General features: G+C 68.1%; 56 protein-coding genes and 1 tRNA gene (1 of these 57 running past the window's edge). 34 read left to right on the top strand and 23 right to left on the bottom strand.

Annotation, left to right across the window (positions count from 1 at the left end):
- On the bottom strand, window positions 1-432 hold the 5' portion of the coding sequence (locus AC4GY7_RS13895; RefSeq protein WP_491115154.1) for a class I SAM-dependent methyltransferase. The gene continues 297 nt to the left of window position 1, outside the view; 432 of the gene's 729 nt are visible here — the first part of the coding sequence; its start codon is at window positions 430-432; its stop codon lies off the left edge, out of view.
- 1 nt (window position 433) lies between these two features.
- The gene (locus AC4GY7_RS13890; protein ID WP_443584144.1) at window positions 434-865 is read right to left on the bottom strand and encodes a GtrA family protein; all 432 of its coding nucleotides are present in this window, start codon (window positions 863-865) and stop codon (window positions 434-436) included.
- 67 nt (window positions 866-932) lie between these two features.
- On the opposite strand from AC4GY7_RS13890, the gene AC4GY7_RS13885 reads away from it, so the two are divergent.
- Entirely contained in the window at window positions 933-2705 is a 1773-nt protein-coding gene (locus AC4GY7_RS13885; RefSeq protein ID WP_491115372.1) for an AcrB/AcrD/AcrF family protein, read from the top strand.
- A gap of 137 nt (window positions 2706-2842) precedes the next feature.
- Here AC4GY7_RS13885 and AC4GY7_RS13880 read toward each other — a convergent pair whose 3' ends face one another.
- From AC4GY7_RS13880 to AC4GY7_RS13855, 6 genes are all read right to left on the bottom strand, one after another.
- Window positions 2843-3463 (bottom strand): MarC family protein, encoded by a 621-nt coding sequence (locus AC4GY7_RS13880; RefSeq protein WP_491115151.1) that lies wholly within the window; start codon window positions 3461-3463, stop codon window positions 2843-2845.
- A gap of 10 nt (window positions 3464-3473) precedes the next feature.
- Window positions 3474-4343: a bifunctional methylenetetrahydrofolate dehydrogenase/methenyltetrahydrofolate cyclohydrolase FolD gene (folD, locus tag AC4GY7_RS13875; RefSeq protein WP_491115149.1), complete on the bottom strand. Its 870-nt coding sequence runs from the start codon at window positions 4341-4343 to the stop codon at window positions 3474-3476.
- Window positions 4340-4648, bottom strand: a complete 309-nt coding sequence (locus AC4GY7_RS13870) for a YggT family protein (protein ID WP_443584462.1) — start codon at window positions 4646-4648, stop codon at window positions 4340-4342. Before AC4GY7_RS13870 ends, folD begins: the two co-directional genes overlap by 4 nt.
- A gap of 121 nt (window positions 4649-4769) precedes the next feature.
- Window positions 4770-5669, bottom strand: a complete 900-nt coding sequence (gene argB / locus AC4GY7_RS13865; protein WP_491115147.1) for an acetylglutamate kinase — start codon at window positions 5667-5669, stop codon at window positions 4770-4772.
- 399 nt (window positions 5670-6068) lie between these two features.
- Window positions 6069-6743 carry a queuosine precursor transporter gene (locus AC4GY7_RS13860; RefSeq protein ID WP_443584461.1) on the bottom strand — a complete coding sequence of 225 codons (675 nt, stop codon included), beginning with the start codon at window positions 6741-6743 and terminating at the stop codon, window positions 6069-6071.
- Between the two features lie 652 nt (window positions 6744-7395).
- Entirely contained in the window at window positions 7396-8289 is an 894-nt protein-coding gene (locus tag AC4GY7_RS13855; protein WP_491115145.1) for an iron-containing redox enzyme family protein, read from the bottom strand.
- Between the two features lie 151 nt (window positions 8290-8440).
- On the opposite strand from AC4GY7_RS13855, the gene AC4GY7_RS13850 reads away from it, so the two are divergent.
- The 6 genes from AC4GY7_RS13850 to AC4GY7_RS13825 are packed head-to-tail and all read left to right on the top strand — an operon-like array spanning window position 8441 to window position 11984.
- Complete coding sequence (locus AC4GY7_RS13850) at window positions 8441-9343, top strand: heme o synthase (protein WP_491115143.1); 903 nt, start codon at window positions 8441-8443, stop codon at window positions 9341-9343.
- On the top strand, window positions 9340-9489 hold the full coding sequence (locus AC4GY7_RS13845) for a cytochrome c oxidase system small membrane protein (protein ID WP_491115141.1): 150 nt from the start codon (window positions 9340-9342) through the stop codon (window positions 9487-9489). The genes AC4GY7_RS13850 and AC4GY7_RS13845 overlap by 4 nt, the downstream gene beginning before the upstream one ends.
- Complete coding sequence (locus AC4GY7_RS13840; protein ID WP_491115140.1) at window positions 9486-10034, top strand: cytochrome c oxidase assembly protein; 549 nt, start codon at window positions 9486-9488, stop codon at window positions 10032-10034. Before AC4GY7_RS13845 ends, AC4GY7_RS13840 begins: the two co-directional genes overlap by 4 nt.
- A 44-nt stretch (window positions 10035-10078) precedes the next feature.
- Window positions 10079-11011: a cytochrome c oxidase subunit 3 gene (locus AC4GY7_RS13835; RefSeq protein ID WP_491115138.1), complete on the top strand. Its 933-nt coding sequence runs from the start codon at window positions 10079-10081 to the stop codon at window positions 11009-11011.
- Window positions 11008-11406: a DUF983 domain-containing protein gene (locus AC4GY7_RS13830; RefSeq protein ID WP_491115136.1), complete on the top strand. Its 399-nt coding sequence runs from the start codon at window positions 11008-11010 to the stop codon at window positions 11404-11406. Before AC4GY7_RS13835 ends, AC4GY7_RS13830 begins: the two co-directional genes overlap by 4 nt.
- The gene (locus AC4GY7_RS13825; protein WP_491115134.1) at window positions 11403-11984 is read left to right on the top strand and encodes an SURF1 family protein; all 582 of its coding nucleotides are present in this window, start codon (window positions 11403-11405) and stop codon (window positions 11982-11984) included. Before AC4GY7_RS13830 ends, AC4GY7_RS13825 begins: the two co-directional genes overlap by 4 nt.
- A gap of 177 nt (window positions 11985-12161) precedes the next feature.
- Here the strand turns inward: AC4GY7_RS13825 and AC4GY7_RS13820 are convergent, their stop codons facing one another.
- Both AC4GY7_RS13820 and AC4GY7_RS13815 read right to left on the bottom strand, forming a co-directional pair.
- Complete coding sequence (locus AC4GY7_RS13820; RefSeq protein ID WP_491115132.1) at window positions 12162-12560, bottom strand: hypothetical protein; 399 nt, start codon at window positions 12558-12560, stop codon at window positions 12162-12164.
- A 111-nt stretch (window positions 12561-12671) separates the two neighbouring features.
- Window positions 12672-13208: a hypothetical protein gene (locus tag AC4GY7_RS13815; protein ID WP_491115130.1), complete on the bottom strand. Its 537-nt coding sequence runs from the start codon at window positions 13206-13208 to the stop codon at window positions 12672-12674.
- A 511-nt stretch (window positions 13209-13719) separates the two neighbouring features.
- Between AC4GY7_RS13815 and thrC the strand changes: the two genes are divergently transcribed.
- From thrC to AC4GY7_RS13800, 3 genes are all read left to right on the top strand, one after another.
- The gene (gene thrC / locus AC4GY7_RS13810) at window positions 13720-15111 is read left to right on the top strand and encodes a threonine synthase (protein WP_491115128.1); all 1392 of its coding nucleotides are present in this window, start codon (window positions 13720-13722) and stop codon (window positions 15109-15111) included.
- Window positions 15108-15977 (top strand): class I SAM-dependent methyltransferase, encoded by an 870-nt coding sequence (locus AC4GY7_RS13805; RefSeq protein WP_491115127.1) that lies wholly within the window; start codon window positions 15108-15110, stop codon window positions 15975-15977. Before thrC ends, AC4GY7_RS13805 begins: the two co-directional genes overlap by 4 nt.
- 91 nt (window positions 15978-16068) lie before the next feature.
- A complete protein-coding gene (locus AC4GY7_RS13800) occupies window positions 16069-16302 on the top strand; it encodes a hypothetical protein (RefSeq protein ID WP_491115125.1) in 234 nt (77 codons plus the stop codon).
- 51 nt (window positions 16303-16353) lie between these two features.
- Here the strand turns inward: AC4GY7_RS13800 and AC4GY7_RS13795 are convergent, their stop codons facing one another.
- From AC4GY7_RS13795 to AC4GY7_RS13785, 3 genes are read right to left on the bottom strand one after another with little or no spacing between them, the layout of a single operon-like run.
- On the bottom strand, window positions 16354-16995 hold the full coding sequence (locus AC4GY7_RS13795; RefSeq protein WP_491115123.1) for a heme exporter protein CcmB: 642 nt from the start codon (window positions 16993-16995) through the stop codon (window positions 16354-16356).
- Window positions 16992-17549 carry a heme ABC exporter ATP-binding protein CcmA gene (gene ccmA / locus AC4GY7_RS13790; protein WP_491115121.1) on the bottom strand — a complete coding sequence of 186 codons (558 nt, stop codon included), beginning with the start codon at window positions 17547-17549 and terminating at the stop codon, window positions 16992-16994. The genes AC4GY7_RS13795 and ccmA overlap by 4 nt, the downstream gene beginning before the upstream one ends.
- Window positions 17546-17956 carry a metallopeptidase family protein gene (locus AC4GY7_RS13785; protein WP_491115119.1) on the bottom strand — a complete coding sequence of 137 codons (411 nt, stop codon included), beginning with the start codon at window positions 17954-17956 and terminating at the stop codon, window positions 17546-17548. Before AC4GY7_RS13785 ends, ccmA begins: the two co-directional genes overlap by 4 nt.
- 49 nt (window positions 17957-18005) lie before the next feature.
- Between AC4GY7_RS13785 and AC4GY7_RS13780 the strand changes: the two genes are divergently transcribed.
- On the top strand, window positions 18006-18299 hold the full coding sequence (locus AC4GY7_RS13780) for a 4a-hydroxytetrahydrobiopterin dehydratase (protein WP_163957116.1): 294 nt from the start codon (window positions 18006-18008) through the stop codon (window positions 18297-18299).
- Between the two features lie 56 nt (window positions 18300-18355).
- On the opposite strand, the gene AC4GY7_RS13775 is transcribed toward AC4GY7_RS13780, so the two are convergent.
- Window positions 18356-19144: an SDR family oxidoreductase gene (locus AC4GY7_RS13775; RefSeq protein WP_443584446.1), complete on the bottom strand. Its 789-nt coding sequence runs from the start codon at window positions 19142-19144 to the stop codon at window positions 18356-18358.
- A 66-nt stretch (window positions 19145-19210) separates the two neighbouring features.
- On the opposite strand from AC4GY7_RS13775, the gene AC4GY7_RS13770 reads away from it, so the two are divergent.
- Together AC4GY7_RS13770 and AC4GY7_RS13765 are read left to right on the top strand one after the other, a co-directional pair.
- On the top strand, window positions 19211-19963 hold the full coding sequence (locus AC4GY7_RS13770) for an ATP-binding cassette domain-containing protein (RefSeq protein ID WP_491115116.1): 753 nt from the start codon (window positions 19211-19213) through the stop codon (window positions 19961-19963).
- On the top strand, window positions 19960-21498 hold the full coding sequence (locus AC4GY7_RS13765; protein ID WP_491115114.1) for an ABC transporter permease/substrate-binding protein: 1539 nt from the start codon (window positions 19960-19962) through the stop codon (window positions 21496-21498). Before AC4GY7_RS13770 ends, AC4GY7_RS13765 begins: the two co-directional genes overlap by 4 nt.
- Here AC4GY7_RS13765 and AC4GY7_RS13760 read toward each other — a convergent pair.
- A complete protein-coding gene (locus AC4GY7_RS13760) occupies window positions 21495-24113 on the bottom strand; it encodes a TonB-dependent receptor (RefSeq protein WP_491115112.1) in 2619 nt (872 codons plus the stop codon). The genes AC4GY7_RS13765 and AC4GY7_RS13760 overlap by 4 nt on opposite strands.
- Window positions 24114-24230: 117 nt before the next feature.
- A complete protein-coding gene (locus tag AC4GY7_RS13755; protein WP_443584442.1) occupies window positions 24231-24680 on the bottom strand; it encodes a MarR family winged helix-turn-helix transcriptional regulator in 450 nt (149 codons plus the stop codon).
- An 80-nt stretch (window positions 24681-24760) separates the two neighbouring features.
- Here AC4GY7_RS13755 and hppD point away from each other — a divergent pair, with 80 nt between their 5' ends.
- The 5 genes from hppD (at window position 24761) to AC4GY7_RS13730 (ending at window position 29377) form a co-directional block, all read left to right on the top strand.
- Window positions 24761-25840: a 4-hydroxyphenylpyruvate dioxygenase gene (gene hppD, locus AC4GY7_RS13750; protein WP_491115109.1), complete on the top strand. Its 1080-nt coding sequence runs from the start codon at window positions 24761-24763 to the stop codon at window positions 25838-25840.
- A gap of 228 nt (window positions 25841-26068) precedes the next feature.
- The gene (gene hmgA / locus AC4GY7_RS13745) at window positions 26069-27373 is read left to right on the top strand and encodes a homogentisate 1,2-dioxygenase (RefSeq protein ID WP_491115107.1); all 1305 of its coding nucleotides are present in this window, start codon (window positions 26069-26071) and stop codon (window positions 27371-27373) included.
- Window positions 27370-27999, top strand: coding sequence for a maleylacetoacetate isomerase (gene maiA / locus AC4GY7_RS13740; RefSeq protein WP_491115105.1), 630 nt, complete (start codon window positions 27370-27372; stop codon window positions 27997-27999). Before hmgA ends, maiA begins: the two co-directional genes overlap by 4 nt.
- The gene (locus AC4GY7_RS13735; protein ID WP_491115103.1) at window positions 27996-28352 is read left to right on the top strand and encodes a Rieske (2Fe-2S) protein; all 357 of its coding nucleotides are present in this window, start codon (window positions 27996-27998) and stop codon (window positions 28350-28352) included. Before maiA ends, AC4GY7_RS13735 begins: the two co-directional genes overlap by 4 nt.
- 59 nt (window positions 28353-28411) lie before the next feature.
- Entirely contained in the window at window positions 28412-29377 is a 966-nt protein-coding gene (locus AC4GY7_RS13730) for an alpha/beta fold hydrolase (protein ID WP_491115101.1), read from the top strand.
- On the opposite strand, the gene AC4GY7_RS13725 is transcribed toward AC4GY7_RS13730, so the two are convergent.
- Window positions 29374-29895 carry a gamma carbonic anhydrase family protein gene (locus tag AC4GY7_RS13725; RefSeq protein ID WP_491115099.1) on the bottom strand — a complete coding sequence of 174 codons (522 nt, stop codon included), beginning with the start codon at window positions 29893-29895 and terminating at the stop codon, window positions 29374-29376. The genes AC4GY7_RS13730 and AC4GY7_RS13725 overlap by 4 nt on opposite strands.
- Window positions 29896-30086: 191 nt before the next feature.
- Between AC4GY7_RS13725 and AC4GY7_RS13720 the strand changes: the two genes are divergently transcribed.
- The 12 genes from AC4GY7_RS13720 (at window position 30087) to AC4GY7_RS13665 (ending at window position 40866) form a co-directional block, all read left to right on the top strand.
- Window positions 30087-31511, top strand: coding sequence for a methyl-accepting chemotaxis protein (locus AC4GY7_RS13720; protein WP_491115097.1), 1425 nt, complete (start codon window positions 30087-30089; stop codon window positions 31509-31511).
- Between the two features lie 296 nt (window positions 31512-31807).
- Entirely contained in the window at window positions 31808-33241 is a 1434-nt protein-coding gene (locus AC4GY7_RS13715) for a methyl-accepting chemotaxis protein (protein WP_491115095.1), read from the top strand.
- A 32-nt stretch (window positions 33242-33273) separates the two neighbouring features.
- Complete coding sequence (locus AC4GY7_RS13710; protein WP_491115093.1) at window positions 33274-33549, top strand: STAS domain-containing protein; 276 nt, start codon at window positions 33274-33276, stop codon at window positions 33547-33549.
- 11 nt (window positions 33550-33560) lie between these two features.
- The gene (locus AC4GY7_RS13705; protein ID WP_491115091.1) at window positions 33561-35678 is read left to right on the top strand and encodes a chemotaxis protein CheA; all 2118 of its coding nucleotides are present in this window, start codon (window positions 33561-33563) and stop codon (window positions 35676-35678) included.
- Window positions 35675-36535, top strand: coding sequence for a CheR family methyltransferase (locus tag AC4GY7_RS13700; RefSeq protein ID WP_491115089.1), 861 nt, complete (start codon window positions 35675-35677; stop codon window positions 36533-36535). Before AC4GY7_RS13705 ends, AC4GY7_RS13700 begins: the two co-directional genes overlap by 4 nt.
- Window positions 36532-37548, top strand: coding sequence for a protein-glutamate methylesterase/protein-glutamine glutaminase (locus AC4GY7_RS13695; protein ID WP_491115087.1), 1017 nt, complete (start codon window positions 36532-36534; stop codon window positions 37546-37548). Before AC4GY7_RS13700 ends, AC4GY7_RS13695 begins: the two co-directional genes overlap by 4 nt.
- On the top strand, window positions 37545-38105 hold the full coding sequence (locus AC4GY7_RS13690; RefSeq protein WP_443584429.1) for a chemotaxis protein CheD: 561 nt from the start codon (window positions 37545-37547) through the stop codon (window positions 38103-38105). Before AC4GY7_RS13695 ends, AC4GY7_RS13690 begins: the two co-directional genes overlap by 4 nt.
- Before the next feature lie 29 nt (window positions 38106-38134).
- Window positions 38135-38500, top strand: a complete 366-nt coding sequence (locus tag AC4GY7_RS13685; protein ID WP_443584428.1) for a response regulator — start codon at window positions 38135-38137, stop codon at window positions 38498-38500.
- 12 nt (window positions 38501-38512) lie between these two features.
- Window positions 38513-38956 carry a chemotaxis protein CheW gene (locus tag AC4GY7_RS13680; RefSeq protein WP_443584427.1) on the top strand — a complete coding sequence of 148 codons (444 nt, stop codon included), beginning with the start codon at window positions 38513-38515 and terminating at the stop codon, window positions 38954-38956.
- Between the two features lie 34 nt (window positions 38957-38990).
- Window positions 38991-40001 (top strand): chemotaxis protein CheB, encoded by a 1011-nt coding sequence (locus AC4GY7_RS13675; RefSeq protein WP_491115084.1) that lies wholly within the window; start codon window positions 38991-38993, stop codon window positions 39999-40001.
- Window positions 39998-40345, top strand: coding sequence for a hypothetical protein (locus tag AC4GY7_RS13670; protein ID WP_491115082.1), 348 nt, complete (start codon window positions 39998-40000; stop codon window positions 40343-40345). The genes AC4GY7_RS13675 and AC4GY7_RS13670 overlap by 4 nt, the downstream gene beginning before the upstream one ends.
- Window positions 40346-40398: 53 nt before the next feature.
- Window positions 40399-40866, top strand: coding sequence for a hypothetical protein (locus tag AC4GY7_RS13665; RefSeq protein ID WP_491115080.1), 468 nt, complete (start codon window positions 40399-40401; stop codon window positions 40864-40866).
- 356 nt (window positions 40867-41222) lie between these two features.
- On the opposite strand, the gene AC4GY7_RS13660 is transcribed toward AC4GY7_RS13665, so the two are convergent.
- From AC4GY7_RS13660 to AC4GY7_RS13650, 3 genes are read right to left on the bottom strand one after another with little or no spacing between them, the layout of a single operon-like run.
- Entirely contained in the window at window positions 41223-41450 is a 228-nt protein-coding gene (locus AC4GY7_RS13660) for a hypothetical protein (protein WP_491115078.1), read from the bottom strand.
- Window positions 41451-41487: 37 nt separating this feature from the next.
- A complete protein-coding gene (locus AC4GY7_RS13655; protein WP_491115076.1) occupies window positions 41488-42483 on the bottom strand; it encodes an alpha/beta hydrolase in 996 nt (331 codons plus the stop codon).
- Between the two features lie 5 nt (window positions 42484-42488).
- Complete coding sequence (locus AC4GY7_RS13650) at window positions 42489-45524, bottom strand: TonB-dependent receptor (protein ID WP_491115074.1); 3036 nt, start codon at window positions 45522-45524, stop codon at window positions 42489-42491.
- Between the two features lie 250 nt (window positions 45525-45774).
- Between AC4GY7_RS13650 and AC4GY7_RS13645 the strand changes: the two genes are divergently transcribed.
- Window positions 45775-46191, top strand: a complete 417-nt coding sequence (locus AC4GY7_RS13645; protein ID WP_491115370.1) for a cupin domain-containing protein — start codon at window positions 45775-45777, stop codon at window positions 46189-46191.
- A gap of 84 nt (window positions 46192-46275) precedes the next feature.
- On the opposite strand, the gene AC4GY7_RS13640 is transcribed toward AC4GY7_RS13645, so the two are convergent.
- Window positions 46276-46350, bottom strand: a tRNA-Gly gene (locus AC4GY7_RS13640).
- A gap of 138 nt (window positions 46351-46488) precedes the next feature.
- On the opposite strand from AC4GY7_RS13640, the gene AC4GY7_RS13635 reads away from it, so the two are divergent.
- Genes AC4GY7_RS13635 through AC4GY7_RS13625 form a run of 3 tightly spaced genes read left to right on the top strand, consistent with a single transcriptional unit; the run spans window position 46489 to window position 52050 of the window.
- Entirely contained in the window at window positions 46489-47262 is a 774-nt protein-coding gene (locus AC4GY7_RS13635; RefSeq protein WP_491115072.1) for a hypothetical protein, read from the top strand.
- Window positions 47156-48715 (top strand): Y-family DNA polymerase, encoded by a 1560-nt coding sequence (locus AC4GY7_RS13630; protein ID WP_491115070.1) that lies wholly within the window; start codon window positions 47156-47158, stop codon window positions 48713-48715. Before AC4GY7_RS13635 ends, AC4GY7_RS13630 begins: the two co-directional genes overlap by 107 nt.
- Complete coding sequence (locus tag AC4GY7_RS13625; protein WP_491115068.1) at window positions 48712-52050, top strand: error-prone DNA polymerase; 3339 nt, start codon at window positions 48712-48714, stop codon at window positions 52048-52050. The genes AC4GY7_RS13630 and AC4GY7_RS13625 overlap by 4 nt, the downstream gene beginning before the upstream one ends.
- 210 nt (window positions 52051-52260) lie before the next feature.
- Here the strand turns inward: AC4GY7_RS13625 and AC4GY7_RS13620 are convergent, their stop codons facing one another.
- Both AC4GY7_RS13620 and AC4GY7_RS13615 read right to left on the bottom strand, forming a co-directional pair.
- Window positions 52261-52866 (bottom strand): LolA family protein, encoded by a 606-nt coding sequence (locus tag AC4GY7_RS13620; RefSeq protein WP_491115066.1) that lies wholly within the window; start codon window positions 52864-52866, stop codon window positions 52261-52263.
- Window positions 52867-52950: 84 nt separating this feature from the next.
- Window positions 52951-54885 (bottom strand): S9 family peptidase, encoded by a 1935-nt coding sequence (locus AC4GY7_RS13615; RefSeq protein ID WP_491115064.1) that lies wholly within the window; start codon window positions 54883-54885, stop codon window positions 52951-52953.
- Between the last annotated feature and the right edge of the window lie 293 nt (window positions 54886-55178).

The following is a 55178-nucleotide window of genomic DNA, read 5'->3' as shown; positions in this document are numbered from 1 at the left end:
CGCGCTCCACATCCACTGATGCGCCGGCACCGCGATCAGGATCTTGCCGCCGGGTTTGAGCAGGCTCGCCATCCCCTTCAGCGCGGCGACGTCGTCCTCGATATGCTCGACCACGTCGAGCACCGCGACGAGATCGTAGGCGCCGCGCGCCACCCCGGGAAGGTCGGGCAGTGGCGCATCGCCGACCGGCTTGCCGAGCCGCTCGCTCGCGATTGCCCGGGCGGCGGGGTCGATCTCGATCGCGTCGACCTCGCCGAAAGCACTCAGCATCGGCAGGTTGTGGCCGGTGCCGCAGCCGATCTCCAGGATGCGCGCGCCCTTGGGCACCTTGCCGTAGCGGGTCAGATAGTCGCTCAGGATGTCGCGGCGCGCGCGATACCACCAATGGGTGGAATCATGGGCGGCCATGCGGTCGTAGACGATGCGGTCCATGTTAAGCGAACACCAGCCAGCGATTGAGGATGAAGGTGAGGATCGTCGCCAGCGCGATCGCCGGCAGCAGCGGCGCCCAGGCGGGCAGGCCGAACTGCGCGGTGCCGATCCAGGTGATGAGCGCGTTCAGCGCCATGCCCGATCCCTGCACGCCGACGAACTGCACCTGTTGCCGCATGCCCGGATGGCGGACCCCGTGGCCCTTGAAGCTCCAGCGGCTGTGCAGGAAGAAGCCCGCCGTCACCGCGACGACGAAGGCGAACGGCACCGCATAGACCGCATGGTCGCGCGGGAAGACCCAGGTGGTCAGCGGCAGGTACACCGCCGAATAGATCAGCGTCGACAGGCCGCCGGCGATGCCGAAGCGCAGGATCTGCCCGCGCATGTCGTTGCCCTGCACGACGTCCAACAGTGCCGATACTTCCCTCGCCATCGCGCTCGCCCTAAAGGGAATGACGCGGGAGCGAAACGGGCAATTGGGGTCTGAAGGCTTGAACAGCATAGCACGCGGTCGGCTGGCCGAGGAACTCGACCGGCGCTGGATCGCGCTCACCCTCATCGCCTGGGTGGCGGTGGCCGTCTGGTACGTGTGGAGCGACTGGAACCTGGTGCGCTGGCTGTCGCTCGGCGACACCGACGACAACATGCGGCTGATGCAGGTGCGCGCCTGGCTGGCGGGGCAGCCGTGGTACGATCTGCGCAATTACCGGCTCAATCCGCCGGCCGGTTTCGACATCCACTGGAGCCGCATCGTCGACCTGCCGATCGCCGGCCTGATCCTGTTCTTTCGCCTGTTCACCAGCAACTTTTGGGCGGAGCGGCTGGCGTGCGGCATCGCGCCGCTGATCCCGCTGTCGATCGCCATGCTCGGCGTCGGTGCCACCGTGCGGCGGCTGATCCATCCGCTGAGCTGGCCGCTCGCCATCGTCTTCCTGCTCGGCACGTCGGCGACGATGCTGATGTTCCTGCCCGAACGGATCGACCACCACGGCTGGCAACTGGCGATGCTGAGCCTCACCGTCGCCGGCCTGTGCGATTCGCGCGGGGTCCGCGGCGGGCTGATGGTCGGCCTCGCCAGCGCGGTCAGCCTCGCCATCGGGCTGGAGATGCTGCCCTATTGCGCGATGGCCGGCGCGATCCTGGCCTTGCGCTGGGTCTGGGACCGGGTGGAGGCGACGCGCCTCGCCGCTTATGCCCTCAGCCTCGGCGGCGGCAGCGCGATCGGTTTTGCCGCTTTCGCCTCCAACGCCAATTACGCGATGCGCTGCGATGCGCTGACGCCGGTGTGGCTCAGCGTCTGCATCGCGGCAGGCGCGCTGCTGTTCCTGCTCGCCCGGCTCAACCCCGCATCGCGCGGCGTCCGCATCGGCCTGGCGCTGCTCGCCGGTGCGGCGATCGTCGCGGGCTTCGTCCACTTCTTCCCGCAATGCCTCGGCCGGCCGGAGGGCGTCTCGCCCGAGCTCCAGAAGAACTGGCTCGACAACGTCCGCGAGGCCAAGCCGATCTACAAGCACCCCTTCCGCCTCGGCTTTCCGATCGCGGCGCTGCCGATCGTCGGCGTGTTGGGCGTGATCGTCGGCACCTGGCGCGCGCGGCGCACTCGCGCGCTGATCGGCTGGAGCGCGGTGGCGCTGTTCGTCACCTTCGCCTGCCTGATGCTGCTGTGGCAGGTCCGCGCCGGCCCCGCCGCGCAGCTGCTCGCGGTGCCGGGCGCGACGCTGCTCGGCTGGATCGTGCTGCCCTGGCTGCTCAACCACCGTTCGATGCCGGTGCGCGTCGGCGGCACGGTGGCGGCGTTCCTGCTCGTCTCCGGCCTGTTCGCCGGGCTCATCATCAAATATCTGCCGGTCGACCGGCCCAACGCCTATACCAAGCGCGTCAACGGGGCGACCGGCAGCTGCGTGCGCTACACCGTGCTGAAGGCGCTGGACCGGTATCCGGCGCAGACCGTCTTCACCTTCGTCGACCTCGGGCCGCGGCTCATCACCGTGACGCACCACGACGCGATCGCCGGGCCGTACCATCGCAACGGCGCCGCGATCCTCGACGTGCAGCATGCCTTCGGCGGCACCGCGGATCAGGCCCATGCCATCGTCCGCCGCCATGGCGCGACGCTGCTGCTCGTCTGCCCCAACCATTCGGAATCGACCAACTATCGCGCGCGCAACCCCGGCGGCTTCTACGACCAGCTGGCGCATGGCGAGGTGCCGGCATGGCTCACCCCACTGCCGCTACCGCGCAACTCGCCGCTCCGGCTGTTCAAGGTGGATTGATCACACCGTTCGTGCTGAGCCTGTCGAAGCACAGGTGAGTCCCATGCCCCCTTCGACGCCGCCTGCGGCGTCGCTCTGGACAGGCTTCGACACGCTCAGGGCGAACGGTGGTGAAGATCAACCCTGCGTCTGCAGGCTCAGCGCAGGCTGACCTGCAACCCGTCCATCACGAACTGCACCGCCAACGCCGCGAGCAACACGCCCAAAAGGCGGGTGATGACCGCCTCGATCCGCGTCCCCAGCAGCCGCATCAACGGCCCCGCGGCGAGCAGCGCCACCAGCGTCAGCAGCAGGATCGTCGCCATCGCCGCCAGCACCACTGCGGTCGCCTCGATCCCGTTGGTGCGCGCCATCAGCAGCATCACCGTCGCGATCGATCCCGGCCCGGCAATCATCGGCATCGCCATCGGGAAGATCGACACGTCCTCCACCTCGGGGTCGGCGGCGACTTCGGCGGCGCGATCCTCGCGGCGCTGCGTGCGCTTTTCGAATACCATCTCCAGCGCGATCAGGAACAGCATGATGCCGCCCGCGATGCGAAAGCTCGCCAGGCTGATGCCGAGGCCGCGCAGCAACTGCTCGCCGAACAGCGCGAAGACCAGCAGGATCGCGCTGGCCACGCCCACCGCCCGGATCGCCATGGCGCGCCGCTGCGCCGCCGACGCGCCCGCCGACAGGCCGGCATAGATCGGCGCGCAGCCCGGCGGATCGATCACCACGAAAAAGGTGATGAGCGACGAGACGAAGAGCTCGATCATGGCCGTCCGATCACAGCGCCACCGCGTCCAGCGCCTCGCGCCGGCAGGCGGAGACATAGGTGTTGCGGATCAGGCAGGCGATCGTCATCGGCCCGACGCCGCCCGGCACCGGCGTGATCGCCCCCGCCACGCCTTGCGCCGCTGCGAAGTCGACATCGCCGACCAGCCCCGCATCGGTGCGGTTGATGCCGACATCGATCACGGTCGCCCCCGGCTTGATCCAGTCGCCCTGCACGAAGCGGGGGATGCCGACGGCGGCGACCAGGATATCCGCCCGGCGGGTATGCGCGGCGACGTCGCGCGTGCGGCTGTGCACCACCGTCACCGTGCAGCTCTGCTGGAGCAGCAGCTGCGCCATCGGCTTGCCGACGATATTGGAACGGCCGATCACCACCGCCTCCAGCCCGGCAAGCTGCGGATGCACGTCCTTCAGAAGCATCAGGCAGCCCAGGGGCGTGCAGGGCACGAAGCCCTCCGCCCCGATCGCCAGCCGCCCGGCATTGACCGGGTGGAAGCCGTCGACGTCCTTGTCGGGATCGATCGCCAGCAGCACCGCCTCGGCATCGATATGCGCCGGCAGCGGCAGCTGGACGAGGATGCCGTCCACCGCCGGATCGGCGTTCAGCTGCGCGACCAGTGCGAGCAGCGTCGCCGCATCGGTATCGGCGGACAGGCGATGCTCGAAGCTGGCCATGCCGGCCTCGCGCGTCGCCTTGCCCTTGTTGCGGACATAGACCGCCGACGCGGGATCCTCGCCGACCAGCACCACCGCGAGGCCCGGCGCGCGGCCGGCGCGCTCACGGAACGCGGCGACCGCATCGGCGACGCGGCCGCGCAGGGCGGCGGCATGCGCCTTGCCGTCGATGATCGCGGCGGTCATGCAGCGCCGTTCAGGATGATCGCGGATGCGACATTGTTGAGGATGATGTTGGCGATCATCATCAGCACCAGCACGGCGAGCGGCGCTAGGTCGATCCCGCCCGCGCTCGGCAACACCCGGCGCAGCGGCCGGTAGAGCGGCTCGGTCAGCCGGTCGAGGCCGTAGTGCAGTGAGCGCACGAAGTTGTTCGACGTGTTGATGACGTTGAACACGATCAGCAGCGACAGCACGAACTGCACGATGATGATCCAGCGCACCACGTCGAGCAGCACCTGGATGATCTGGATAAGGGTGAGCGCGATCACGCGGGGCTCCGTTTTGGGGGTCCGCCCCGCCCTAGCGATTTACCGCGCCCGCGAACAGGGGGCGCGAGCGATCACGGCGCCGCTATCGTCTCCCCTGCCGGAGCAAGGGAGGACTTCCGGCTCACGCGTGCACCAGCGTCCCTGCCCCTGCCGAGGTGAAGATCTCCAGCAGCATCGCATGCGGCACCCGCCCGTCGAGGATCACCGCCGCGTCCACGCCCGCCTCGACCGCGGCGACGCAGGTGTCGACCTTGGGGATCATGCCGCCCGAAATCGTCCCGTCCGCCTTCAACGCCGCGATCCGCGCGGGGTCGAGGTCGGTCAGCAGGTTGCGATCCTTGTCGAGCACGCCGGCGACATCGGTGAGCAGGAAAAAGCGCGACGCGCCCAGCGCGCCGGCGATCGCGCCCGCCATCGTGTCGGCGTTGATGTTGTAGGTCGCGCCGTCCTTGCCGAGCGCGATCGGGGCGACGACGGGGATGATGCCGCTCGCCGACAGCGTGTCGATGATCGTCCGGTCGACCGCCACCGGCTCGCCGACGAAGCCCAGGTCGACGTGCCGCTCGATCCCCTGCAACGTATCGGGGGTGGTGCGGCCGACCTTTTCGGCGGTGACGAGGCCCGCATCCTTGCCGGAGATGCCGACCGCGCGGCCGCCGGCCTGGCCGATCCAGGCGACGATCTCCTTGTTGATCGATCCCGCCAGGACCATCTCGGCGATCCGCGCCGTCTCCGCATCGGTCACGCGCAGGCCGTCGACGAAGCGCGATTCGACCCCCAGCCGCTTCAGCATCGCGCCGATCTGCGGCCCGCCGCCGTGCACCACCACCGGGTTGATGCCGACCGCCTTCAACAGCACCACGTCCTCGGCGAAATCGCGCGCCAGTTCCGGATCGCCCATCGCATGGCCGCCGTATTTCACCACGAAGGTGCGGCCCGCATAGCGTTGCAGGTAGGGCAACGCCTCGGTCAGCGTCTCGGCCTTGGCGAGCAGGGCGGCGGTGGCGGCGGAATCGGTCATCACGCGCGCGCTTTAGCGGCGGGGGGAAGGACGGGATAGTCCCGGCAATGCCCTCGTTCCTCCTACGCCGGGGGAGGGCTATCGCATAGGGCTGTTGCTGGGCTCGGTTGAGGGGACACGCCATCCCGATATCCGTCGTCACCCCGGACTCGTTGCGGGGTCCACCGTGCCGCAGAACCCAGAGCCTATGGGTGTGCGGCACGGTGGATGCCGGACCGAGTCCGGCATGGCGGAGGATGAAGGAACATCGCCGCGGACAGCCCATCTGCAATAGCCCCGCCGGGTCAGTGACACCGCGAAGCGGTGACGGAGGGGGAGATAAGCGGCGAGCTCAGTGCCGTTGGACCGTCCCCTCCACAACCAGCCTTGCCGCCACCCCCCCGCCTCGGGAGAGCGAACTTAGACGCGATCCAGCTTTTTCCCCAGCCCGACGAACAGGTAGATCAGCGGCGGCACCAAAATGGCGGATAGCGCCACCTTGGCGATCATCTGGCCGAGCAGCAGTTCGCCGATCGGGAACACGCCGGCAAAGGCGATGGTGACGAACAGCAGCGTATCCACCACCTGGCTCAGCATGCTGGCGAGCCCGGCGCGCAGCCACAGCAGGCCACTGCCCTCGCGCCCCTTCAAGGCAGCGAAGATCGTCACGTTCAGCGTCTGCGAGATGCCATAAGCGACGATCCCGCCCAGCCAGATGCGCGGCGTGCCGCCCATGATCGTGGCGAATGCATCGCGGCGCACCGGGTCCATGTCCGCCGCCGCGGGCACGGCGAGCACGACGATCGACAGCAGGATCGACACGATGAGCGGCACGAAGCCGATCTGCACCAGCCGGTTGGCAATGGTTCGCCCATGCAGCTCGGCAACCGCGCTCGACACCACCACCAGCAGCAGGAACGCGAAGATCCCCGCCTCCACCGCCAACGGCCCGAGGCCGACCAGCGGCCCCAGCGCCGACAACGGCCCCAGCGCCACCTGCTTGTTGCCGAGCACGCCCGCGATGCAGACCATGCCACCGTAAAAGATCGAATAAGCGAAGAGCGAGCGCGGCACGCCGCGAACCGGGGTATCCATCGCAGGAACGCTAGCGGCTTTCACCCGTCAGGCAAGTACCGACGGCACCTCGCTTACCGGCATCCCTCGCTCCCATCCGTCATCCCGGCGAACGCCGGGACCCATGGAGACACGCGGCGGATGGCGCGCATATCGCAACGTCATGCCGTCCATGGATCCCGGCGTTCGCCGGGATGACGGTAGGGCGAATGCCAGCCCTCAATCCATCAACACCGCGCAATACGTTCCGAAGCAGCGCGCGCCGCTTTCCCCGGCCATGCAAGTACCGACGGCACCTCGCTTTACCGGCATCCTTCGCCCCACCCGTCATCCCGGCGAACGCCAGGACCCATGGAGGCACGCGGCTGATGGCGCGCACATCGCAACGTCATCGCGTCCATGGATCCCGGCGTTCGCCGGGATGACAACAGGGCAGCTGCCAGCCCCTCATTCCAACAACACCGCGCAATACGTCCCGAAGCAGCGCGCGCCGCTTTCCCCGGCCATGCAAGTACCGACGGCACCTCGCTTTACCGGTATCCCTCGCCCCGCACCCGTCATCCCGGCGAAAGCCGGGACCCATGGAGGCACGCGGCTGATGGCGCGCATATCGCAACGTCATGCCGTCTATGGGTCCGGCGTTCGCCGGGATGACGGCACCAGTCCTAAGCCCTCAATCCATCAGCACCGCGCGATACGCCTCGAAGCAGCGCTCGCCGCACTTCAGGCGGATCAGCGCGCCTTCCGCCATGGCGGTCGCACGGCGCGGGTCTTCCTCCACGGCCGGACGGATCGCTTCGCGGTTCCAGTCCTCGCTATGCTTGATGTCGAGCACCGCATGCAGGTCGAAATAGCGGCGCTCCTTGTCGGAGAAGCCCAATCGTCGCAGGCCCTTGGCCGTCGCGGCCGAGCGATCCGGCGCGGTCAGCTCGATCACGCCCAAAGCGCCCACCGAATGCCAGGCATAGCGGCGGTTGGTCGCCATCGCCGTCATCGCATTGGCAAGCGCGAGGCTCTGCCACAGCGTGTTCTCGATGACGGGATCGACCTTCAGCGTCTCCACCAGCGCATCCAGCATCGGGCCGTGCATCCCCTTGGCATTGCCGCGGCCCATCTCGTCCCAGTAATTGCGGGCGAGTTCGAGCTTGGGGAATTTGGGCAGCTTGACCTGGGTCATCGCGACGAGATCGTCGAAGCCCGCCTCGCCGGCCGCCTCCTGCTCGAAGAACCAGCGGATCTGGTCCAGCGTCGCTTCGTCGGACAACCAGGGGAACAGTTGGTCGTGCTGGCCGGGGCCGCTTGCCTTCAACTCCTCGAACCAGGCGATGAAGCCCTCGACGTCGGTCGGCGCGGCAGCGGCTTCCTCGCGCACCTCTTCGCGCAGTTCCTCCAGAAAGCCGCCTTCCAGCCGCTGCATGCGCACGTCGCGATCGAGCGTGCGCTGCCAGTCCGCGGTCGGAAAGCCGGGCTCCAGACGCTCGCGGTTCCAATGCGCAAGGCCGCGCTGGAAGCTGTCGGTCAGGAACTGCGACCCTGCGATTGCAGTGTCGGCGATACGGGTTGCCATCGTCATCTTCCCCGGAGAAATATCATGCTATAGCCTCGCTAACCGCCTGCCCGGTCGATCGTTCCCGACGGCTCCGAGTCGCTTGACGTGGATCAAGACGATAGTCGCGCGCTTCCCCCCGCCGCCCGTCCCGCGTATAGGCGGCGCGATCATGAGCGCCGCTACGCCCCTGCTGCCCCCCGCCGACTGGCGCGACTTCCTGGCGCTGACCAAGCCGCGGGTGATGACGCTCGTCGTCTTCACGGGGCTGTGCGGCATGCTGGCGGCACCAGTCGGCATCCATCCGGTGCTGGGCTTCACCGCGATCCTGTGCATCGCGCTGGGCGCGGGCGCCGCGGGTGCGCTCAACCAATGGTATGAGGCGGATCTCGACGCCAAGATGCGCCGGACGCAGAAGCGGCCGCTGCCCGCGGGGCGCATGGACCGGCAGGCGGCGCTGCACTTCGGCGTCGGCTTGGGCGCGTTCTCCGTCATCCTGATGTATTTCGCGGTCAATCTCGCCGCCGCGGCGATCCTGACGCTGTCGATCCTGTTCTACGTCCTCATCTACACCGTCTGGCTGAAGCGCCGCACCCCGCAGAACATCGTCATCGGCGGTGCGGCCGGCGCCTTTCCGCCGCTGATCGGCTGGGCGGCGGCGACCGGCGACGTGGCGGTGTTGCCGGTCCTGCTGTTCGCGCTCGTCTTCCTGTGGACGCCGCCGCATTTCTGGGCGCTCGCGCTGTTCGTGAAGACGGATTACGCCAATGCCGGCGTGCCGATGCTGCCCGTCGTGGCGGGCGAGCGGACCACGCGGCACCAGATCGGGCTCTACACCGTGCCCATGGCGATCGCCGCGATCGCGCCCTGGCCGCTCGGGCTGACCGGGCCGATCTATGGCCTGGTCGCCGCCGTCACCACCGCGCTGTTCGCCGCGCTGGCCCTGGTCGTTGCGACGCGGCACACGCAGGCCGACGACACGATGAAGCCGGAAAAGCGCTTGTTCAGCTATTCGATCCTCTATCTGTTCGTGGTGTTCGGCGCGCTGGTCGTCGACCGTTGGGTGTACGCATGACTTTTCCCCCCGATCCGCAGCACGACCAGGACCTGATCCGCCGCCGCCAGCATGCGCGCGCGCGGGTGATGGCGCTGCTGCTCGGTGCGTTCGTGCTGCTGATCTTCGCCATCGCGATCACCAAGATCCGCCAGGGGATGATGTGACGCAGGGCGCCGGCAGCACCGGGCGCCAGCTGCGCACCGCCCTGCTGGCGGTGCTCGGCATCTGCGTGATGACCGGCGTCGCCTGGGCGAGCGTGCCGCTGTATCGCCTGTTCTGCCAGGTCACCGGGCTCAACGGCACCACGCAGCGCGGGCAGGAAGCGCCCGGCGCGGTCAACAAGCTGATCCGCATCGATTTCGACACCAACGTCGCGCCCGGCATGCCGTGGCGCTTCGCCCCCGAACAGGCGTCGGAAACGGTGAAGATCGGCGCCCGCGACATGGCGTTCTTCACCGCCACCAACACCGGCGCGAAGCCGGTCACCGGCACCGCGACGTTCAACGTTACGCCGGCGCAGGCGGGCAAATACTTCACCAAGATCCAGTGTTTCTGCTTCACCCAGCAGACGCTGAAGCCGGGCGAGACGCAGCGCATGCCGGTGATATTCTACGTCGATCCCAGGATCATGGACGATCCGGATGCCAGCGACGTGGAGACGATCACCCTCTCCTATACGTTTTACCCGGTGGATTCCGCCAAATCCTGAGGCTAGAGCATAGCCCAAGAGGATAAGAGAACAGGGACCTGACCATGGCCGGCGCCAAGAACCACGATTACCACATCCTGCCCCCCAGCATCTGGCCCCTGTTCGGATCGCTTTCGGCGCTGGTGATGGCGACGGGCGCGATCATGTGGATGCACGGCGGCCACCTGTCCGCCGAAAAGGCGAACGGCGGCGGCTGGATCTTCTTCGCCGGCCTCGCGGGCGTGCTGTTCACCATGTACAGCTGGTGGGCGGACGTGGTGCGAGAGGCGCATCACGGCGATCACACCCCCGTCGTCCAGCTGCACTTCCGCTACGGCATGATCCTGTTCATCGCGTCCGAGGTCATGTTCTTCGTCGGCTGGTTCTGGGCGTTCTTCGACTTTTCGCTGTTCCCGACCGCGATGAGCTTCGTCGACGGCCAGGTGGAGCGCGCCGCCGAGGGGGCGAGCGCCATCGTCGCGCAATGGCCGCCCAAGGGGCTGCAGGTCATCAACGCCTTCGAACTGCCGCTGCTCAACACGCTGATCCTGCTGACCAGCGGCACCACCGTCACCTGGGCGCACCATGCGTTGATCCACAACCAGCGCGGCGGCGAGAAGAAGGGGCTGTGGGGTATCCTGGGCGTCGGCGATCGCGACGGCGTGCTGAAGGGCCTGTGGCTCACCGTCGTGCTCGGCGTGCTGTTCAGCAGCATCCAGGCCTATGAGTACATGCACGCGCCCTTCCCCTTCAAGGGGCTGAACTATGGCGCGTCCTTCTTCATGGCGACCGGCTTCCACGGGTTCCACGTGCTGATCGGCACGATCTTCCTGATCGTCTGCCTGATCCGCGCCTACAAGGGCGACTTCACGCCGCGCCAGCATTTCGGCTTCGAAGCGGCCGCCTGGTACTGGCATTTCGTCGACGTCGTGTGGCTGTTCCTGTTCGTCACCGTCTACGTCTGGGGCGGCTGGGGCGCACCGGTCCACATCGGTTGACCGGACCGGGATCGACCGGACCGGGCGCATCGTCGCCACCCGCGATTCTCGAGGTCGCATGCAAGGGGCTGTGTCCGCGGTGCGGCCAGCCCCGTCTTTTTGCCGGCTGGATCCGCTTCGCCGACCGCTGCACCGCCTGCGGGCTGGACTTCACGCAGTTCAACGTCGGTGACGGCCCGGCGGCGTTCCTGACGCTGATCCTCGGCACGGTCGTCACCGCGGCGGCGATCACGCTCGAACTCACCGTGCATCCGCCCTTGTGGCTGCACATGCTGATCTGGATCCCGGTGACGCTCGCCGGCGTCATCTGGTCGCTGCGCATCGCCAAGGGCGCGCTGATGTCCGCCGAATATCGCAACGCCGCGCGCGAAGGACGCATCCACCCCGGCCCATGACACGCATCCCGCTCGTCCCCACGGTCCTCGTCACACTCGCGGTGGCGGCGATGATCGGCCTCGGCCTGTGGCAGCTGCTCGATCGCGCACCGAAGAAGCAGGCCTATCTGGCGCAGCTCGCCCGTAACCCGGCGCTGCCGCCGGTCGCCTTCCCCGATCGCCCCGACGACCGCCTGCTGTTCCGCCGCGCATCGGCCGTCTGCACCCGGCCCGACAGCCAGCGCCTCGCCGGCGCCGGTGCCGCCGGGTTTCGCCTGATCGCCGATTGCGGCAACGGCCTGCTCGTCCAGCTCGGCACCACCACCGATCCGATCTTCAAACCGCGCTGGGCCGGCGGCCCGGTCAGCGGCTTCATCAGCCACGCCCCCGATTCGCGCTCGCTGATCGGATCGCTGTTCGACCACCGCCCGCAGCCCCTGCTGCTGGTCGCCGACACGCCCGCCCTGGGCCTCGCCGCCAACGGCCGCCCCGACCTGTCGTCGGTGCCGAACAACCACCTGTCCTATGCGGTGCAATGGTTCCTGTTCGCCACCATCGCCGCGGTGATCTACGCACTGGCACTGCGCCGGCGGGGGTAGCGGCTGGTGCTTGCGGCTGGCGCGATGCCGTGAGGGGGTTGAACGACTGAGGTCGGAGGTAGAGGGCAAGTCTTCCGCTTCAAAAAGCGGGCGTCAATAGCCAAGGTTGGGGACCATGCCAACCTTCCCAGAAAGGATGGTGTTTAGAAAATGGTCAGAGCTGGTGAAAACAGGGCATTAGCTGCAAACATTTTGTACGATCGCCTTAGCCTTACCATTCGCTCCTGCAATCCCGACCTTCAATGGCTCGCAAACAGGCGATTGGCTGACAGTAAGCCAGCGGGCCATAGATCGCCCCACGCATTGCACTCGTTTGCGCCAGAAGAAGCCCGGACGCATTATAGTGCCTTCAAGAACAGGGCCGCGCCTCACGAGACGCGTTGCCGCCCATTCGGCATCGAAGCGGTTCGGCGATCGATGCATCTTCGACAACTCCGCAAGGCAGGCAGCAGAATCCTTGAATGTCAAAGATGGCAGAGGGCCATCACGGTGGGTCGAAGCTTCGGCTTCAGCCATGATAAGCGTCGATTGTGCTGTTAGCACACCTGCTAGCACCAGTGCTTTGAGTGTGTTCATAGCCGCATCATAGACATCGCGCTAACGTCCGCAATTGTGCGGAAGCGGCCGGGCTGCTTCTGGGGTGAAAGTACATACCCCAGCGATGGTGCGATCGATGGACAGCGAGCGTCAGTCGTGACCGAGCACGACGTCTGCGAGCGCGCCCGCTTTCCCTTTCAGCCGTCCATCCCAACTGAGTATCCTGCGACCGAATGGCGTCTCAATCGACATCACGTGAAACGGCGCTCCGATCCCAATCTCGCCGGTCCGCCTTACCGATTCAGAGTAGAGTTTTTTCGATCGGATCAAATTGTCGAGCAATCGGCCCTCGGTGGCAGTAAGATCTCTCGCCTCGTGCGACTGCAGCTTACGATCTGTGGCGAGAAGCCCTCCGGGACCGATCTCGCTAGCTTGATCCCAGCGCCACTGACCGCTGCCGTCCCGCCAGACAACGGTGCTCGCCTCGCTACGGAGATGGTGAACGGCGACGCTATCTACAGCGATCACGGAACCTCCCGTCGGCTTTGGCAGGTTGTATCGCTCCCTAAGCAGATACCCGCGCTCGATCTCCTTTGTAAAAGCGGCCGACTGGACAGCTGCGCGCGACGTTTCTGCGGATGCCGACATGCTTGCGAGTGCGAGCAAAATCAGGAGCGATTTGGACATAGCCATACTTTGGTTTGAACGGGTCCGCGAATGTCCGCAAGTGAGCGTTTGCCGAACGGCAGCTTTCCCAAAAAGGAACCTATGATGAGAATCCCGCCTCATCGATCGCGCTGACGGACGCCCGCGGGTTTTGCTTTCCCGAAACCTGTTCCCGATTCATCATTCCCGAAACTACCGGTTTCGACGGAGAAACGGGAAACATCACCCTCCACGGGAAAGCGTTTTCCAACAGCCAAATTTTTCCCGCGACGATCCCACAGCACCTTTAGCCCCCCCCCAAACCCGCTGTCCTACACGCACCACGCCGTCTATACCCCCGCGCATGCCCCACCCCCGCCCCCTCGCTCCCGTGCCTGCCGGCACCGGTCGGGGAAGCGATTTCGAGCGGGACGTAGTGGCAACTTCGGCAACTTCCGAGCCTCCGGCGCAGCGGATGCGCGATACCCGAATCGCACCGCGGCCAAGAAATCCCGTCGTTGCCCGTTGCGCCGCACCCCGCTACCCAGCCGCGATGCGCTATGTCAGCACCCGTGGGACCGCGCCCGCGCTCGATTTCCGTGACGTCACGCTCGCCGGGCTGGCGTCGGACGGCGGACTCTACCTGCCCGACGCCTGGCCGAGCCTGACGTCCGAGCAGATCGCCGGCCTCGCCAACCTGTCCTACGTCGATACCGCGGTGGCTGTGATGACGCCCTTCGTCGGCGATGCGCTGACGCCGGCGGAACTGCGCGAACTGTGCACCGCCGCTTATGGCCGCTTCGCGCATGCCGCGGTGACGCCGCTGGTCCAGCTCGATCACGACCAGTGGCTGCTCGAACTGTTCCATGGCCCGACGCTGGCGTTCAAGGACGTCGCGCTGCAATTGCTCGGCCTGCTGTTCGAACGGTTCCTGACCGGCAGCGACCGCCATCTCACCGTCGTCGGCGCGACCAGCGGCGACACCGGCTCGGCGGCGATCGATGCGCTGGCGGGGCGCCGCGGCGTCGACATCTTCATGCTCCACCCCGCCGGTCGCGTCAGCGAGGTGCAGCGGCGGCAGATGACGACCGTGCTCGCCCCCAACGTGCACAACATCGCGATCGACGGCGACTTCGACACGGCGCAGGCGCTGGTGAAGGCGATGTTCAACGATCCCGGCTTCTCCGGCCGCTATGCGCTGTCGGCGGTCAATTCGATCAACTGGGCGCGGCTGATGGCGCAGGTGGTCTATTATTTCTACGCCGCCGTCCGCCTGGGCGCACCAGGCCGCGCGGTCGCCTTTTCGGTGCCGACCGGCAATTTCGGCGACGTGTTCGCCGGCTACGTCGCCGCCAGGATGGGCCTGCCGGTCGCCAAACTGATCGTCGCCACCAACGTCAACGATATCCTCCACCGCGCGATTTCCGCGGGCGATTACAGCAAGGGCGTGGTGCAGCAGACGCCGACGCCGTCGATGGACATCCAGGTCAGCTCCAATTTCGAACGCCTGCTGTTCGATCTCGGCGCGCGCGACGGCGCGGCGCTCGCGGCCCAGATGCAGGGGTTCGAATCGTCGGGCGCGATGCGGCTGACCAATGCGCAGCACACCGGCGCCGCACTGTTCGCGAGCGACCGCGTCGACCTCGACGACATGACGCTGGCGATGCGCTGGGCGCACGGACGCGCCGGCCAGGTGATCGACCCGCACACCGCCATCGCGCTCGCCGCCGCCCGCCGCCACCCCAGCGACGTGCCCGTGGTGACGCTCGCCACCGCGCATCCCGCCAAGTTCGGCGACGCGGTGGAGCGCGCCACCGGCCAGCGCCCGGTGCTGCCCGGCCGGATCGGCGACCTGTTCGATCGCGAGGAACGCTGCGCCAGCCTGCCCGGCACGTTCGAGGCGGTCACCGCCTATATCGGCGAACGCGCCGTGCCCCGCCCATGACGCTCGCGACGCTGATCGGCGAACCCTGGGCGGATTACGGCCTGGTCGATTCGGGCCATGGTCGCAAGCTGGAGCGCTATGGCCGCTTCCGCTTCATCCGTCCCGAACCGCAGGCGATGTGGGCGCCGGCACAGGCCGACTGGAAGGCGCAGGGCGAATTCGTTCCGGCGAGCGACGAGGATGGCGGCGGCCGCTGGGTGTTCGCAGAGCCCGTGCCGCGCGAAGGCTGGCCGCTGAAATGGGACGCGGTCCGCTTTACCGCGCAGACGACGCCGTTCCGCCACCTCGGCTTCTTCCCCGACATGGCGCCGGTGTGGAGCTGGATGCGCGAGCGCGTCGCCGGGCTCGAATCGCCGGAATGCATGAACCTGTTCGGCTATACCGGCGTCGGCACGCTCGCCATGGCGACGGCCGGCGCCCGGATGGTGCATGTCGATGCTTCCAAGAAGTCGGTCGAGGCGGCAAAGGCCAATGCCGTGCTCTCCGGCATGGCCGATGCGCCGGTGCGCTGGATCGTCGACGATGCCGCCAAGTTCGTCGCGCGTGAGGTGCGCCGCAATCGCCGCTACGACGGCATCCTGCTCGATCCCCCCAAATACGGCCGCGGGCCGGAGGGCGAGGTCTGGCGGCTGGAGGAGGATCTGCCGCGGCTGCTCGCCGATTGCCGCAAGCTGCTCGATGCCGACAGCCGCTTCCTGTTCCTCACCGTCTATGCGGTGCGGATGTCGGCGCTGGCGATTCGCGAATTGCTCGCCCAATTGTTCGCTGACCTGCCCGGCACCGTCGAGGCGGGTGAGCTCGGCGTGCGTGAAGAGGCGCGCGGGCTGGCGCTGCCGACCGCGATCTGGGCGCGCTGGAGCCGCTGACCGGGCGGTTCGTCGCATCATCCCCACGTGGTGCGGCGCAGCAAGAAAACGTTACGGAACGCTCGTCGTATAGAAGGCTTATCGAGTCTACATGCCATCGACCACCAGCATGGAGGCTCATTCGATGCAGTCCAACGACGATATCGCCCAGCGCGACACCAGCGAAACCGAACTCAACCCCTTGTGGGGCAGGCTTGCCCTGCTGGTCTTCGGCCTGACCGTGCTGGCATTTCTGACTGCGATCGATCGTCCCGAATGGTTTCACCTGAAACCGGCGACGGGAACGGCGGCAGCGATGGTCTATGCTTCGGATCATCATTCCTGATCCTGGCGGTTATTATAACGGATTGTAACGCCACATTGCCGGATCGGCCGATCAGTCGGTGGCGATCCGTAGCGCAAGTGCAGCGATCCACGGCCCGCCCGCCGTCAGCAACAGGCTGATCGCGCCCAACCACTGCAACGCCCCCGTGCCGCCCTCCAGCGATCCCGCCCCGAAGATGAGGAGCGGGATTGCCAGCGGCAGCATGACCAGCCCGGCAAGGCCGCCGCTCCCCCGCAAGCCGGCGACCAGCGCCGCGGTGGCGACGGCGAGCGCGGCAAGCCCCGGCGTGCCGATCAGCAGGCCCAGCTCGACGCGCAGCAGCGTCGCCACCGACAGGTCGAACAACCCCGCCGCGACCACGGCGGCGAGCATCAGCGGCGGCGCGAAGCCCAGCCAGTGCGCGACCGTCTTGGCGAAGGCGACGAACGCCAGCGGCACCTCGCGCACCGCGAACTGATCGATCACCCCCGCCTCCTGATCGGGCGCCACCAGCCGCTCGACCGGCAGCAAGGCGGCGAGCAGCGCCGCCGCCCAGATCACGCCGCCGCCGATCCGCGCCAGCAACGCCGCCTCCGGCCCGACCGCGAACGGAAACAGGATGGCGGCCAGCAGGAAGAAAGCGACCGGCCATGCCGCGCCGCCCCCCGCCCAGGCCCGACGCAGATCCCGCGCGACAAGACCGGCTAAATTCATCGCCGCAGCACCACCGCCTGCGCGCCGGGCATAGCGATCGGCTGGTGCGTCGCGACAAATGCGATGCCGCCATCGGCGCGGTGCGCGGCGATCAGCGCCTCCAGTCGCGCCAGGCCCTCTGCATCGAGCCCGTTCGCCGGCTCGTCGAGCAGCCAGATCGGCGCCGCGCTACCGACGATCCGCGCCATGCCGGCACGCCGCCGCTGCCCGGTCGAGAGGATGCGGACGGGCACTTCGCCGAGCCCCTCCAGTCCGACCGCAGCCAGCGCCGCCCCGGCCCGCGCGCCGATCCAGAAGGCCAGCGCCCGTGCCAGCGGCAATTCGGGGTCCAGCGCATGCGCTTCGGCCAGCAGCGCGACCGAGCCGTCACGCATGACGCTGCCGGCCACCGGCCGTAGCAGCCCGGCGGCGATCCGGATCAGGCTCGATTTGCCGACGCCGTTGGGGCCGGTCACCAGTGCCGCCTCGCCGGCGCCGAGCGTCAGGTCGAGCCCTTCGAACAGCATCCGCCCGCCGCGCAGGCAGCCGACACCGGCCAATGCGAGGCACGTCAATCGACCACCGCGTCTTCGAGCGCATGCATGTCGTCGTCGGACAGGCCGAAATGATGGCCGATCTCGTGGATGGTGACGTGGCGGACGAGATCGTCCAACCGCACCCCCGTTTCCACCCACTCGGCCAGGATCGCCTGACGATAGAGGTGGATGGTATCGGGCATCGTGCCGGAATCCATCGACGATTTTTCACCCATCGGCCGACCGTGGTAGAGGCCGGTGAGGTCGAGCGGATGGCCGAGGCCGAGCGCCGCCAGCGTTCCCGCGTCCGCCTCTTCCTCGATCAGCAGCAGCACGTCGCCGAGGTGCGCGGCGAACACCGCGGGCAGCCGCGCGATCGTGCCGCGGGCGATTCCCTCGATCGCGGCGGCGTCCGGCGCCGGCCCATAAGCATCTTGCCCGCTCATCGCCGTCGCCATACCCCGTGCCCCTGCCCTCCAGCAAGGAAGACGCGACATGATCGAGCCCCTCAGCGAAGCCGAACGCGCCGATGCGCTCGATGGCCTGCCCGAATGGGATTATGACGAAGCGCGTGATGCGATCACGCGCAGCCTCGTCTTCGCCGACTTCGTCGAGGCATTCGGCTTCATGACGCAGGTCGCGCTGATGGCGGAGAAGGCGAACCACCATCCCGAATGGCGCAACGTCTACAACCGCGTCGAAATCCTGCTGACCACGCACGATGCCGGCGGCCTGTCGGGCCGGGACGTCGAGATGGCCGAGGCGATCGACGCCATCGTGGATGAGTAAGCGCTACTCACCCACATCCGTCATCCCGGTGAACGCCGGGATGACGGACTGAAGGTTCAGCGCAGCGACCGCCGCATCCGCTTGCGCAGCGCCCCCGGCATCCAGCGCGCCGCGAAGCGCAGGCGTTCGGCGGTCTTGCCGACATAGGTGTGGACGGAATCGCCATGCACCGCCGCCCACGCCGCTTCGGCGACGCGATCGACCGGCGTCAGTTCGAGGCCGGCGCCGGTCACCGCCTCGCGGATCGAGCGGTTCGTGCCGCCGGCGACACCGTCGAGCAGCGGCGTTTCGATGAAGCTCGGCAGCAGGCAGCGGACCTTGATGCCCTCGCGGTACCATTCGCCGTCCAGCGCCTCGCTCAGCCCCCGCACCGCGAACTTGGTCGCCGAATAGGTGGCAAGTCCGGAAGAGCCGTAGATGCCAGAGGCCGATGAGGTGTTGAGCAGCACCGATCCCGGCGTCTTCGCCAGATAGGCGTGGCCGATGCGGGCGCCGTTCAGCACGCCGGTGAAATTGATCGCCACCGTGCGGTCGAGATCGTCGAAGCTCGCCTCGGCCAGCGGACCGCCGGTGCCGATGCCGGCGTTGTTGAACAGGACATCGAGCCGTCCGCCGCTCGCGCGGGTGAAGGCGTCGAGGCTGGTCGTCCAGCCGTCGCGGTCACGCACGTCCATCGCATAGCTTTCCGCCATACCGGCGGGCAGCAACGCCAGCGTCTCGGCGAGGCCCGCCGTGTTGACGTCGGCGATGCCGACCCGCCAGCCGCGGCTGGCGAACAGGCGCGCGACGGCGCGGCCGATGCCCGATCCGCCGCCGGTGATGAAGATCGCCTTTACTTCGCTCATCGCTCATCCTCTTCCGCATGCCCGTTGATTGGACTTTGTCGCAGGCATCCCGCATCGTCGCGGTTGATGCCAGCAGAATCGCTCCGCTTCGATAGGGTTACCAAGCGGTTCGGCGATACGCTGGCGGTGGACAGGGTATCGCTGGGGATCGATGCGGGCAGCTTCGTCGCACTCGTCGGCACCTCGGGATCGGGCAAATCGACTTTGCTCAAGACGATCAACCGATTGATCGATCCGGATGCCGGCCGCGTGCTGATGGGCGGCGCGGACGTCGCCGCCGGGCCTGCGCCTGCCTTGCGACGGCGGATCGGCTATGTCTTCCAGGAGATCGGGCTGTTCCCGCACATGACGGCGGCCGAGAATATCGGCATCGGTCCGCGCGTCGCCGCCGATCCGCCCCCGGATGTCGGTGCGCTGCTGGATCTGGTGGCGTTGCCCCGCGATGTGGCGGCGCGGCGGCCCGCTGCGCTATCTGGCGGCCAGCGCCAGCGTGTCGCCATCGCCCGCGCGCTGGCGGCGCAGCCCAAGTTGCTGCTGCTCGACGAAGCATTCGGCGCGCTCGATCCGGTGACCCGTGATGCGCTGGGCGGCGAGATCCGGCAGTTGCACGATCGCCTCGGCCTCACCACGGTGCTGGTCACCCATGACATGGCGGAGGCGCTGCTGCTCGCCGATCGCGTGCTGGTGATGCAGGCCGGGCGGATCGTCGCGGACGAGAGCCCGGCCGCATTGCTCGCCGGCAAGGGCGGCGAAGCGGCGCAGGCACTGGTCGCAGTGCCGCGCGACCAGGCCGAGCGGCTGCGCAGGCTGAGCCGATGAGCGCCTTCCTCGACGCATTCGGCCGCGTGCCGCCGCTCCTCGCGCAACATGTGCTGCTGTCGGCGGCGGCGTTGCTGCTGGGCATCGCGATCAGCCTGCCGCTGGCGGTTCTGGCTGGACGGCGGCGGCGGATCGGCGGCGCGATCCTGGGGATCGCCAGCCTCATCCAGACCATTCCCAGCCTCGCCCTGCTCGCGCTCTTCTATCCGCTGCTGCTGTGGCTGTCGGGGCTGGTCGGCGGCGGCATCGCGGCGCTCGGCTTCCTGCCGTCGCTGATCGCGCTGACCCTCTATGCGCTGCTGCCGATCATCCGCAACGGCGTCGCCGGCCTCACCGGCATCGACCCAGCGATCACGCAGGCGGCGAAGGCGGTCGGCATGACGCCGGCACAGGCCCTGCGGCTGGTCGAGGCGCCTTTGGTCGCTCCGGTGCTGATCGCCGGCATCCGGACCGCCGCGGTGTGGACGATCGGCGCGGCGACACTGTCGACCACAGTGGGTCAGCCGAGCCTCGGCGACATGATCTTTGCTGGGTTGCAGACGCAGAACTGGGCGCTGGTGCTCGCCGGCTGCGTTGCCGCGGCGGGGCTGGCGCTGGCCGTGGATGCGCTGATCGGCCTCATCGAGCGCGGCATCGCCCGCCGTCGCCGCGCGACGTGGCTGGGCGCCGTGCTGGCGCTCGCCGCCGGCCTGTTGCTCGCGCTGGCGCCGTTATGGTCGCGCGGTGGCGGTGACCGGGTGGTGACGGTCGGCGCCAAGAACTTCTCGGAACAATATATTCTGGCGCGGCTGATCGGCGACCGGCTGACGCGTGCGGGCTATCAGGTGCGTTATCGCGACGGGCTGGGATCGGCGGTGATCTATGGTGCACTCGCGAGCGGCGCGATCGACGTCTATGTCGATTATGCCGGAACCGTGTGGGCCGGGCCGATGCGCCGTCGCGACGTCCCGGCGCCTGCCGCCATGGCGGCGGCGATCGGCCGCTGGACGCAGGGCACGAGTGGCGTGCGCGTGCTGGGCGCCCTGGGCTTCGAGAACGCTTATGCCTTCGCGATGCGCGGCGACGACGCGAAACGACGCGGCATCGCCAGCCTGACTGACCTGATCGCCGCTGCGCCCGACTTGCGTCTCGGCAGCGATCTCGAATTCCTGGAACGCCCCGAATGGGCAGCGGTGCGCCGCGCCTATCCGCTGCGTTTCCGGGCGACGACGCCCTACGCCCCCACGTTCATGTATCAGGCATTGGCGAGCGGCGAGGCGGACGTGATTTCCGCCTTTTCCTCCGACGGGCGCATCGCGGCCGAGCGGCTGACCGTGCTCGCCGATCCGCGCCATGCCATCCCCAGCTACGATGCGCTGCTGCTCGTCGCCCCGGATCGTGCCCGGGACGCACGCTTCGTCGCCGCGCTCGCGCCGCTCGTCGGCCGTATCCCGGTCGCGGTCATGCGCGAGGCGAATTATCAGGTCGACCGCGACAGGGACAAACGCACGCCCGAACAGGCGGCCGATTGGCTCGGCCGCCGGATTGGGTTTTAGAAGAAAAGTTTTCGCAGACTCAGCCTGACTGTGCGGCCCAGCGGATCCTGATAATCCGGCGCGTAGATAACCGGCGTCAGTCCCGCCGCATCGCGGACGCGCTGGCGGCTGTTGAAGACGTTGTCGACCGAGAAGGTCACACGGGCACCCCGCACCCAGGGGTGCGCCTTTACCAGCCCCAGCTGTTGGCCGAGATCGGCAAACAGCCGGAGGTTTGCCGTCGCCAAGCCAGAAAAGCGCAGGTTCTGGGCATTGGCGATGGTGCCGCCGTTCACCTCAGTTCCCGTCGCATAGTTAGCCGACAGGCGCACACCGATGCCATTGTTCGAATAGCCCGCCTGCCCCTCAAACTCGTGCCGGGGCTGGCCGCCGCTGCCGCCGGTGGCATCGCCGTTGAGCAGGTCTAGCACCGGGCCGCCATTGGCGACGGTCACCCGCTCGACCAAGTGCCAGGTATGGTACAGTGCGAACTGGATCCGCCCGCCGCCGGCACCGCCACGCCCCCCGCCGCCGAAGCCACCGCCGCCGAAACCACGGCCGCCCCCTGCGCCGCCAAAGCTTCGTCCGCCGCCGTCCCCGGACGCCGCGCGCTCCGGTGGAGGCGCATCTCCCGATGGAGGCGCATCACCCTGCGCCGGCCGGTCACCGGTCGGCGGTGTCGCGCCATCGGCTTGCCCGCCTTCGCGCCTGCCTCCCTGTCCTTCGCCGGGCCTCCCGTTCCCACCGGGGAAGCGCATCCCGGCGAAGGGGTTGGGTCCGGTACCAGCGCGGAACGCGTCCAGCTGCTTCTGGATTTTGGACTTGATCGGCCTGGAAAAGTTGATTCCCCAACGGAACTCCTCGCTTTCGGCACGTGCGAAGTTGATCGGCCGGGTATCGAGGCGCGTGAGCGTACCGTTCGTTCGGGTAAACCGATCGGGGAAGGCTGCCTCAATCGCCGCGGTCAGAGAGGGAAAGCTTTGGATCGGATTGCGCGTGTCCTGCTTGGTATAGTTGACTGTCAGCGTCAGGTCCTTGGCGCTCCACGGCTTCAGGTTGAACGACAGCCGGGTGACGCGGCGATCACTCGATCGCAGGTTCGGGTTGCCGCCGCTGAGCGTCGTGACGGTCACCGTCTGCCCCTGCACGTAATCAAAGACGCGCACGTTCGGGGTCAGGATAGTCGGGTTGCCGAGCTGCGACGCAGTCGGGGCGACGTCCTGCTGGTTGATCGAACCGATCACCCGCACACCCGTGACGGGTCCCCAATTCACGCCATAGCCATACGCCGTCAGCGTGCCGAAATCCGACAGCTGGTTGACCGCGGCATTGCCGTTGATCGACAGATTGCCGAGGAAGCCCAGCACGGCCCGGCTGCGGCTGGCGATCGGCAGGTCGACGTTGACGCGGCCACTGGCGCTGTCACGCGATATGTCCGCTCCGCTCGCGATACCCGCGCGCAGCGAGTTGCTCGAAAAATCGCTGGTCTGCGCGCCGACCCGCACCGCGGTCGAAACGTCACCCGCCGGCAGTGAAAAGAGCGGGCCGTTGACCAGCGCCTCGATTTCGCCGGTGTTCGACACCGAGTGTGCGCGGTTGCTGTCACGCCCCGCATTGGTGTCTCCGAACGTGCGTGTATCGGTGCGGTCGTAGGCGCCGGTCACCGTCCACAGCCAGCGCGGGCTCAGCCGACCGTTGAGGCTCGTGCCCAGATGCCCGGTGACGGCGTTGCTGCGCTGTTCGAGTGGGCCACCGAGGGGCAGATTGCTGGCGTCGAGGGGCAGGCCAAATTGGCCAACGCTCTGCGTCGCGGTGACCTCGCCGTTGATCGTTGCGGACACATCGCCGATCGGCTGCGCGTAGGTGGCATTGGTGCCAAAGCTACGGCTGAACGGCTGCAACGTGCGATACGGCCGCTGGTCGAAGGTCGCAGCCGCATTGTCGGTGGCCGCCACCGGAATGTCACGCTCTGCTTCGGTCAGCGCGGAGCTTTGCTGGTAGCGGCTGTGCAGGTTGAACCGCTTGCCGCTACGGATGGTGAGCAGATCCAGTTCTGCCTGCGGCGTATTGCGACCGCCTTCCGTCGCGGCCCGATCGGCGAGTTCGACCGTGGTCGAGCGGAAACGACGCCGCAGGACGAAGTTCACCACCTTCTGATCGGCGGTGTAGCCGTATTTCAGTGCCACCTCTTCGGGCAGGATATCAACGCGCAGGATCGCCTCGGTGGGGATATCGCGGATCTCCTGGAAACCCGAGATGCGCTTGCCGTCGAGCAGCACCACCGGTGCGCCGCCGGCGCCGCTACGGGTCTGCGGAGCGAGTTCGGTGAGCAGGTCGGAGACGCTGCTGACGCCATAGCTGCGAATATCGGCGGGACTCAGCACCTGTTCGGCGGGGATGTCGCCTACCACCGATCCCGGCGGACGCCGGCCGGTAACGACGATCTCATCCTCGTCCTCGCCGCCGCCCTGTGACGCCGACGCTGAGTCGGGCGCGGGCGCAGGCGCGGTGTCGGGTAAGGTCGCAGGTGTCTGCGCCTGGGACTGAGCCTCGGTGGACGTGGGCGAGGCAGCCGGCGTGACCGGCGCGGGAGCCGGTGTCGGCGCCGCGGGTGGCTGCTGTTGCGCCGCCGCCATCGCCGGCCAGCTTGCCGCGATCATCATCCCCGCCACCAGTCGCATGTCCGAATCAGCCCTTTTATGTGTCGGGCGTGGCTCTAGGCGGCAAATGTCGCACAAATGTGCCCGTCGAGCTTATCCGCCGATCGACAGCGCCACGCTTTCGATCCGTCGCAGCATCGCCATGAACTGCGCGACCTCCTGCGGATCGAAGGCGGCGAAGATGCGGCTTTCGAGGTCGAGCGCCTTGGGCGCCACCGCCGCATACAGGTCCCGCCCCGCATCGGTCAGCTCGAGCAGGTGCGACCGGCGATCCTCGGCATTGGCGCGGCGGGCGAGCAGGCCACGATCGACCAGGGCGATCGCCGCGCGCGACACCGTCACCTTGTCCATCCGCGTCCGCATGCCGATCGCCTGCTGGGTGATCCCCCCCGTCTCCGCCACCACCGCGACCAGCCGCCATTCCGGGATGGTCAGCCCGAACAGCGATTCATAGGCGCGGGCAATGGAGTCGCTGACCAGGTTCGACGTAACCGACAGGCGGTACGGGATGAATTCGTCGAGAACGAGACGGGACGAGGTCATGGTGGGTTCGTATCAGTTGACACCGGTTTGGCAATGACGCAGGAAATTGGTAACAGAAGATACCATCTGGAGCGAACAGCATGACCGACGGTTCGAACGATCATATCGACGTCAATCCGATGGGGCTGGACGGCTTCGAATTCTGCGAATTCACTTCGCCCGACCCGGATGCGCTCGCCGCGCAGTTCGAGGCGCTGGGCTTCGTCGCCGCCTCCACGCACAAGACGAAGGCGCTGACCCGCTACAAGCAGGGCCGCATCAACCTCATCATCAACCGCGAAGCGACCGGCCACGCCGCCGAGTTCCGCGCCGCGCACGGCCCCTCGGCCAGCGCCATGGCGTTTCGCGTTCAGGATGCGCAGGGTGCCTATGATGCGGCGATCGGGCGCGGCGCCAAGCCCGCACCGGCCGGCGCCGCGCTGGACGGCGTGCCGGCGCTGGAGGGGATCGGCGGTTCGCTGCTGTACCTCGTCGACCGGCACGGCGCGGCGGGCAGCGTGTACGATGATTGGGATCAGGTTCCCGGTGCGGCCGAAGCCGAAGCGGAAAACAGCGTCGGCCTCGACCTGCTCGATCACCTCACCCACAACGTCCGCCGCGGCCAGATGCGTACCTGGTCGACCTTTTACGGCCAGATCTTCGGCTTCGAGGAGCAGAAGTATTTCGACATCAAGGGTAAGGCGACCGGCCTGTTCAGCCAGGCGATGATCGCCCCCGACCGGGCGATCCGCATCCCGCTGAACGAGAGCCAGGACGACAAGAGCCAGATCGAGGAGTTCATCCGCGATTACAATGGCGAGGGCATCCAGCACCTCGCGCTGACCACCGACGATATCTACACCACCGTGGAAAAGCTGCGCACCCGCGGCGTCCGGTTGCAGGACACGATCGAGACCTATTATGAACTGGTCGACAAGCGCGTGCCGAACCATGGCGAAGACCTGGGACGCCTGCGCAAGAACCGCATCCTGATCGACGGCAACGTCGGCGAGGAAGGGCTGCTGTTGCAGATCTTCACCGAAACGATGGTCGGCCCGATCTTCTTCGAGATCATCCAGAGGAAGGGCAACGAAGGCTTCGGCAACGGCAACTTCCAGGCATTGTATGAATCGATTGAGTTGGATCAGATTCGGCGGGGTGTGATTACCGTCGACGCCTGACCCATCCCTTCGTCACCCGGGACTTGTTCCGCAGTGACGGGAGATACGGGGCGGGTGGCCTAACCCCTCTCCCACCGGGAGGGGGAGGGAACCGGCAAAGCCAGCGGAAGGGTGAGGGCGGACGCGACCGAGTCGCCACCCCGCACCTACCCTCACCCCGCGCTCGCTAACGCGAGCTTGCCCCCCTCCCGATGGGAGAGGCGAATGTTGGGAGAGGACGCCAGAACGATGACCGACCACCACCACCCCTATCAGCCCGGCTTCGGCAATCACGTCTCGACCGAGGCCGTCGCCGGCGCCCTCCCCATCGGGCGCAATTCGCCGCAACGGCCGGCGTTCGGCCTGTATGCCGAGCAGCTGTCCGGCACCGCCTTTACCGCGCCGCGGCATGAGAACCGTCGGTCGTGGCTCTACCGCATGCGGCCGACCGCCGAGCATCCGCCTTATGCCCGCTACGCAGGAGCGACGCTGTTCGCCCCCGGTACCAGCGATGCGCCGCTTGCCCCCAATCGGCTGCGCTGGGATCCCTGTGCCGATGCTGCGCCGGGCACCGATCTGATCGACGGCATGACGACGATGCTGGCCAATCGGCATCCCGCCGATCTCGAAGGCGTCGCGCTGCACGTCTATGCCGCCAACGCCGACATGATCGACCGGGTGTTCATGGATGCCGACGGCGAACTGCTGTTCGTGCCGCAGGCGGGGCGGCTCGCGCTGCTGACCGAACTCGGCCGGATCGATATCGCGCCGGGGCAGATCGCATTGGTGCCGCGCGGCGTGCGCTTCCGCGCCGAACTGCCGGATGGCAGCGCACGCGGCTATGTGTGCGAGAACCATGGCAGCCTGTTCCGCCTGCCCGACCTCGGCCCGATCGGCGCCAACGGCCTTGCCAATGCCCGCGATTTCGAGACGCCGGTCGCCTGGTTCGAGGATCGCGACCGGCCGACCGAGGTCATCCAGAAATTCATGGGATCGCTGTGGACGACGACGCTCGACCATAGCCCGCTCGACGTGGTGGCGTGGCACGGCAACCTGGCGCCCTGGCGTTACGACCTTGCCCGCTTCAACACGATCGGCACGGTCAGCTTCGATCATCCCGATCCGTCGATCTTCACGCTGCTGACCTCGCCCAGCGACGTGCCCGGCCGTGCCAATGCCGATTTCGTCATCTTCCCGGCGCGCTGGATGGTGGCGGAAGACACCTTCCGCCCGCCCTGGTTCCACCGCAACGTGATGAGCGAGGCGATGGGCCTCATCACCGGTGCCTATGATGCGAAGGCGGAGGGGTTCCAGCCCGGCGGCATTTCGCTGCACAATCTGATGGCAGGGCATGGGCCGGACCTCGCCAGCTGGCAGGGCGCGTCCGCCGCCGAGCTGAAGCCGCACAAGATCGACGGCACCATGGCCTTCATGCTGGAAAGCTGCTGGCCGTACCGCCCGACCGCGCATGCACTGGAACATGCGCAGCTCGATTACGATGCGGTGTGGGCGGACTTCCCCAAAGCGACGCTGCCGCAGGATCGCACGGCGTGATCCTGCACGGTTACTGGCGTTCGGGCGCCGCTTATCGGGTCCGCATCGCGCTGGCGCTCAAGGGCCTCGCCTACGAACAGGTCAACCACGACCTTCGCACCGGCGGGCAGACGGATCCCGCTTATGCCACGCTCAATCCGCAGCGACTGGTGCCGGCGCTGGAGGTGGACGGCGTGATCCTCACCCAGAGCGTCGCGATCCTCGAATGGCTGGACGAGCGCTTTCCCGAACCACCGCTGATGCCCGACGACGCGAACGGCCGCGGCATCGTGCGAGGCATGGTCGCGACGATCGCCACCGATGTGCATCCACTGCACAACCTGCGCACGCTGAAGGCGCTGCGCCAGGATTTCGGCGGCAGCGATGCGCAGGTGAACGCCTGGATGGCGCATTGGATGGCGGAGGGCTTCGCCGCGGTCGAGGCGCTGATCGTACGGCACGGCGATGGTTTCGCTTATGGTGCGGCGCCGACGCTGGCGGACTGCATCACCGTGCCGGCGCTCTACTCGGCCGAGCGGTTCGGCGTGGATGTCTCGCCCTACCCGCGCCTTGTCGCGGCCGCTGCGCGTACCGCTGCGCTCGCCGCCGCTGCGCACCCCAGCCGCCAGCCCGACGCGGACGCATGAGCGATCGGCTGTCGGCGACGCCGCCGGGCGTCGCCTTGTCACGGCTGGAGGCGATTCCCGACGGCACCGCCCGCAATTTCGTCCTGCAGATGCGCGCCGGCCGCTTCCACGGCTTCGTCGTGCGGCGGGGCGACACGGTGGTCGGTTACGTCGATCGCTGTCCGCATGCCGGCGTACCGCTGGCGCAGGCGCTCGACGATTATCTCAGCCCCTCGGGCGACCTGATCGCGTGCAGCTGGCACGGCGCGCTGTTCACCATCGATGACGGTCTGTGCGTCGGCGGACCCTGTGTCGGTCAGCGGCTCGCACCCTGGCCGGTGGCGGTGATCGAGGGGGTCATCACGACCGCCTGACAAACCGGCGCGACCTGCTACATTCGCCGGCCTTCATCGGCCGGAAGGATGGAACGGACATGACGAGCGGTGTGCGCTGGACCTTCGGATCGCTGCTCGGCGGCGCGGCGCTGACCGCGGCGGGCGGGCTCGGCCTGTCCTTCTATGCCGACCGGATCGCGCGCGAGGCGGAGCGGCTGGTGCCGCAGGACGGACGCCACATGCAGGTGCCGGGTGCACGCCTGCACTACGTCGATCGCGGCAGCGGCCCGGCGATCGTCATGGTCCACGGCCTCGGCGGGCAGCTGCGCAATTTCAGCTACGGGATGCTCGACATCCTCAGCGCCGATCATCGCATCATCCTGGTCGACCGGCCGGGCTCCGGCTATTCGACCGCAGACGACGACGGCGAACCGTCGATCGCCGAACAGGGCGCGATGATCGGCCGCCTGATCGAGATGCTGGGCCTCGACCGGCCGCTGCTGGTCGGCCATTCGCTGGGTGGTGCGGTGTCGCTGGCGCTCGCGCTGGAGCGGCCGGACCTGGTGCGCGGCCTTGCCCTGATCGCGCCGCTCACCCAGTCGCAGGACGAGGTGCCGGAGGCGTTCCGCGCGCTTGCCGCGATTCCGCCATCGCTGCGTCGGCTGGTGGCACAAACGATCGGCACGCCGCTGACCCGCCTGACCCGCGAGCGCAGCTTGCAGGCGGTGTTCGCGCCCGAACTGGCACCCGCCGACTTCGCGACGCGCGGCGGCGGTGCGTTGACCCAGCGGCCGAGCGCGATCGCCGCCGCTGCCGCGGACCTCGCCGCCGCGGGCGCCGAAATCGCCGGGATCGCCGCGCGCTATGCCGACCTTGCGGTCCCGGTCGCCATTCTCTTCGGCCGCGACGATGCGATCCTCGCACCGGCACTGCACGGCCACCGCAGCGCCAATGAGATTCCCGGCGCTCGAATCGAGGTGATCGAAGGCGGCCACATGATCCCCGTCACCGCGCCCGCGGCGACCGCTCGCTTCGTCGCCGAGGCCTCCGCCCGCTTCGCCTAGAGCGGGGAAAGCTCCGCCGCATAGCGCCGCGCGTTGGCGACATAGGTCGCGGCCGACAGGCGCAGGCCGGCGATCTCCGCCTCGGTGAGCGGGCGCGCCACCCGCGCCGGGCTGCCGACGATCAGCGATCCGGCGGGGAAGGCCTTGCCCTCCGTCACCAGCGCATTGGCGCCCACGATCGAATCGGCACCGATCGTCGCGCGGTTGAGGATCGTCGCGCCCATGCCGATCAGGCTGTTGTCGCCGATGGTCGCGCCATGGACGATCGCGCGATGCCCGATGGTCACGCCGCGGCCGATGGTCGTCGGTACGCCGGGATCGGCATGGACGATCGCGCCGTCCTGCACGTTGCTGTCGGCGCCGATCACGATCGGATCGTTGTCGCCGCGCAGCACCGCACCGAACCACACCGAGCTCCGTTCGCCGAGCACGACCCGGCCGATGACGTGCGCGCCCGGTGCCACGAAGGCATCGGCCGCGATGCGCGGCGCAGCATCGCCCAGCGCGTAACACGTCATACGTCGTAATCTCCCACACCCTCACGGAAAAACCAATCTGACCGAGGTTCCGAATCGGGCATACTTAATCTCCTTTTTACCGGTGTCTGTCCATTGTGGATGAAGATGCCCGCAATGGTGCGCACATCCGGTTCGTCCGGACGGGCGCGTCCAACGGCTCGTCACCTGCCTCCTCGTCAAAGGACACGACGATGCTTTCCTGGTTCGTAAAGAATGCGCCGATCCGCACCAAGTTCAAGGTTCTGCTGGTCGTGCAGACCGCTCTCGCGGCCGGCGGCGTCGCCACCACCTACTTCGCCGGATCGAGCCCGCCGGGATCGGGGGATATCTATACGGGCATCGCAGCGACGTTCGCCGTGCTCACCGCCGCGCTGATCGCCTTTGCCGGCAAGATGATCTGCGATCCCTACGTCAACACCGTGGTGCGCATGGAGGGGCTGGCGCAAGGCGACCTTGAATCCCCCATCAACTGCACCGAATATCGCGACTGCGTCGGCCGCATGACCCGCGCGATGGAAGTCTTCCGCAGCAATGCCGAGACGGTGGCCCGTGCCAACGAGGCGCAGACGGTGATCGTGACCGCATTGGGCGAGGGCCTGACCCGTCTTGCCGCAAGCGATCTCAGCTACCGTATCGAACAGCCGTTCCCGGCCGATTACGAGCGCCTGCGCGCCGACTACAACCGCGCACTCGACGCCGTCGCCGAGACGATGAGCGCGGTGACCGAGGCGACGAGCGGCATCAACAACGGCGCAACCGACATCCGCCAGGCGTCCGACGACCTGTCGCAGCGCACCGAGCAGCAGGCGGCCAGCCTGGAGGAAACCGCGGCGGCGATGGACGAGATCACCTCCACCGTCCGCAAGACCGCCGAAGGCGCGATCCGCGCCAACAGCGTGGTCGAGGAGGCGCGAATCGAGGCCGAGCAGTCGGGCAATGTCGTGCGCCGTGCCGTCGACGCGATGAGCGGGATCGAGCGTTCGTCGAACGAAATTTCCGAGATCATCTCGGTCATCGACGGCATCGCCTTCCAGACCAATCTGCTGGCGCTGAATGCAGGCGTGGAGGCGGCACGCGCGGGCGATGCCGGCAAGGGCTTCGCCGTCGTTGCCTCCGAGGTGCGCGCGCTGGCGCAACGCTCCGCCGAGGCGGCCAAGGACGTCAAGACGCGCATCACCGCTTCCTCCGAACAGGTCGACGCCGGCGTCGAACTGGTCAGCGAGACGGGCAAGGCGCTGGACCGCATCATCGTGCGGATCGGTGAGATCAGCACGCTGGTTGCGCAGATCGCCACGGCTGCCGAGCATCAGGCGACCGGCCTCCAGCAGGTCAATGTCGCGGTCAGCGAGATGGACGGCGTGACGCAGCAGAATGCCGCGATGGTGGAGGAAGCCACCGCCGCCGCACGCAGCCTGTCGGCCGAGGCCGACGAACTCGCCCGCCAGGTCGCCCGCTTCAAGATCGCTGCGGGCGGTGAGGCGCCCCGTACCGGATCGGTCGTCCACCAGTTGCAGAACCGCGCCGCCGATGCCGGTCGCCGCATCGCCCGTGCTGCCCGGCGCAGCACCGGAGGCGGGGCCGCCGCGGTCGCCGCCGACGATTGGTCGGAATTCTGAACGGCTGACGTCCTGCGCGCATCGACCCGATGATCGATTCGCGTTCCAGCGACCTCTTACCAGGAAAGGCGGCACCCGTGCGATACAACGACAATGACCGGCATCAGCGCGCGTGCCGCCCCGCCACGCACCCGACACGCCGTCGCACCGGGCGGTTCATGCGCCGGTCCGGCTGCTACAAGCCCCTGATTACACTCAATTCGGTTGCTCAACACGTCGTTAAGCAGCCGCGGCAATTTTCGCGCTCCATGGACCGGGCGGACCTCTTCCGCGGGTCGTGGATGGAGACGTTGCCGATGTTCAGCTGGTTCGAGAAGCATGCGCCGATCCGTGTGAAGTTCCGCACGCTAGCGATGGTGCAGGGCGCGCTCGGCGCGATCCCCGTCGGCATCACCGCTGGTGCCGCCACCGGCGTGATCCACACCGCGCCGCTGATCGATATCGGCGTATCGGCGCTGACCGTAGCGACGATGGTCGGCACCACCCTGTTCGCCGGGCGCATCATCTGCCGTCCCTATGTCGACACCGTGGTGCGCATGGAAGCGCTGGCCGCGGGCGATCTCGACGGCCCGATCGCGCATACCGACAACCGCGACTGCGTCGGCCGGATGACCACCGCCATGGCGATCTTCCGCCGCAACATGGAAGAAGCGAACACCGCCGAGGCGCAGCGCGCCATGGCCGCCGCGCTCGCCGAAGGGCTGGGCGAACTTGCGCAAGGCAACCTCACCTTCCGCATCTCAGCCGATTTCCCTGCTGAATTCGCCGGGCTGCGCAACGACTTCAACGGCGCGATGGACGCGATGATGGCCGCCGTCGCCGCGGTCAATCAGGCGGCCGCCAGCATCAACACCGGCTCCACCGACATCCTCCAGGCGTCCGACGACCTGTCGCAGCGCACCGAGCAGCAGGCCGCGAGCCTGGAGGAGACCGCCGCGGCGATGGACGAGATCACCGCCACCGTCCGCCAGACCGCGGCCAGCGCCACCCGCGCCAATGGCGTCGTCGCCGAAGCGCGCGGCGAGGCCGAACAATCGGGCGAGGTCGTCGCGCGCGCGGTCGATGCGATGGGGGGCATCGAACGATCCTCCAACGAAATCTCCGAAATCATCTCGGTCATCGACGGCATCGCCTTCCAGACCAACCTGCTCGCATTGAACGCAGGCGTCGAGGCGGCGCGGGCGGGTGACGCGGGCAAGGGCTTCGCCGTCGTCGCCTCCGAAGTGCGCGCACTGGCGCAGCGCTCCGCGGAAGCCGCCAAGGACGTGAAGACGCGCATCACCGCGTCGGCCGAGCAGGTCGATGCCGGCGTCGAGCTGGTCAGCGAAACCGGCAAGGCGCTGCAACGGCTGATCGGTCGCTTTGGCGACATTAGTGCGCTGGTGTCGCAGATCGCCACCGCTGCCGAACAGCAGGCGACCGGGCTGCAACAGGTCAACACCGCCGTCGGCGAGATGGACGGCGTGACGCAGCAGAACGCCGCCATGGTCGAGCAGGCGACCGCCGCCGCCCGCGCATTGTCGGCCGAGGCGGATGCGCTCGCCGGGCAGATGGTGCGCTTCCGTACCGACCGTCGCGCGCCGACCGCCGCACCCGCCAACACCGTCCACCGCCTGCAACAGCGCGCTGCCGACGCCGGCCGCCGCATCGCCGCCCAATCGCGCGGGGCGGGCCGCCGCACCGGCAACACCGCCCTGGCCGTCGCCACCGACGACTGGTCGGAATTCTGATCCGCCGCTTCTCCCGAGGAACCACCGCCGTCATGCCGCATCCGCTTCCCCCCACGCTCGATACGACCGCCGCCGGTCCGCTGCGCCATGCGCTGCTCGCCCGTATCGAGCGTGGCGAGCCGCTGCATATCGACGGCGCGGAAGTGACGCGCATCGGCCAGGCGTGCCTGCAAGTGCTGACGAGTGCCCGCGCCACCGCGGCGACGCGCGGTCTCGCCTTCCGCCTCGACGCGCGCAGCGATGCGCTCACGCGCATGGTGACGCTGGCCGGGCTCGATGCGGCGCTCGCCCCCGTGGCTGGCGCCTGAAAGGACCGACGATGAACCTCGACGAGATCCAGCAGATCTTCTTTCAGGAATGCGAAGAAGGCCTCGCCACGATGGAGGCGAGCTTCGCGAGCGTGCGCCAGAACGGCCACGATCACGAAACGATCAACACCATCTTCCGCTCGGTGCATTCGATCAAAGGCGGCGCGGGCGCGTTCGGTCACGAGCGGTTGCAGGCCTATACCCACGAATATGAGACGCTGCTGGACCTGGTCCGCAACGGCACGCTGTCGCTGACCTCCGACCTGCTCGGCACGATCGTCGGCGCCTTCGACATGCTGTCCGACCATGTCGCCGCGGCGCGCGACGGCGGCGAGCCGCCAGCGGATGCCGCGATGCTGGCGCGGCTGGTGGCCGCCTCGACGCCGGCCGAACCGGTGCTGGTCATCCTCGACGACCTGCCGTCCGCGGCACCCGTCGCCGCCGGCCTTGACGATTTCGACGACCTGTTCGCGCTGTGCGAGGCGCCGGCGCCGGCGCCGGCCGCGCAGGACGGCGACTGGCAGGTCACCTTCGTTCCCGGCCGAGATGCGCTGGAGAATGGCGGCGATCCGCTGCTGCTGCTGCGCGAGCTGACGATGCTGGAGGGCGAGGTGATCGCTGTCGACCTCGCCGCGCTGCCGACGCTCGACGACCTGCATCCCGAATGCTCGTATCTCGGCTGGACCGCGATCGTGCCCGCTGCCGTTGCCGAGGACGACATTCGCGCGATCTTCGAATTCATGGGCGCGTGCGACCTCACCATCACCCGCCTCGGCGCACCGGCCGTGGCGGCGGACGACCTGCTCGTCGATCTGCTCGATGCCGCTGAAGCGGTGATCGCCGAGCCGATAGCGGTCGCAGCCGTGCCGGCATCGGCCCCGATCGCGACCGTGATCCCCGCCGAGCCCGCAACGCCGCGCACGCCTGCCCCGGCGGCGGTGCAGACGATCCGCGTCGACCTCGACAAGCTCGACCGGCTGGTGAATCTCGTCGGCGAACTCGTCATCACCCAGGCGATGCTGGCACAGCGTTTGTCCGAACATGCACTGGGCGGGATCAGCGAACTCACCGATCTCGATCACCTGACGCGCGAGTTGCAGGAATCGACCATGGCGATCCGCGCGCAGCCGATGAAGACGGTGTTCAGCCGCGTGCCGCGCATCATCCGCGAGCTGGAGGTGGAAACCGGCAAGCGCGTCCGCCTGGATATCGTCGGCGAGATGACCGAGGTCGACAAGACCGTCGTCGAGCGCATCGGCGAACCGCTGACCCATCTGATCCGCAACGCCGTCGACCACGGCCTGGAAACGCCGGCCGATCGCCTCGTCGCAGGCAAGGCCGAGGAGGGCGTCGTCACCTTGTCGGCGGCGCACCATTCGGGACGCATCGTCATCACCGTCGCCGACGACGGCCGCGGCATCGACCGCAAGCGGGTGCGCGCCAAGGCGATCGAGCGCGGCATCATCGCCGCCGATGCGATCCTGTCGGACGAGGAAACCGACAACCTCATCTTCGCCCCCGGCTTCTCCACCGCGGCGACCGTGTCCAACATCTCCGGCCGCGGCGTCGGCATGGACGTGGTGCGCAAGAACGTGCAGGCGCTGGGCGGTCGGATCGGCATCAGCTCCAACCTCGGTTCGGGATCCAGCTTCGCGCTGTCGCTGCCGCTGACGCTCGCCGTGCTCGACGGCATGATCGTCACCGTCGGCGACCAGACCTTCGTCATCCCGCTGGGCCATATCGTCGAGAGCCTGCGGCCGAGCGACGACGGCGTGAAGGTGCTCGGCCCCACCGCCTCGCTGCTCGACGTGCGCGGGTCGTACGTGCCGGTTCACCGCGTCGCCGAACAGCTCGGCATCCACGGGGCACAGACCGATCCTGCGCAGGCGGTGCTGATCGTCGTCGAATCCGACACTGGTCAGGCGGTGCTGATGGTCGATTCGATCCAGGACCAGCGCCAGGTGGTGGTGAAGAGCCTGGAGGCGAATTACGAGGCGATCCCGGGCCTTGCCGGCGCCACCATCCTCGGCGACGGGCGTGTCGCGCTGATCCTCGACGTCGATGCGCTGATCTCGCGCTGGCGGCGCGATCCGCGGCTGGCCGCGGCGCCGCTGGGGCTCGCCGCATGACCGCTGCTCGCATGGTGGCGAACCGGCCCACCGAATTCCGCTTCGACGCCGCCGATCACGCCGCGATCAGCGCCTTCGTCTATGAGGAAGCCGGCATCCTGATGCCACCGGGCAAGATGCAATTGGTCTACGGCCGGCTGGCGCCGCGCGTAAGGGCGCAGGGCCTGACGAACTTCGCCGATTACATCGCGCTGATCGATCGCGACGACGCCGAGCGGACGCAGGCGATCGACGCGCTGACCACCAATCACACCAGCTTCTTCCGCGAATCGCATCATTTCGATCATTTCCTCGAACATGCCTGGCCCGCGCTCGACCAGCGGCTGGCGGCGCGCGGCAAGGTGCGGCTGTGGTCGGCCGCCTGTTCGAGCGGCGAGGAGCCCTATTCCTTGCTGATGGCGATGTTCGGCAAGGAGCGCGGCAACGGCCAGCGGCTCGCCCGCACCGACCTGCGCGTGCTCGCCACCGACCTGTCGACCGAGATTCTCGCCGCCGCCAAGGCAGGCCGCTATGCACTCGATACTGCCTCCGGCGTCCCCCAGTCGCTGCGCAGCACCTGGATGGCGCGCGTCGGCGATCAGGCGGAGGTGCATCCGCTGGTCCGCGAACGCGTCGCCTTCCGCAAGCTGAACCTGCTGGAGGCATGGCCGATCCGTGGGACATTCGACGCGATCTTCTGCCGCAACGTCATGATATATTTTGACGATCCGACGAAGGAACGGTTGCAGAGCCGTCTCGCCGACCATCTCGCGCCCGGCGGGTTCCTCTACATCGGTCATTCCGAGCGACTGGCGGCATCGGTCGCCCCCCGCTTCGCCTGCGTCGGGCGCACCACGTTCCAGAAGGTGGCGGCATGAGCGTGCGAGCCCTGGTGGTCGACGATTCGCCGACGATGCGCGCGATGGTCGCGCACAGCCTGTCGCAGGATACCGAGATCGAGGTCGTCGGCACCGCCGACGGGCCGCACAGCGCGCGCGAGATGATCAAGGCGCTCAACCCCGACGTCATCACCCTCGACGTCGAGATGCCTGGGATGAACGGCCTCGACTTCCTCGACAAGATCATGCGCCTGCGCCCGATGCCGGTGGTGATGCTGTCGACGCTGACCGGCCGGGGGGCGGATGCGACGATTCGCGCGCTCGAACTGGGCGCGTTCGACTGCTACGAAAAGCCGGCGCGCGCGTTTGGCGAGGGGCTGGGCGAAGACCTCGCACGGCTGGTCAAGGCGGCGGCGCGGAGCCGGATGCGTGCGCGTCACGCTCCCGCGGCGCCACGTGCCCCCGCCGATTATACGCCGCGCGCCGATGCGATGATCGCGATCGGTTCGTCGACCGGCGGCGTCGAGGCGCTGATCGAGCTGCTGTCCGGCTTTCCCGCCAATTGCCCGCCGACGGTGATCGTGCAGCATATGCCCGAAAGCTTCGTCCCGACCTTCGCTGCGCGGCTCGACCGGCTGTCGGCGCCACGCGTCGGCGTCGCTCGGGCGGGTGCGCCGCTGGAGGCGGGGCAGGTGCTGGTCGCGCCCGGCGGATCGCAGCACCTCGAAATTACCGGCGGCACGCTGCGCCGCTGCCGCCTCGTCGCCGACGAGAAGATGAGCGGTCACCGCCCCTCGGTGGACCGGATGTTCCTGTCGGTCGCACGCTGGGCCGGCGCCTCGGCAGTGGGTGCGATCCTCACCGGCATGGGCGCCGATGGCGCGCTGGGCCTCAAGAGCATGAAGGAGGCAGGCGCGATGACGATCGGCCAGGATGAGGACAGTTGCGTGGTCTATGGCATGCCCGCCGCCGCCAAGCAGATCGGCGCAGTCACCGCGCAGCTGCCGCTGTCGCGTATCGCGGCGCGCCTGCTGCAGGAGTGCCGCGCATGAGCGCCCTGCCCCGCGCCGCCGACGGCCTCGTCCGCGTCACCATCATGCAGGGCGAAACCAAGGTGTCGGACGACCCCGGCGTGGTCCTGACCACGGTGCTTGGCAGTTGCATCTCCGCCTGCCTCTACGATCCGGTCGCCAAGGTCGGCGGGCTCAACCACTTCCTGCTCGCCGAGCCTGGCAGCGGCGAAACCGACGTGCGCTCGCTCCAGCGCTACGGCGTCTATGCGATGGAAGTGCTGATCAACGCGATGATGGCGATGGGCGCGACGCGATCCAATCTGAAGGCCCGCATCTATGGCGGCGCCAGCTTGCGCGACGGCTTCCGCGATATCGGCGCGACCAACGCGTTGTTCGCGCGCCGTTTCCTGCGCGACGAACGCATCGCGCTGGTCGGCGAGGATGTCGGCGGGCATGGCGCGCGCCGCGTCGAGTTCCGCCCGACCCTGGGCCTCGCCCGCTGCCGTATCGCCAGCGAACGCCCGCCCGAACGCCCGCGCATCGTGCTGGCCCCCGCCCCTGCCGCCGACACCTCCGGCGACGTCGAGTTCTTCTGATGACCCCGATCCCCAATGAAGGAAACCCCGTGTCCAGCACGATCATGACCGTCGACGATTCGCCCAGCATGCGCATGCTGCTGAAGGCGGCGCTGACCGATCTCGGCTACAAGGTGCTGGAGGCCGAGGATGGCGTTCAGGCGCTCGAACGCCTGGGCGGCGCGGAACCGGACCTGCTCATCACCGACATCAACATGCCGCGCCTCGACGGCTTCGGCCTGATCGAGCGGGTGCGCGAACAGGACCGGCATCGCAACCTGCCGATCCTGGTGCTGACCACCGAAAGCTCCGACGAGAAGAAGCAGCGCGCGCGGTCCGCGGGCGCGACCGGCTGGATCGTCAAACCCTTCCACCCCGACAAGCTGGCCGCGGCGATCCGTCGCGTGCTGCACTGAGGAGAGCCGCCCATGTCCCGTCAGCTCATCACCTTCCAGATCGGCGAGCAGGTGCTCGGCGTCGACATCATGGCGATCCGCGAGATCCGCGCCTGGTCGCCGGCGACGCCGCTGCCCAACGTGCCGCCGCATGTCCGCGGCGTCGTCAACCTGCGCGGCGTCGTGCTGCCGGTGCTCGACCTCAGCCATCGTCTGGGCTGGGGGATGACCGATCCGTCGTCGCGCCACGTCATCATCGTCGTGCGGATCGGCGAGCAGTTGCAGGGCCTGATCGTCGATGCCGTCAACGACATCGTCACCGTGCCCGACGACGGCATGCAGCCGCTGCCCGATATCGGCGAAACGCCGGCGGCGAACTTCCTCGAAGGCCTGGCGACGATCGACCAGCGGCTGATCCTGGTGCTGGCGCTGGAACGCCTAGCCGAAGGATCGTCGTCGCTGGCCGATGCCGCCTGACCCATCGTCTTCACACTCCAAGGATTTCAAGGCCATGGCCGCCCCGGTAAAGGTTCTCGTCGTCGATGATTCGCTCACCATGCGCGCCCTGCTTTCGGGCGCGCTGGAGCGGATTCCCGGTGTCGTCGTCGTCGGTTCCGCCGACGGTGCCGACGAAGCGCGCAGCATGCGCGAGCAATTGCATCCCGACGTCATGACGCTGGACGTCGAGATGCCGGGGATGAGCGGCCTCGAATATCTCGCCGAGATGATGGAAAAGAAGCCGATGCCCGTCATCATGTTCTCCACCCGCACCGAAGCGGGGGCGGAGGCATCGGTGGAGGCGTTGCGCCTGGGCGCGATCGATTGCTTCCCCAAGCCCAAGGTCGCGGTGGCGGCGGAATTCGACAAGATCCTCGCCAAGCTCGGCAAGCGGATCAAGGCGGCCAAGGGCGCGGTGGTGAAGAGTGCCGCGACGGCCAAGGCGGTCGCCGCGCCGCCGATGGACTGGAACGGCCGCATCCTCGCCATCGGCGGTGAAGCAGCAGCGACGCAGAGCCTGTTCGAGCTGTTCGGCAGCTTTCCCGCCAATTGTCCGCCGACGGCGGTGGTGCAGCATCTGGGGCCGGGCCTAGCCGGCACGATGATCGACAAGCTGGCCGCGGAGATCGCGCCGCGCATCGTGCTCGCCGAAGACGGCATGGCGGTGGAACAGGGCACGATCTACCTCGCGCCGCCGGGCGACCACCATGTCGCGCTGGATGCCTGGCCGGGCGGGCGGCTGCGGTTGCTGCCGCGCGACCCCGTGGCGGGCGAGCGGCCGTCGATCTCCATCCTGTTCGCCTCGGTCGCCAAGGCAGCGGGGGCGGAGGCGGTCGGCCTGCTGCTCGGGGCGGACGGCGAGGATGGCGATGCCGGCATCCGTGCGTTGCAGGCCGGCGGTGGCTATTGCCTCGTTCCGGCGGAAGACCGGGCACAAGGCTTCGTCCTCTCCCGCCGCATGGCGACCCAGCCGGTGCCGGGCGACCAGTTGGCCCGCAGCCTTCTGAAACTGTGCAGCAAGTGAGGGCCGACGTCATCGCCGTGGACGGCGCCTGTGCGGTGGAGCCGGCACTCGCCCATGCGCTGGCCGACGAACTGGTCGGCCTGACCGGCCTGCTCGCCGACCTCGCCTTCGACCTCGCCGGCAATCCCGATACGCTGCGCCACCATATGCGCAGCCTGCAAGGCGTGGATCGCATCACCCAGGCGCAGCTGGCGATCGCCGAGCTGCTACGCGCATCGACCCCGGTGGAACGGCGGCTGGAGGCCGTGACACTGGAGGAACTTGGCGCTAACTTACGTGAATCGTTCGATCGGTATCGCCGTGATGGCGTGCCGATCGGGTCGGATATCGACGACACGGCTTGATTTCGGATCGGCTCCGGTTATGCCGTGGGGCAATAACGGGAGCAACGATCACGATGGACGCCGGTTTACGCGAACAGAATGTCTCGGCCCTGCACCTCGGCGACACCGGTGGCACCACGTTCGCCGGAGCGCCTGTTCACGCCATCGTCGAAGGGCACGATGCGGCGGATGCGGAGATTGCGGTTCTGGCGCGCAGCATCGCGGCGGCCCGGCGCAAGCTCGGCACCCATCTCGAAGCGTCGCTCTTCGCCAATCCCGGCCTCGACATCATGCTCTTCCTGTTCGCCGAGGGGCTGCACGGCGCGACGGTGACCACCAACGCCTGCTGCGCCGCCGCGGGCGTGCCGCGCACCACCGCGCTGCGCTGGATCAAGCTGTTGCAGGACCGCGGCCTCGTGCTCGGCAGCGACGACCTCAGCGATCGGCGGGTGACCATGCTGGCGCTGACCACCACGGGCCGGTCGACGATCCGCAGCTGGCTCACTGAGATTGTAGCACTGCCGCTGCAGCGGGCAGAGTAGCCGGCGGCCTGACGGGACATTCCAGCGCTTCCAGCGCCTGGCTGACCAGTATCGCCGGCAGACGGGCATTGTTGGCGTCGAGCAGACTCAGTGCATCGTCCAGCAATTGACAGATGCACTGGCGCTCGTCGCTGTTCACGCTCATCTCCCATCCGCTGACGAACCGTGCCCGACGATTTCCGGTATCACGATCTGTATCCGTTTCGGATGGGTACAAGAAACGTTTTCGACGGGCAACAGGGATTACTTAAAAAGTATACGAATACGACGTTGATGCGTTCGCTTTCTGGACGACGGTTTGGCAAAAGGCCTCATCCGCCGGGCTACGGCACATGCAGCCGGGTAGCATCGGGCGATCAGCCGCGGACGATCGGATGGGCGCTGCGCAGATCGTCGGCGATCCGCTCCACCATATCGTTCTCCGCCGCCGAGCCCGTCGGCGTCACCGACCAATTGCAGTGCGGATGCGTCGCCGTATCGTAGACGCGTACGTCTCCCAGCACGAGCCGCCAGCGGCGCCGGTTGCCGCCCGCCTGCCGGATCAGCGTCGAAAGGAACAGGTCGTGGAGCGCGCCGCTGGTCATGGGCGCGCCCTATACGCCCGGACGCGCTCGCGAAAGCTCAGCCGAACCCGAGGCTCTTCGCCCAGGCGAGCAACAGTGCCGGCCACGCCTCCACCGGCTTGCCCGCCGCACGGCGCAGACCGAAGCCATGCCCGCCCTGCGCGAACAGATGTGTCTCCACCGGAACGCGGGCCGCCTTCAGCGCGGCACGGAACTCCAGGGTGTTGCCGACGTCGACCACCGGATCGTCCTCGGCATGGACCAGGAAGCAGGGCGGGGTTTGCGCGGTGACGTTGCGTGCCGGGCTGTGCGCAGCCTCCAGCGCGCTGGTCGGCTGGCGACCGAGCAGCAGGTCGCGCGATCCGGCATGCGCCAGCGGCCGCGCCATCGATTGCACCGCATAGATAGGCGCTGCGGCATCGGGACGCGCGCTCAGCCGGTCGGCGGCATCAATCGACGCATAGGTGCTGGCCACCCAGCGGGTGGCGAGATCGCCGCAGACGTGCCCGCCTGCCGAAAAGCCCAGCGCCGCGACGCGATCGGGCCGGATGGCGTAACTGCGGGCACGGTGGCGGATCAGTCGCATCGCGCGCTGCGCATCGGACAGCGCGACGTCCGGCCCCGCCGCCCAGCCATCGCCGGGCAGGCGGTAGAAGAGGACGAACACGGTCCAGCCGCGGGCCGCCAGCCAGCGGCCGAGCTCATAGCCTTCCTTGTCGATGACGACGCGCGCATAGCCGCCGCCGGGGGTAACGAGCAGCGCCGATCCGTTGGCGACCGCCGGTCGGAACACCGCCAGCCGCGGTCGCACGATGCCCCGCAGCGCGCGATCGGGCAGCGCCGGATCGGTGCTGCGTTCGTCGACCACCTCGACCGGCGGCACCTGGGGTATGCCGGGCGCACTGCCCGGCCACAGGTCGATCGTCTCGGCGGGATCGGGCAGGCCCGGTCCTGCGCTGCCCGCCCCCTGTGGCGCCGGGATCTGCGCACCCGCCGCCGTCCCCATCCAGCCGGCGGCGAGCGCCGCCAGCAATGCCCCGCGCCGATCGATCATACCGCTCACATCTTGAAGCGCGCGCCCATCAGGAACGTGCGGCCGAAGTGGTTGTTCTCGTAATTGCGGTTGGCGTCGAGATCGACGTAGCGGTCGCGATACTGGTCGGTCAGGTTGGTCCCCTCCAGCGACAGTTCGAAATTCTGCGTCAGCTTGTAACGCAGCGAGGCATCGACGTTGATCGTCTTGTTATACCCTTCGAACAGATTGCCCGTCGCCGACGCCGCATCGATATACGGACTGCGATAGCTGATCGAGCCGCGTGCCGAGAATTTGGCGTCCTCATAGTAGAGCGTGCCATTGTAGGCGCGCTTCGACAGGCCGAACAGCGTCGCAGTCCGCGTGACGTTCGGATAGGCGCCGAGCACGCCGCCCGCCGTCGTCACCGCGCCGGTCACCGGGTTGATCACCCCGCGCGAGACGCTCGTCGCCGGTCCCCCTTGCGTATAGGCCGCCGACGAATCGATGAAGGTGGCGTTGGCGAGGAAGCCGAAGTTCTTGAGAAATCCCGGCAGGAAGCGGAACGAGGATTGCAGCGCGATCTCGACGCCCTTCAGCGAGGCGCCGGTTCCGTTGATCGGCTGGGTGATCGTCCACAGCTGGCCTTCCGGATTCTGCGCGGCGGGCGAGCTGGCCGGGATCACCGACAGCGGCAGGCCGGTCGAGGCGAAGGTGCCCGAACGCGGCTGCGAAACCGGGAAGCTTTCGATGTTCTTCTTGAACGCCGCGACCGAGAAGATCGATTGCGGCGCGAAATACCATTCCGCCGACAGGTCGAACGAGGTCGCACGGAACGGGTCGAGCTGCGGATTGCCGAAGCTGACACGATAGTTGAACCCGTCGACCGAGCCGCCCGGCGTCAGGCTGCCCAGCGTCGGCCGCGTGATGACCTTGGCGATCGCGCCGCGGATGATGACCTTGTCGGCCGGGAACAGCGCGACGTTGATCGCCGGCAGCCAGTCGTCATAGCTCCGCTCCACCGTCGCGGGCGTGTTGACCGTCGTGCCATTGACGGTGGCGGAGGACAGGCCGGTCGATTTCTGCGCGGTATGGACGTAGCGCATGCCGACATTGGCGGCATAGCGCAAGCCGGCGAGATCGCCCTTCACGTCGAACTCGCCATAGCCGCCGGTCACCTCTTCGGACACGCTGCGCGTATCGCCGACCAGCACCGCGGCGGTGCGATTGTAGAGGCCGGTATATTGCGCCGCGGCGGCGATGTTGGGGATCAGGAACTGCGTGGTCGTGCCCGTCGGCTGACCGGCGCGGCCGAGGTTGAAGATCTCGCCCAGATTGGTCGCGGGGAAGCCGTAGACCGCGGTCGGCCCGATGTTGGTATTGGGCGTGCAGGTGATCGTGCCCAGCACCACGTCGCGGCCGCCCGCGTTGGGGCAGACCACCGCATCGCGTGAGAAGCCCTTGGTATCGAACGCGAAGCGGCGATAGAGGCCGCCGGCCTTGATCTGCAGGCCCTCGGTGACGTCCCATTCGGTGCGCAGCTGCGCGGTGCGGAAGTTGTTGACCGTTTCCGACGGCCGATCGCGAATTTCCGCGAGCTGGAAATTCGCCGGATCGGTGACGCTGGTACCGAAGCTGATGAGGGGGCTGCGCGAATTGGTGTAATCGTAGCGGAAGCCTTGCGCGTCGCGATCGTCGAAGACGAAGGTCGTCTCGACCGGAATCGTTGCGTCCGACTTCGAATAACCACCCAGCAACGTGAAGCGGAATGTGTCCGTCACGTCCTGGTCCCAGCTGCCGCCGATCTGGTAAAATTCGGTTTGCGACTTGCGCAGATAATGTTCCGTGCGCACCCACGCGTCGTTGATGGTCGCCGCGATCAGATTGTTGTTCGAATCGATGGTGTAGTTGCTGACGTCCATCTGCCGCTCGTTGGAGCGCAGCAGCACCTCGCCCCATTTCTCCTCGCGCGTCTCCTTGAAGCGCGAATAGAGGCCGTCGATCGAGATCTTGGTCGCGTCGCTCGGCGCCCATTGCACGCTGCCGGTGATGCCCAGCCGCTCGCGATCGTGCCGCACCGAGCCGTAGCGCGGGATACGCGGGTGGAAGGCGAGCGCGACCGCGTCGCACGTCGCGTTGTTGGTATAGGCGCCGCCGCGGTTGGGCTGGGTGAAGCAGGGCGTGCCGTTCACCGAATCGAACACGCCCTGCGACCAGCGCACCGTGTTGTTGCCGAGTTCGAAATTGTTGGTCTTCTGATAGGCCGCGGACAGCGAGGCGCCGAAGGTCCCCGCATCGTTCTTGTACGACAGCAGCCCGGCGATGCGCGGGCCGAAGTTCTTCGACAGGTCGTTGTAGCTCGCCTGTCCGGACAGCACGCCGGTGAAGCCGGTCTTGCCGCCCAGCGGATTCCCGGTGTTGAGGTCGACCACCGCGCCTAGCGATCCTTCGTCGAGGCTGGCCTCGGCCGTCTTGTGGACGACGATCGAGTTGAAGAGTTCGGAGGCGAAGACGTTGAAATCGAACGCGCGGTCGCGGTTCGACGAGGCGCCGTCGGTCGAGGTCGCAACCGTTTCGAGGCCGTTGACACGGACGCGGGTGAATTGCGCGCCGAGGCCGCGAACGGTGATCGCGCGGCCTTCACCGGCGTCGCGCTGAATCGAGATACCGGGGATACGCTGCAACGATTCGGCCAGATTCTGGTCGGGGAACTTGGCGATATCCTCGGCGACGATCGCATCGACCGACGCCACCGATTCGCGCTTCACGTTGAGCGCGGCATCCAGGCTGCGGCGAAAGCCGGTGACGACGATGTCGGCACCGCTTTCGGTGCCGTCGGGCGCGGTGGTCTGCGGCTGGACGTCGGCAGCGGGATCGGCGGGCTGCCCTTCCGGCACGACGGCGGTCTGGGCGGGTGCGGGATCGGTATGCGGCGGGCTGCCCGGCTGGTCCGGCGTCGCCGGGATCTTCGCTGCCTGCGCAAACGCGGCGGCGGGCAGCAGCATGCCCAGCATCAGCGCGGCCGTCGATACGCCGGCAAGGCGGCCGGCACCGGCGCGGGCAAAGGTCGAACGTCCGATCATCTCACATCACTCCCCAACGGCCTTTGAGGCCTTTCACGCGCTGACACCGGTAACCGGCGTCGGCGCAGAGTCATGGGAGAATGACGCATTCGGCAGGTCGTGGCTGCCATCCTCCCGCTGTGCGGCCATCGTTCCGATGATCTCGCCACCGGTGCTTGTCCCTGCTAAGGTAACCGGTGTCAGGAGCATGCTGCGTGCAGGCTCGCATGTCAACATCCCGCAAACCGCAAAGATGGAGGCGACTATGGCAATGATCTCGGGGCTTTTAATTCTGGCAGCGCAAACCGTGCCCGCTGCGCCGGCGGAGCGGCCGATGGTGGTGGTGGACGAGCGGACGGTGGTGCGCGAGGAGCCGACGCCGCATGGCAGGATCGGCACCAGCACCGCCTATCGGATCAGCGATGCCGTGCCGGTGCGCACGATGGAATTCCGCAAACGGGTGCTGCACGTCGGCGCCGCGATCGGCCCGCATCCGCTGGCGCATGACGAGGTCTATTACGTCCTGTCGGGCGAAGGGGTGGTGTCGTCGGGCGCGGAGACGAAGCCGCTGAAGCCCGGCATGGCCGCCTATCTCTACACCGGCGCGACGGTGGGTATCCGCCAGGTCGGCAAGACGCCGCTGACGCTGATCGTGTCCTATCCGATCGTCACCGGCGCGGCGCACTGATCGGCGCGCCCGTTCGGCCGGGCGGTCTGCAGCAGCTGCCGCCCGCGTCGGAGGGTCTTTGGTGCGACCATCGTGGTGGAAAACTGGAGCGGGCGAAGGGATTCGAACCCTCGACCCCAACCTTGGCAAGGTTGTGCTCTACCCCTGAGCTACGCCCGCTCTGGCGCCTGAACCGGCGAACCGGCTGGGTGAGGCGCGCCACTAGCAGCGCCTTTCGGGGGCCGCAACCCCCATCGTGAAAATTGCGTGCAGATTGGGGCTTGGCGACTCGATATCTAGAACATTACAAGAACAGTGATGAACGACTCGTCCGCCCTGATCGCCCGGCTGCGCGGCATTGCCGCCGGTACGGGGGCTGCGCAAGCGGCACCGGCACCGGTGGACGGCTGGCTGACGCAGGGCCTCGCCACCGCCCAGCTGCACGAGATCTACGCGCTCGATGCCGAGGACGGGGCGAGCGGGGCGGGATTCGGCATCGCCAATGCGCTGGCGGCGGGGGCGCTGCCGCTGCTGTGGTTGCGCACCGAGGCATGCGAGCGCGCGCAGGGCCGGCTGCATGCCACCGGCCTCATTGAACTGGGCCTGCCCGCCGATGCGCTGGTGCTGGGCATCGTCGCCGACGAAGCGGCCTTGCTGCGCGCGGCGGCGGATGCGGCACGCTGCGCCGGCCTGGGGTGCGTGCTGGTGGAAAGCGTCGGCCGCGCGCCCGGCCTGGACCTCACGGCGACGCGGCGGCTGATGCTGGCGGCGGAGGCGTCGGGCGTCACCGTGCTGTCGCTGCGGGTCGGCGCGGAGCCGACGGTCAGCGCCGCGGCGACACGCTGGGCGGTGGCGGCCGCGACGTCCACCGCGCTGGATCAGGGAATCGGCGGGGAGGCTCCCGGCCTGCCCGCCTATGACGTCGAATGCCTGCGCCGGCGGGGCGGCCCTGCCAGCGGCCGCTGGCGCGTGGAGTGGGATCGCAATGCCAAGAGTTTCCGTGGAGCGCCGCTATCTGGCGCTGGTCTTTCCCTGGCTGCCGATCGACCGGCTGCGCGCCACCCGGCCGCACCTGTTCGTGCAAGCGGGTGAGACGCCGGTCGCCTTTGTCGAGACGGTCGGCCAGGCGGTACGGCTGACCGCGACCGATCGTACCGCGGCACGCCTGGGGCTGGAGCCGGGCCTGACGCTGGCCGATGCCCGGGCACGCGTGCCGGAGCTGGAGGTATTCCCTGCCGATCCGCATGCCGACATGGACTGGCTGGAGCGGCTGGCCGACGGTTGCGCGCGCTACAGCCCGACGGTGGCATTGGCGCCGCCCGATGCGCTGGTGATCGACGTCGCGGGCTGCACCCATGCCTTCGACGGCGAGCGGCCGCTGGCGGCGGACGTGGAGGCGCGGATGGCGCGGCGCGGCATCCTCGCCCGCCACGCCTTCGGCGACACGCCGGAAATCGCGCAGGCACTGGCGCGCTATGCCGGCGCGCCCGCCCCCGACGAACGGCGTGCGGTGAAGCGGTTGCCGGTCGCGGCGCTGGAACTGGATGCGGATGCGACGGTGGCGCTGACCCGTGCCGGGCTGAAGACGGTCGGGGACGTCATGGCCCGGCCGATCGCCGGCATCGCGGCGCGATTCGGCGAGGCGGCGGCAAGCGCGGTGCGCCGGCTGGCGGGCGACGACCGGGCGCCGGTGCGGCCGAAGGTGCGCGTGGCTCCGATCGCGGTGGAGCGCCGCTTCGCCGAGCCGATCGCGCGTACCGACGATGCGCTGGACGTGCTGGAGGAGCTTGCCGGCGAGGCGGCGCGAACGCTCGACGAGCGGCATCAGGGCGGCCGGCGCTGGGAGGCGCGGCTGTTCCGCGCCGACGGCCATGTCCAGTCGCTGCGCATCGAGACGGGGCAGCCGACACGCGACGTGGCGCTGCTGATGCGCCTGTTCGCCGAGCGGATCGACAGCCTCGCCGACCCGCTCGATCCGGGTTTCGGCTATGATCTGGTGCGGCTGGACGTGGCGCTGGCCGAGCGGCTCGATGCGGCGCAGCTGCGGCTGGAGGGCGGCGCGGCGCAGCGCGGCCAGGTGGAACAGCTGGTCGACCAGCTGTCGACGCGGCTGGGCCGCGGGCGGGTGCGCCGCTTCGCCCCGCGCGACAGCCATATCCCCGAGCAGGCCGAGCTGATGCTGCCCGCCACCGCCCCTGCCGCCGCCGATGCGCCCGCCGCCTGGCCCGCGGCGGAGGCGGGCGAGCCGCCGCTGCGCCCCATCTACCTGTTCGACCCGCCGCAGCCGATCGAGAGCGTGATGGCCGAGGTGCCGGACGGCCCGCCGCACCGCTTCCGCTGGCGGCGGCGGGTCCACGAGGTCGCCCGTGCCGAGGGGCCGGAGCGGATCGCCGGCGAATGGTGGCGCCGCCACGACGCGACGATCCCGACGCGCGACTATTATCGTATCGAGGACCGGCGCGGCCGCCGATACTGGATCTTCCGCCACGGCCTGCACGACGAGCGCGACCACCCGCGCTGGTACCTGCACGGGCTGTTCGCATGAGCGATGCGCCGCGATTCGCCGAATTGGTCGCGGCGACCAATTATTCCTTCCTCCATGGCGCGAGCCACCCGAGCGATGTGGTGGCACGCGCGGTGGAGCTGGGGCTTGCCGCCATCGGCATCGCCGACCGCAACACCGTGGCCGGCGTCGTCCGTGCCCATGACGCCTTGCAGCGCGCCGAACAGGGCCTGCTCGGCCAGCGGCTGCCGCCGCTCGACTTCAGGCTGGTGGTGGGCGCGCGGCTGGTGTTCGCCGACGGCACGCCCGATATCGTCGCCTATCCCGCTACGCGGCATGGCTGGGGACGGCTGACGCGGCTGCTGACGGTCGGCAACCGCAGGGCGGTGAAAGGCGGCTGCATCCTGGGGCTGGGCGATCTCGCCCGGCATTGCGAGGACCTGCTGCTGATCGCCCTGCCCGACAGCAGCACGACGCCCGCTGAGCCGATGCCGGACGCGCTGATCCCGCCGAGGCGCAGCGACCCCGGCCTGGCCGCCACGCTGGCGCTGCTCGCCGACATGGCGCCGGGGCGGACATGGCTGGGCGTGACCATGCCGCGCAGCGGGCGCGACCGCCGCCGCCTGGCGCGCCATGCGCGGATCGCGGCGCAGGCCGGCGTCCCGCTGCTCGCGACCACCGATGCGCTCTACGCGCAACCCGACGCACGGCCGCTGCACGATGTCGTCACCTGCATCCGCGAAGGGCGCACCGTCGCGCACGCCGGACGCCTGCTCGCCGCCAATGCCGAGCGACATCTGAAGCCGCCAGCCGAGATCGCCCGCCTGTTCCACGGCTGGCCGGAGGCGATCGTCGAGAGCCTGCGGCTGCTCGACCGGATCAAGTTTCGGCTGGACCAGCTGCGCTACGAATATCCGCACGAGCCGGTGCCCGCCGGCTGGCAGGCGCAGGACTGGCTGGAGCATCTCACCTGGCAGAGCGCGATCGACCGCTACGACGGCTATGTCCCCGACAAGCTGCTCGGCCTGCTGCATGAGGAGTTCGCGCTCATCCGGTCGCAGGGCTATGCCCATTATTTCCTGACGGTGCACGACATCGTCCGCTTCGCGCGGACCACCAGCCCGCCGATCCTGTGCCAGGGCCGCGGGTCGGCCGCCAATTCGGCGGTGTGCTGGCTGCTCGGCGTCACCTCGGTCGATCCGATGCGCTACGACCTGCTCTTCTCGCGCTTCGTATCCGCCGAGCGCAACGAGCCGCCCGATATCGACGTCGATTTCGAGCACGAGCGGCGCGAGGAGGTGATGCAATATATCTACGAGCGCTATGGCCGCCACCGTGCGGCGATCGCAGCGACGGTGATCCACTACCGGCCGCGCAGCGCGGTGCGCGAGGTCGGCAAGGTGCTGGGCCTGTCCGAGGATGTGACCCAGCGCCTGACCAGCACGATCTGGGGCAGCTTCACCGATCGGCTGGAGGACAAGCATCTCCAGCAAACCGGCTACGATACCGCCACGCCCGAAATCGCGCGGCTGTGCGACCTGGTGGCGCAGCTGCTCGAATTTCCCCGCCATCTGTCGCAGCATGTCGGCGGCTTCGTGCTGACCCAGAACCGCCTCGACGAGACGGTGCCGATCCACAACGGCGCGATGAAGGACCGGACCTTCATCGAATGGGACAAGGACGATATCGACTGCCTGGGGCTGATGAAGGTCGACGTGCTGGCGCTCGGCATGCTGACCTGCATCCGCAAGGCGTTCGACCTGATGGACGAGCACGGCCTCGGCCGGCACGACCTCGATTCCATCCCGCCCGACGCGCCGCCGGTCTACGACATGCTGTGCAGGGGCGACAGCATCGGCGTGTTCCAGGTGGAAAGCCGCGCGCAGATCAACATGCTGCCGCGCCTGCGCCCCCGCAAGCTGTACGACCTCGTCGTGCAGGTGGCGATCGTGCGGCCCGGACCGATCGAGGGCGACATGGTGCATCCCTATCTGCGGCGGCGTGCCGGCCGCGAGGCGGTGGACTTCCCCTCCCCCGATCCCCGGTGCGGACCGGCCGACGAACTGCGCACCTTGTTGCGGGAAACCTATGGCGTGCCGCTGTTCCAGGAACAGGCGATGAAGCTCGCCATCGTCGCCGCCGGCTTCACCCCCAGCGAGGCGAACCAGCTGCGCCGCGCCATGGCGACGTTCCGCCATGTCGGCGGCATGGACAATTTCCACGAAAAGCTGGTCGGCGGCATGATCGGCCGCGGCTACGAGCGCGACTTCGCCGAGCGTTGCTACAAGCAGATCGAGGGGTTCGGCAGCTACGGCTTTCCCGAAAGCCACGCTTTGTCCTTTGCGCGGCTGGTGTACGTGTCGTCGTGGATCAAATGCTTCCACCCGGCCGCGTTCGGCTGTGCGATCCTCAACGCGCAGCCGATGGGCTTCTACGCGCCCGCGCAGCTGGTGCAGGACGCGCGCGACCATGGCGTCGTCGTTCGCCCCGTCGACGTCAATGCGAGCGTCTGGGACAATGCGCTGGAGCCGCTCGACGACGGCAGCCACGCGATCCGGCTGGGGTTCCGCCAGGTCGACGGCTTCCGGCAGGCCTGGGCGGAGGCGCTGGTCGCCGCGCGCGGCGAGGAGCCCTTTGCCGGCATCGAGGCGGTGGCGGCGCGTGCCGGACTGCCGACGCGCGGGCTCAACCTGCTCGCCGATGCCGATGCCTTCGGCTCGATCGCGATGCCGCGGCGCGATGCCTTGTGGGAGGTGCGGCGCACGCCCCCCAGGCAACTCGCGCTGTTCGCCGCCGCGGACGCACCCGAGCTGGCCGAGGAGGCGGATGCGCGCCTGCCCGCCATGCCGCTGTCCGAACAGGTGGCGGCGGATTACCAGACAACGCGGCTGTCGCTGAAGGATCACCCGATGCGGTTCCTGCGGCCCGTGTTCGCCGCCGAAGCAGTGCTGTCGAGCGCGGAGGCGGCCCGCGCCCGCGACGGACGGCGCGCGCGCGTCGCCGGCGTGGTGCTGGTCCGCCAGCGGCCGGGCAAGGGCAATGCGATCTTCGTGACGATCGAGGACGAGATGGGAATCACCAACGCCCTGCTCTGGGCGCGCGATTTCGAGGCGCACCGGCGCGCGGTGATGGCGGCGCGGCTGCTGGTGCTGGAAGGGGTGATCCAGCGGAGCGACGAGGGCGTCGTCCACCTGATGACGACCAGGGCATACGACCGCACCGCAGAACTCGCGCGCCTCTCTTCCGATTACCGGGCCGAGACGCCGCTGCTGCCGGTGGACGAGGTGATCCGCCCCAAGCCGATCGTCAGCCAGGATCCCCGCGGCCGCCACCCGCGCGACGTGCGGATCATGCCGCCGTCACGCGATTTCCACTGAGCGTTCCAGCGAAGCCGACGCCATAAACGGAATGGCCCCCGCTCCGGGGGCATGGAGCGAGGGCCGACCTAGCGTTCGTCACGCAGGCGGGAAGTGGTTGATGTCATCCGGGCAACAGGGGGAAAAATCCCGGACGCCCCACATCCGCGAGGGCCCTTCTAGGCCAAGCAACCTGTCGCTTGCATGAATGACGGGTCGGATTCTGCCCTGTCAGCGGCTATTGGTCCGCCGTGGGTCGTTCCATTTGAACGTCTGGTCGCTAACCGGTACGCCGAATCGCTGATTCGACAGGCGAATCGTCGTGCGATTGTTCTGGCTGTCTAGCGCCACCCAGCCTTGCAGCGACAGACCCGCCGGCGCCGAGGGCTGGCGCGCGAAGATCAATGTGATGCGGCCATATTCGGGATGCTTCGGATCGTTCGCCTCGACCGATACGACCGCGTCGTTGCCGGTCTGCACCAGCCGCGCATAACGGGTGATGTCGCGGGTGGGATCGAGCAGCACGCCGAGCGGCGAATTCTTGATCGGCCAGCGCTGCACCTGCCGTACCGAATAATCGATGAAGGTCAGCGCGCCACCTTCCGCGACGATCAGGATCGGCACGCCCTTTTCATATTGGAAGCGCAGCTTGCCCGGCTTCTTGAGGGTGAAGGTGCCGGTCAGCACCTTGCCGTTGCGATCGGTCTGCGTGAAGTCGGCGGTCATCGTCTCGACCGACTGGAGGTGCCGCTGCACCGCGGCGAGATCGCCGGTCGCCTGGGCGGGGAGGACGGCGGGCGCGACCAGCGCGGTGAGGGCAAGGGCGTATCGGATCATGGGCATCCTGATGCAGGGCGAGCGTTGAATGCGTGCTTAACCGCCAAACGCCGCCGGGGTTCAAGCCCCCGGCGGCCCCCCCCTTCACTTGCCCGGCCCGAGCAGGTTGGCGCGCCAGAACAGGAGGCTGGTCCAGAACTGATAGTCCTGGTTCTCCTTCTTGGCGAAGCCATGGCCCTCGTCCCTGGCCAGCAGGTGCCAGGCGGGCACGCCGTTGGCGCGGACCGCGGCGACCATCTGGTTCGCCTCCGATGCCGGCACGCGCGGATCGTTGCCGCCGGTGACGACCATCAGCGGGATCTTCAGTTCCGCGGCGCGGGTCAGCGGGCTGATCGCGGTCAGCTTGGCGCGCTGCTCCGCCACGCGCTCGTCGCCATATTCGACCCGGCGCAGGTCGCGGCGATAGCTTTGCGTGTTTTCGAGGAAGGTGACGAAGTTGGAGATGGCGACGATGCAGTTCGCCGCCTTGAACCGGTCGCCGTAGCGGATCGCCACCGCATAGCACATGTAGCCGCCGTAGCTGCCGCCCGTCTCCGCGATCCGTTTGGGATCGATGCGCGAGTCCTTTTCCAGCCGGTCGAGGAAGGCGCCGATATCCTTCACCGAATCCTCGCGCTTGAACGGCCCGTTATCGAGCGCGACGAAGCGCTTGCCGAACCCGGTCGAGCCGCGGACGTTAGGGTAGAAGATCGCGATCCCGAGTTCGTTGATGAGATAGTTGTTGCGGCCGAGAAAGCCGGGGGTCGACTGCCCTTCCGGCCCGCCATGGATGTTGAACAGCAGCGGCCGCTTGCCCGGCCAGCGCTTCGGATCGGGGCGGTAGAGGAAGCCCGAGACGGGTTCGCCGTCGAAGCTCTTCACCTCGATGAATTCAGGCTCGACGTTGCGCTGCGGATCGAGTCCGCCGGTCTCGCTGGCCGTCCAGCGCGTCACCTTCAGCGTCGCGGGATCGAGTGAATAGGTATCGGCCGGCGCCTTCGCCGAGGTGAGCGTGAAGCCCAGCGCCCCCCAGGGCGCGAACGCCACACCGCCGATCCCGCCCGCGGGCAGCGGCACGGTGCGAGCCCGCCGGCTGGCGACATCGAGCAGCTTCAGCCGGTCGATGCCGGCTTCGTTGACGACATAGGCGATGGTGCGGCCGTCGTCGGATATGTCGAAGCCAGCGACATCCCATTTCACCTCGGGCGCCACCGCGGTGAAGCGGCCGGTCCGCGGATCGATCGTGCCGAGGCGCTGGAAGTCCGATCCTTCGTCCGAGGTCACCCACAAGGTACCGTCGGGCGCGAACTTCGCATCGCCATAGGCGATCGGCTGCGCCGGGTCGCCGATCGGGGTCATGCGGCCGGTGGCGACCGTCATCAGGTACAGGTTGGTCTTGTTGACCGACAGATACTGGCTGACCACCGCGGTCTTCGCATCGGGCGCGAAGTCGCCGATCGCCCAGCCGCCGCCCTGCACCCTGGCAACGAGCCGGTCGCTCTTGGGATCGCGCGGATCGATGATGTAGAGGTCGTTGTCCGTCCCGTTGCGGCGCGTGGAGGAATAGCCGAGCCAGCGCCCGTCGTGGCTCCAGGCGTTGATCGCGTTGCGGCTCTTGCCGTCGGTGAGCAGCGTGAGGCGACCGTCCTTCAGCGTATAGAGCTGCCAGAATTCGCTGCCGCCGACGTCCTTCTGCACCACCAGCACGTCGCCGCGGCGGGGCGCATAGCTGGCGCCGGCGATCGCATCCGCCTCGAACGACAGCTGCCGCCGCATGCCCAGCGGCATCGCCACCTCGTGCAGCTGCGCGGTATTGCCGAAGCGGGTGGACACCAGCACGCCGCGCGTCACCGGGTTCCAGCCGTCGAACCCGGCGGCGCGCGATTCGAGATAGGGCCGCGTCGCATCGGCAAGGGCCTGCGGCACCGGCGGGATGCCGTCGGCGACGATCGCCGCGGGCGGCGCGACGGTGGGGCCGCTATCCTGAGCCATCGCCGCGCCGGCAATGGTCAGCGTGACGGCTGCGGTGATGCGTTTCACTGGCGTTCCCTCGATGTGTTATATCAAAGCGATAGAGTGGCAGGTCGGTAGCCCGGATCAAGCGGTTTCGGGCAAGCGTGGCCGCGAAAGGTCACAAAAGTCTCACGAACGCAGGTGTCGTCAGCGAGTGCGAGCGGATGTCAAAGAGCAGTGGACGAGACGATCTCGGAGCGGTGTTTCACGGCTTTTCCAAATAGGACAGCGTGAATCGTGCGGTCACTTAAACGAGGTCGATGGCAGCACCGCGGACCCATACGCGATCGTCCATCGGGGGCTTAGGACCAATCGACATT

Source organism: Sphingomonas sp. SP5 (assembly GCF_058313455.1).
The sequence above is the reverse complement of the archived record's forward strand: the minus strand, read 5'-3'. Positions and strand labels throughout refer to the sequence as shown.

Excerpts from the sequence above, each read along its gene's own strand:
- AC4GY7_RS13860 (WP_443584461.1), bottom strand. The coding sequence starts at position 6,743 with ATGGATACCCCGGTTCGCGGCGTGCCGCGCTCGCTCTTCGCTTATTCG.
- AC4GY7_RS13715 (WP_491115095.1), top strand. The coding sequence starts at position 31,808 with ATGTTCAGCTGGTTCGAGAAGCATGCGCCGATCCGTGTGAAGTTCCGC.
- AC4GY7_RS13825 (WP_491115134.1), top strand. The coding sequence starts at position 11,403 with ATGACACGCATCCCGCTCGTCCCCACGGTCCTCGTCACACTCGCGGTG.
- AC4GY7_RS13720 (WP_491115097.1), top strand. The coding sequence starts at position 30,087 with ATGCTTTCCTGGTTCGTAAAGAATGCGCCGATCCGCACCAAGTTCAAG.
- AC4GY7_RS13730 (WP_491115101.1), top strand. The coding sequence starts at position 28,412 with ATGACGAGCGGTGTGCGCTGGACCTTCGGATCGCTGCTCGGCGGCGCG.
- folD (WP_491115149.1), bottom strand. The coding sequence starts at position 4,343 with ATGACCGCCGCGATCATCGACGGCAAGGCGCATGCCGCCGCCCTGCGC.
- AC4GY7_RS13735 (WP_491115103.1), top strand. The coding sequence starts at position 27,996 with ATGAGCGATCGGCTGTCGGCGACGCCGCCGGGCGTCGCCTTGTCACGG.
- AC4GY7_RS13660 (WP_491115078.1), bottom strand. The coding sequence starts at position 41,450 with ATGACCAGCGGCGCGCTCCACGACCTGTTCCTTTCGACGCTGATCCGG.
- AC4GY7_RS13645 (WP_491115370.1), top strand. The coding sequence starts at position 45,775 with ATGATCTCGGGGCTTTTAATTCTGGCAGCGCAAACCGTGCCCGCTGCG.
- AC4GY7_RS13880 (WP_491115151.1), bottom strand. The coding sequence starts at position 3,463 with ATGATCGAGCTCTTCGTCTCGTCGCTCATCACCTTTTTCGTGGTGATC.
- AC4GY7_RS13650 (WP_491115074.1), bottom strand. The coding sequence starts at position 45,524 with ATGATCGGACGTTCGACCTTTGCCCGCGCCGGTGCCGGCCGCCTTGCC.
- AC4GY7_RS13630 (WP_491115070.1), top strand. The coding sequence starts at position 47,156 with ATGCCAAGAGTTTCCGTGGAGCGCCGCTATCTGGCGCTGGTCTTTCCC.
- AC4GY7_RS13845 (WP_491115141.1), top strand. The coding sequence starts at position 9,340 with ATGACTTTTCCCCCCGATCCGCAGCACGACCAGGACCTGATCCGCCGC.
- AC4GY7_RS13625 (WP_491115068.1), top strand. The coding sequence starts at position 48,712 with ATGAGCGATGCGCCGCGATTCGCCGAATTGGTCGCGGCGACCAATTAT.
- AC4GY7_RS13760 (WP_491115112.1), bottom strand. The coding sequence starts at position 24,113 with ATGGCGGCGGCGCAACAGCAGCCACCCGCGGCGCCGACACCGGCTCCC.
- AC4GY7_RS13705 (WP_491115091.1), top strand. The coding sequence starts at position 33,561 with ATGAACCTCGACGAGATCCAGCAGATCTTCTTTCAGGAATGCGAAGAA.
- AC4GY7_RS13710 (WP_491115093.1), top strand. The coding sequence starts at position 33,274 with ATGCCGCATCCGCTTCCCCCCACGCTCGATACGACCGCCGCCGGTCCG.
- AC4GY7_RS13800 (WP_491115125.1), top strand. The coding sequence starts at position 16,069 with ATGCCATCGACCACCAGCATGGAGGCTCATTCGATGCAGTCCAACGAC.
- AC4GY7_RS13655 (WP_491115076.1), bottom strand. The coding sequence starts at position 42,483 with ATGATCGATCGGCGCGGGGCATTGCTGGCGGCGCTCGCCGCCGGCTGG.
- argB (WP_491115147.1), bottom strand. The coding sequence starts at position 5,669 with ATGACCGATTCCGCCGCCACCGCCGCCCTGCTCGCCAAGGCCGAGACG.
- AC4GY7_RS13700 (WP_491115089.1), top strand. The coding sequence starts at position 35,675 with ATGACCGCTGCTCGCATGGTGGCGAACCGGCCCACCGAATTCCGCTTC.
- AC4GY7_RS13770 (WP_491115116.1), top strand. The coding sequence starts at position 19,211 with ATGCCAGCAGAATCGCTCCGCTTCGATAGGGTTACCAAGCGGTTCGGC.
- AC4GY7_RS13805 (WP_491115127.1), top strand. The coding sequence starts at position 15,108 with ATGACGCTCGCGACGCTGATCGGCGAACCCTGGGCGGATTACGGCCTG.
- AC4GY7_RS13850 (WP_491115143.1), top strand. The coding sequence starts at position 8,441 with ATGAGCGCCGCTACGCCCCTGCTGCCCCCCGCCGACTGGCGCGACTTC.
- AC4GY7_RS13775 (WP_443584446.1), bottom strand. The coding sequence starts at position 19,144 with ATGAGCGAAGTAAAGGCGATCTTCATCACCGGCGGCGGATCGGGCATC.
- AC4GY7_RS13785 (WP_491115119.1), bottom strand. The coding sequence starts at position 17,956 with ATGAGCGGGCAAGATGCTTATGGGCCGGCGCCGGACGCCGCCGCGATC.
- AC4GY7_RS13755 (WP_443584442.1), bottom strand. The coding sequence starts at position 24,680 with ATGACCTCGTCCCGTCTCGTTCTCGACGAATTCATCCCGTACCGCCTG.
- AC4GY7_RS13815 (WP_491115130.1), bottom strand. The coding sequence starts at position 13,208 with ATGTCCAAATCGCTCCTGATTTTGCTCGCACTCGCAAGCATGTCGGCA.
- AC4GY7_RS13635 (WP_491115072.1), top strand. The coding sequence starts at position 46,489 with ATGAACGACTCGTCCGCCCTGATCGCCCGGCTGCGCGGCATTGCCGCC.
- AC4GY7_RS13795 (WP_491115123.1), bottom strand. The coding sequence starts at position 16,995 with ATGAATTTAGCCGGTCTTGTCGCGCGGGATCTGCGTCGGGCCTGGGCG.
- AC4GY7_RS13820 (WP_491115132.1), bottom strand. The coding sequence starts at position 12,560 with ATGAACACACTCAAAGCACTGGTGCTAGCAGGTGTGCTAACAGCACAA.
- AC4GY7_RS13695 (WP_491115087.1), top strand. The coding sequence starts at position 36,532 with ATGAGCGTGCGAGCCCTGGTGGTCGACGATTCGCCGACGATGCGCGCG.
- AC4GY7_RS13890 (WP_443584144.1), bottom strand. The coding sequence starts at position 865 with ATGGCGAGGGAAGTATCGGCACTGTTGGACGTCGTGCAGGGCAACGAC.
- thrC (WP_491115128.1), top strand. The coding sequence starts at position 13,720 with ATGCGCTATGTCAGCACCCGTGGGACCGCGCCCGCGCTCGATTTCCGT.
- AC4GY7_RS13855 (WP_491115145.1), bottom strand. The coding sequence starts at position 8,289 with ATGGCAACCCGTATCGCCGACACTGCAATCGCAGGGTCGCAGTTCCTG.
- AC4GY7_RS13725 (WP_491115099.1), bottom strand. The coding sequence starts at position 29,895 with ATGACGTGTTACGCGCTGGGCGATGCTGCGCCGCGCATCGCGGCCGAT.
- AC4GY7_RS13835 (WP_491115138.1), top strand. The coding sequence starts at position 10,079 with ATGGCCGGCGCCAAGAACCACGATTACCACATCCTGCCCCCCAGCATC.
- hppD (WP_491115109.1), top strand. The coding sequence starts at position 24,761 with ATGACCGACGGTTCGAACGATCATATCGACGTCAATCCGATGGGGCTG.
- AC4GY7_RS13690 (WP_443584429.1), top strand. The coding sequence starts at position 37,545 with ATGAGCGCCCTGCCCCGCGCCGCCGACGGCCTCGTCCGCGTCACCATC.
- AC4GY7_RS13620 (WP_491115066.1), bottom strand. The coding sequence starts at position 52,866 with ATGATCCGATACGCCCTTGCCCTCACCGCGCTGGTCGCGCCCGCCGTC.
- AC4GY7_RS13680 (WP_443584427.1), top strand. The coding sequence starts at position 38,513 with ATGTCCCGTCAGCTCATCACCTTCCAGATCGGCGAGCAGGTGCTCGGC.
- AC4GY7_RS13665 (WP_491115080.1), top strand. The coding sequence starts at position 40,399 with ATGGACGCCGGTTTACGCGAACAGAATGTCTCGGCCCTGCACCTCGGC.
- hmgA (WP_491115107.1), top strand. The coding sequence starts at position 26,069 with ATGACCGACCACCACCACCCCTATCAGCCCGGCTTCGGCAATCACGTC.
- AC4GY7_RS13765 (WP_491115114.1), top strand. The coding sequence starts at position 19,960 with ATGAGCGCCTTCCTCGACGCATTCGGCCGCGTGCCGCCGCTCCTCGCG.
- AC4GY7_RS13780 (WP_163957116.1), top strand. The coding sequence starts at position 18,006 with ATGATCGAGCCCCTCAGCGAAGCCGAACGCGCCGATGCGCTCGATGGC.
- AC4GY7_RS13675 (WP_491115084.1), top strand. The coding sequence starts at position 38,991 with ATGGCCGCCCCGGTAAAGGTTCTCGTCGTCGATGATTCGCTCACCATG.